We start from the raw sequence: 57,671 nt of genomic DNA on the forward strand, positions 1-57,671 counted from the left end.
GACACCGCGGCTTAACGAAGCGCAGTCGGTCAGCGTCGTGACCCAACAACAGCTGGACGATTATCAGGCCACCAGCCTTTCAGACGCGATGCGCTTTGTCAGCGGTGTCAGCGAAGGCAACACGCTGGCAGGCACGGAAGATGGCTTTGTCCGTCGCGGTTTTGGTTCCAACTCTGACGGTTCCATTTATCGCGACGGCGTGCGCAGCAGTCAGGGGCTGAATTTCGATGCCACGACTGAACGGGTGGAAGTGCTGAAAGGGTCCGCCTCGCTGCTGTACGGCATCCAGAACCCCGGCGGCGTGATCAATCTGGTCAGCAAAAAGCCGCAATACGACTGGCACACCAAAGTCAGCGGGCGCTACGCCAGTGAAGGCGGCGGAGCAGGGACCCTGGACGTGACCGGTCCGCTGGGGAATGGATTTGCATTCCGTATGATCGCCGAAAAACAGGATCAGGATTACTGGCGCAATTTCGGCAGTGACAAACACACGTTAATTTCGCCGTCCCTGCAATGGTATGGCGAAAAAGCCAGCTTCCTGATCAGCTATTCAGATTACCGCTACGACATTCCTTATGATCGCGGCACTGCCTTTATTAACGGCAAACCGATCGATATCGGCTATAAAGACCGCCTGGATGACAAGTCCAACCGCGCATGGGGTCATAATAAAACGCTCAACGCGCATTATGACTGGCAGTTCAGCGACGACTGGAGCACCCGTCTCACGCTGGGCTGGAATCAGCGTCGTTACAACAATGATGAAGTGCGGGTGACGGCAGTGAACACCACCACCGGCGCTGTGACGCGTCGCGCGGATGCCAACCGGGGCTTTAATCATAAAACCAAATATGTATCCTGGGATCTGCTGGGGTCGCAGGACATTCTGGGCATGAATCACGATATCGTGCTCGGCACCGATTATGAGATGAACCAGACCTATCGCGCCCATCAGTATCAGGGGAAGTCGGACAGCAGCTTTAACTACAATAATCCGCAATATGACATTCTCTCGCCGGTGGTGGACAGCAGCACGGAAAATACCGCCAACGGCAATAACCTCAACCGTATTCACAGCCGTTCGGTGTATGCCAAAGACAGCATCTCACTGACCTCCGACTGGATCGCCGTCGTCGGGGGGCGTTATCAGCATTATGAGCAACGTGCTTCAAAAGGGTTTGATCCGGTCGTTCAGACCATGGATTCCGAAGGCAATAAGTTTCTGCCTCAGGCCGGTCTGATCTATAAAGTTACGCCTGATGTCTCGCTGTACAGCAGCGTCAGTAAATCCTTTACGCCGTCCACCGATGTCGATGATGACGGTAACGTCGGCAATCCGGAGCAGGGCACCACCTGGGAAGTGGGCAGCAAATGGCAGATCACGCCGCGTATGTTTGCCAGTGTGGCGCTGTATCGCATTGATGAGCGGGATATGTCGCTCAGCATTAACGGTGAAACCCGAGCCATTGATAAAGCGCGCTCCAGCGGTGCTGAATTCGAACTCAACGGCGAGATCCTGCCCGACTGGGATGTCAGCGCGAATTACAGCTATGACAAAGCAGAAATTGTCGATGACGGTGTGAATTCCGCCAATAACGGTAACCGCCTGCAAAACGCGCCGCGCCATTCCGGTGCGCTTTATCTGAGTCATAACCTGACCGTTAACGGCCTGCCGGGAGATTTCCGTATCGGCGGGGGAGCACGGTATATCGGCACGCGGGCAGGGGATCCGGAGAACAGTTTTACCCTGCCGGATTATGTCGTGGCCGACAGCTTCGTGGCGTGGAATAACCGCCTGTTCGGTGAAAAAACGCAGCTGAAACTGAACCTGAATAACCTGTTTAACAAACACTATTACACCTCAAGCGGCGGCAATCTGCGCGTGCGTGAAGGTGAAACCCGTAATCTGATGGTACAGGCAAGTGTTGAATTCTAATCTGAAACGTATTTCCGGCCTGCGTCATGGATGCAGGCTGAACGCGGTAAGGGGTGTGCTGCTGATGCTGTTTCTGGTGCTGTTGAGCCTGAACGCGCAGGCGCGGACGGTTACCGATATCGACGGCAATCAGGTTGATATTCCTGATAATCCGCAGCGCATCGTGCTGGGCGAAAGCCGCATGCTCTACACACTGGCAATGCTGGAGCCGGGCGATCCTGTCCGGCGGATTGTCGGCTGGCCGCTCGATCTGAAGAAATACGACAGCCAGATTTGGCAGATATTTGCGCAGAAATTCCCTGATATGCTGGCGATCCCGTCGCTGGGGCTGGGCGGAACAAATGATATGAATCCGGAGAAGGTGCTGGCGCTCAAACCGGATCTGGTCATTCTGCCGAGCCTTGCGCGCTACGACGATGCCGATTTACGGCTGAAAGCGATGCTCGACGCCGCGCATATTCCGGTGGTGAAAATTGATCTGCGTGTTCATCTGCTGAAAAACACCACGCGCAGTGTGGCTATCCTCGGTGAAGTGCTTAACCAGACCGCGCGGGCGCAGGCTTTCAATCAGTTTTATGATGCACATATGCAGGTCATTCATGATCGCCTTGCCGCGTACCGGGGGCCAAAGCCGACGGTGCTGCTTCAGTTACATCTGGGGCGCCGCAATGAATGCTGCGTGACGGCGGTGAAGGGAAGTCTGGGCGAACTGCTGAGCTTTGCCGGAGGAGATAACATCGCCAGCAAAACGGTGCAGGGTGTTTTCGGAAGGCTGAATGAGGAAATGGTGATCATGGCGCAGCCCGAGGTATATATCGCCACCGGCGCGGGCGCGGCTGAGGATCAGAATGATTTGAAACTCGGCCCGGCCATCACGCCCGACATGGCGCTGCAAAGCCTGCGTGAGTTAACCGCCAGACAAAACGGACTGCGTGAACTGAAAGCGTTACATCATGGCCGCACCGGCATTTTATGGCAGAATTTCTATCTCAGCCCGTGGCATGTTGCGGCGACAGAGTTTATGGCCAAAACCCTTTACCCCGATTTGTTTGCGGATATCGAACCGGAAGACACCCTGAAACAGATTTTCCATGATTATCTGCCGATACCTTATAGCGGTACGTTTATGGCTACCGGAGGAAGTACGCCATAAACAGGTCTGGCAAAGGTGTGCATCTCCGTGGGGCATTTAAATTTAGCGACTAAAAATTCTGTCAAGGATAGGTAGTTATTGTTTCAGCGGCTTACCGTGTTCATCAACAACGCGTTCACCATCTTCTTTGGTGAACGCACCGCGTTGCACATTAGTCAAAATATCCAGAACTACCTCTGAAGGTCTGCATAATCGGGTGCCCAGAGGGGTAACGACAATTGGCCGGTTAATGAGAACAGGATGTTGCAACATCAAATCAAGCAATTGGTCATCACTGAAAGAATCGTTTGCCAACCCTAATTGCTCATAAGGTTCGACATTTTTGCGTAACAGAGCCCGAACAGTGATCCCCATATCTGCAATCAGCTTTATAAGTTCCTCGCGGGATGGCGGTGTTTCCAGATACAGAATAATCGTGGGCTCAGTCCCGCTGTTGCGGATCATTTCAAGGGTATTACGTGACGTACCGCAGGCCGGGTTGTGGTAAATGGTAATGTTGCTCATATCAGTATCTCATTACAAAGTGAAAGACAGACGAAGCGCCAGTGCTGCCAGCGTGACAAACAGCACGGGTATTGTCATGACAATGCCAACCCGGAAGTAATATCCCCAGGTTATTTTGATATTTTTTTGCGACAGAACGTGCAGCCACAGCAAGGTTGCCAGACTGCCGATAGGAGTAATTTTAGGTCCCAGATCACTGCCGATGACGTTGGCATAAATCATTGCTTTTTTAATAATACCGGTTGCAGTACTGCCATCAATCGACAGCGCCCCGACCAGCACAGTCGGCATATTATTCATGACAGAAGAGAGGAATGCTGTCAGGAAGCCGGTACCCAGCGTTGCTGCCCACAATCCTTGCTCAGCCAGTTGATTCAGCAAGGAAGACAGAGAGTCGGTCAGTCCGGCATTTCGTAATCCGTAGACCACCAGATACATACCCAGCGAGAAGATAACGATTTGCCAGGGCGCACCACGTAACACCTTGCCTGTGTTTATGGCATGACCTTTCTTCGCCACAGCAAACAGCAGCAGGGCACCCGCGGCCGCAACCAGACTGACCGGTACGCCCAGCGGCTCCAGTCCGAAGAACCCCACCAAAAGCAACACCAGAACCAGCCAGCCGGTTTTAAAGGTATTCACATCACGAATGGCGTCTTTCGGTTCTTTCAGCAGGGAAACGTCATAAACGGCGGGAATGTCTTTGCGGAAAAACAAATGCAGCATCACCAGCGTAGCCACAATGGCCGCAATATTAACGGGGAACATCACCGCTGCATATTCAGAAAAACCAAGCTTAAAGAAATCTGCCGAGACGATGTTCACCAGATTCGAGACAATCAGCGGCAGGCTGGCTGTATCGGCGATAAACCCTGCGGCCATGACAAACGCTAATGTTGCCCCCCGGCTGAATCCCAGCGCAAGCAGCATTGCAATAACGATAGGCGTCAGGATCAGTGCGGCACCATCGTTGGCAAAAAGTGCCGCGACCATCGCGCCAAGCAGAACAATCCAGGTAAATAGCAGCCGGCCCCGGCCATTTCCCCAACGGGCAACATGCAATGCGGCCCATTCAAAGAAGCCGGATTCATCGAGCAGAAGACTGATGATGATCACGGCAATAAAGGTGGCGGTTGCATTCCACACAATCTGCCAGACCACCGGAATATCCCCGAGATGAACGACACCCGTCAGCAAAGCCAGAATTGCGCCTGATGAGGCACTCCAGCCAATCCCCAGCCCTCTGGGTTGCCAGATAACCAGGATGAGCGTGAATAAAAAGATAGCACCAGCAAGTAACATCAGAAGCTCCATTCACATTCATTTAATCATATATATTCAGCAGGAGACTGATGCCGCGCTACTGAGCTTATTGCGTATATTGTCGCGCTCACAGTTCCAGGCTGTATCAATAATATCCGCAGCCCAGGCGGGCATATGTGGTGACAGTCGGTAATGCACCCATTTTCCTTCGCGGCGGTCGATGACCAACCCGGCTTCACGTAAGAGCGCCATGTGGCGTGAAATTTTGGGCTGAGACTCTGCTGTTGCACCACAGATGTCACAGACGCACATTTCACCAGACTCCCTGAGGAGCAGCACAATAGTCGAACGCGTTTCGTCGGCGAGCAGTTTAAAAAGCTGAACAGGTTGTAACATGCGTGACCCCGATAAAAAATAACAATACATATGATATTTCATATGTGAAGGCTTTTAAAGCAAAGCTTACAAGAAAGCCATCAGGAACTTAGCCGTTACAATATCTGTCAAGGTTAAGTAGAAGTGTCCGTGGTGGGGCAAAATTAAACGTCCCCATTGTGTTGCATCCATCGGTTGTACTTACAGCCAAAAGCGGACGTTTGAGAGACATGCATCCAACTCCATTTTCGCTTCTTCTCACCTTTGAGTGCTGGAGCCGCGCAATACTACATGTAGAATATTATGATTTTAAATCAATAAGTTGATTTGTTTTTTGTCTGTGGAATGGATAAGAAATGCTGATAACCATATGAAACATTTTAATAATGACCGAATGTGATGCGATTGGTAATGACCTTTATTTAGGGATGAGATATAACGTGCTTCGAAAATAATTAACATTCTCATAACGTTGTAAAGGTTAAGCAAATGAAGCAAGTTGGCATTGTTGGTTGGCGAGGAATGGTAGGTTCTGTTTTGCTACAGCGTATGGCCGAAGAGAGCGACTTTGACGATATTTCTGCGCATTTTTACAGCACTTCCAGTGCAGGGTCCGCCGGTCCTGTGATTGATGGCGTCAGCTATACACTCAAAGATGCTAATTCCATTAGCGCCCTGGCCGAAATGGACATCATCATAACCTGTCAGGGCGGGGATTTTACCAAAGCAATATATCCTGCTTTGATTAACCATGGCTGGGAAGGCTACTGGATTGACGCGGCCTCAGCGCTGCGGATGGATGAAAAAGCCTGCATTATTCTCGATCCCGTCAACCGCACAAATATTGACCGCGCAGTGAAAGAGGGAATTAAACTTTTTGTCGGTGGCAACTGTTCGATAACGCTAAGTCTTATGGGGCTGGCCGGGCTGATAAAGGCTAACCTGATCGAATGGATGAGTGTGATGACCTATCAGTCTGCATCCGGTGCGGGTGCTAAATATGTTCGGGAATTAATCGCTCAAAGCGCTTAAATAAGTAAACATTTATCCACCGATGAACTGGCATCATCAGGTTCAGTGCTTCCTTTAGTCAATAAAGTGAGTGAGCTAATTAACAGTGCTGACATGCCAATTCAGAATTTCGGTGCGCCTTTAATGGGAAGCATCATTCCATGGATTGACAGCGATTTAGGGGATGGGAATAGTCGCGAAGAATGGAAAGGTGAGGCAGAAACGAACAAAATTCTTGGTCTTTATCCCGGTACGATCCCGGTAAATGGTTTATGTATACGGGTCGGCGTGATCCGATGCCATAGTGCTGCAATTACCCTGAAGCTCAAACGTGAAGTCAGTGAAGCAGAATTTGCAGAGCTAGTTACGCATTCCCACCCCTGGGTTAGCTATGTGGCAAATAACAAGGAAGAGAGTGTCAGTAAATTGACCCCCGCATACATTAGCGGTTCTCTCCAGGTAGGTATCGGTCGCTACAAGAAAATGGCGCTCAACAATGAGCCTATCTATTCGGTTCTGACAGTAGGCGATCAGCTATTGTGGGGAGCGGCGGAACCTCTGCGTCGCATGTTGAATATTCTTCTTGGCAGAGTTTGATTCATTTTATAACGGGCCCGAATTAAATTTCGGGCCGATTAGATAAATCTACCGAATTGTGAACCAGCCTGTCGTTTCCTCAATTACGCGCCAGAGTTTCTGGGGAGCGGACATTACAACTTAGCCTCTACAATTGCTGTCAAGGCTCAACAGAAATGTCTAATCACTGGCTCGTTAGAAATGTCTATATATTGAACTCACAGCCAGAAGCAGACTTTAAGTTGCTCATATTTTGTCCTATTTATGTCGACCACTTGAGTGCCTGCAGGAATTAAGGTGACATCCCGCCTGCATGTAGACACAGGTGGATCGGCGAGGTAATGTCTTTAAGGGGATCATTTAGCTTTTATTTGACAGTATCTTGAGGGAATTAGAGTGCGCGTTAAATCGATTAAGCTTACCAATTTCAAGAAATTCAAAGATGAACATCTTGAGTTCAACGATGACGTAAATATCTTTGTAGGTGATAACAACGCTGGTAAAAGTACAATTCTGGAAGCCTTGGAGATGGTTCTCAATTACAACTATCGTGGCCGTCCCTTCAACACCGAGTTAACACCTGACATTTTCAATAAGGATGCAGTCCAGCAATTCTTGGCTTCAGACAAGTCAGCCAAGCATCTGCCTAGCTTGACGATCGAGGCATTCATCGATGGAGTGCCAGAATATCGAGGGGTGAACAACTTCTTGAAAGTCGATGCTCAGGGGATCACGGTACAAGTGCGCTTCGATGCTACGCTTGAGGACGTGTATGTCGACTACCTGAAGACAAACCCTAACATTACGAGCATTCCGATCGAGTTCTACAAGCTGGAGTGGTTAGATTTCGGATGGAACCCCATTAAGGCTGTAGCCAAGAAATTCAGGTCGTTGTACATCGACCCAACACGCATCCACCCGACTTTGGGCAAGAATCAGTACATCTCGACCATCCTAAACACTGCGTTGAACAAAGAGGAACTGGTTAAGCTGACTCTCAATTATCGCGAGAATCAGCAGGTGTTCAACAACTCGGGTGAGGTCAAGATGGTTAACACTGGCCTAGATACAGACCACTTGATCACAGACAAAAAACTCTCCATTGCCGCAAGTACCTTACCTGCCGGATCTATTCAAACCAGTCTTCAACTTGAGGTAGATGACGTACCTTTCCAGTTCATCGGCAAGGGTGAACAGAGTAATGTGCAGATCAAACTCGCAATTCAGAACAAATCGAAGGATATCGATTTGGTGATGATGGAGGAGCCCGAAAACCACCTTTCGCACACCAACCTTAATAAGCTGGTGCACTACATCGAGATGCAACGGGGCACCAAGCAGCTCTTCCTTACAACTCACAGCTCGTATGTGCTCAACAAGCTGAGCATTGATAAAATCTGCCTTGTCCAGTCGGGATATAAGCGCCTTCATCAGCTTGATCCTGCAGTCGTCAAAACCCTTAAGCGATTGCCGGGCTATGATACCTTGCGTGTAGCATTGTCGCGTAATGTGATCTTGGTAGAGGGACCGTCGGACGAGCTGGTACTCAAGAAGATCTACCACCGCAAACACGGCCGACTGCCTGAGCAGGATGGAATCGATATCATTGTGGTGCGCGGAGTCGGGTTCGATACTTTCATCTCTGTGGGCATGGAGATCGGTACCAGTATCAACGTGCTCCGGGATAACGATGGAGCCTATGATGAGAACGTCGCGAAGGCCCGTGACACCTATGCGGCCTATCCCAATATCAAGCTCATCTCCTCTGAGAATGATGAGGAGTTTTCGCTTGAGCCCGCGATGATTTATGCCAATGCAATTGACCTAAAAACGTTGAATGCTTTCGCTGAGGAGGTGTTATCCAAGCAGACCTACAACCTCTACTCGAAGTTTGCCGACTTGAACAAACGGCGCGAATTTCTTATCGAGTGGTTCCGAAGCGTTAAGGGAAACGGTAAGGGCGCTCGCAAAGTCGATTCGGCTATCAAGCTGTTTGATGGGAACCTAGATTTCAAGTATCCGGCCTTCCTCGATGAGGTGTTCAACTTTGGCTAATGAATTCTGGATCGCCGGTGCAGGATCAGGCAAAACCTATAAAATCATCCAGGATGCCATTAAGGTGATAGAGGCGGGTGGCCGTGTATTGGTAGTTACCTACACGACGAACAACCAAGCCGAGCTCCGTTCTCGTTTCGTGGAGCTATATGGCAAAAGCAGTGATGATTTTGTCGTCAAAGGCTTGTTTTCCTTTTATCTGGAAGACTTAGTAAGACCCTACCAAAATGTCGTGTTCCCTGAGCGCATTACCACTATAGCGTTCACAGAGCATAACCCTCATCTGATGCCGGGTACGAAGAATTGGTATCCCAATAGGGGAGAGAAAATTGGTGGCACGTTAAACCCACTCCATTATCTGACCCCTTGCAAGACAAAAGCATACACCGGCCTACTAGCTAAGCTGGCTACTAGGATCGCCAGCATGACAAAGAATGCACCAGCCAAGAGGTTGAAAGATATCTATTATCGGGTCTTTTTCGATGAGGTTCAGGATTTAGTTGGTTGGGATTACGATGTTATCAAAGCGCTAAGTAAGATAATGTCTGACTCGATTTGCTGTGTCGGCGATTTCCGTCAAACGATTTACACGACTACGTTCGGTCATAAGGCACCGCATACTCCTGCGCAAAAGATCCAATATTTTCAGAAGATAAATTTTGAGCAGCGTTCGCTGCCGAGAAACCGTAGATGCATTCAAAAAATCTGTGATCTGTCCGATACGATTCATCCCGGTCTCTATGAAAAGACACTGTCAGAGGTGGAAAATGTTCCTGATGAGGTGGCCCATCACTACGGTGCGTTCGTCATCAAGTCTTCACAGGTGAGCGATTATCTCGCTACGTTCAAACCTCAGGTTTTGCGATGGTCATCGTCCATGGGTAGAGCCTATTTGCCGCCTGGTCTGGGCTGTCACACCTTCGGTTCCAGTAAAGGTCTCGGTTTCGATCGTGTCCTGATTATTTCACCGGAGAAACATCTCAAGTATCTAGGTGGCGACCTCAGGGTTTTCGACAAAGATAAAACGGAGGAGTCAAGAAACAAGCTGTACGTGGCCATAACCCGAGCTCGTTACAGCCTGGCGTTTGTCGTTGAGGAAGAGCATCTTACAAATATTAAGCTGCCGCATTGGGTTAGACCTGTGTAAGTCGATGCTAACGTCTAACCATTTAACTTCCGCTTGTCGCTCACAGCGAACCTTCTGCTCAGTTAGTTCGGCCGCTTCGTGCCAGGAGCGGACGTTAGCCATAGTGCATAATGTGGTGATTAGATCCAGATATGGGAAACTATTACTTTTAAAGTCCGACATTCTTGATTAGATTGCTTAATCTAAGTGACCGTGCATTTTTATTAGTCTACTACTGTTCAACGTACAAGCGCATTCTGTCACATAAAGGCGGGCTATTAAGCCCACAAACAATTGATACTTAGGTACTTGTATGAAACTAAAAAAAATGCTTGAAATGGATTTTATTAAAGAGTTTCAAGAGCACCTAGAAACTGACTTTGAGTATGAACTCTTACATGCCAGTCTTCGCAACTATTGTTCTCATGGCAATCCTCTGCGCTTCAACAACTTTGCATTTGCAATACGTGAGCTAATAAATCATGTGCTGAAACGATTGGCACCAAATGACAGAGTTATGGCGTCTCCATGGTTCACTAAAAACAAAAATAACGCCACCGTCACCCGTAAACAGCAAGCTAAATACATTGCCCAGAAGCATATACCCGATCAACTTCTTGATGACGCAGCTATCGAAAGCCTAGATGATGGTATAGCATGGTTTAATAAAAACTATTCTTCGTTAAACGATTACACCCATGTTAGCGAACATTCATTTGATAGTAATCCTAAGCAGTTTTTTGAGAGTGCTAAACTGCTAATCGAGCTGTGTAACAAAATATTTGATACCTTCGATGAACTTGAGCGTGTTATTACCGAATCAATAATCGAGGAAGTTCAGAATGAAGTTACTGATATCACGATGAATAATATTCCTGACGAACTGGATATATTATCTTCACAGACAGCTGTTAATTGGTGCAATGTTGAATCTGTTGAGTTGCTGAATCTTGAAGAAGATTATATTTATCTTTTGGTACGCGGAACAGTGGAAATTACTAGGCAATATGGGCGTGGAGAGGATTACTTCGCACAGGAAGATTCATATCCCTTCAAGTTCGCTGTCTCTATTCGCACTGATAATTTCAATGTGATAGCACCATTAATTAACACTGTAGTAGTGGATACAGGCTCATGGTATGACGATGGCGAAGGGTCCGCTCAATATGACACGATTCATACAACCAGAAGCTTTTTGGAGAACATCTCACATATAAATATCAAACCAAAAACAAAGAGAAGATTGTTTCCTGAGCTTAGTACAGTAGTAGCGTTAGACATTCATGAAAGTGAAAATATATCAGAATCGGTCGTACCAGAAATATTCCCTCTAAATCAAGGACGCTTCGATTTAACTGAGTTTTAGGGTTGTTCATGGAAAGAGCGGAGGTGTCGAATAAGATGTATAGTTTACAAAAAATGCCTGCTGAAGCATTTAAGATATTTGCAATGTCATTACCACATGGGCCTAATTATGGTAATGCAGAATTCCTTTCCGCTTGGTCAAATGAAAAAGGGCTTGGATATGGTGCAGTCCTTCAATTCAGCAAAAAATCATATGGACTTGTCGTGCTCAGGCGACGAGAAGATTACGTGCTGGTACCTATCGAGCATAAGATGTTTTTTACAGAGCAGGAGGCATTAGCGCATCTTGATAAGCACCTTTCAGTCGGAGATGATTTATTACCCATTCCATCTGGACAATCACGTAGAGCCCGACTGGATCAGGTTGGTGAGCGGGATATTTGTGATGCGTTTATACAATTATCGTCCACGATAAAGTATCGAGGGGCGTTTCATTTAATTGCCGAGCTCTATCTGGCATTACCAAAACCTGATGATAATTTCATAACCGATCTCCAGACCCAAGGTTTCAACTCTAGAATCTGGGAGCTATACCTTTTCGCATGTTTTAAAGAACAAGGGATTAAATTTTTCCAAGATTACCCATCTCCGGATTTTATGCTTATGTGCGGTAATAATAAAGCATATGTTGAGGCAGTCACCGCGAATCCTACTGGTCCGGGCAGCCTGAAGTTGCCTCAAACACAATTCCCCCCTGGAGATCGATTAGCTCGCACAGCAGGTGATATGGCCGCACGGTTCGCTAAGACCCTCAGGTCTAAACTCCAGAGAGAATATGAAGAACTACCGCAAGTTAAAGGGTTGCCATTTGCAATCGCAATAGCAGATTTTAGCGGTGGAGGTTCTATGGTCTGGTCTCGCGAGTCACTCCCAACCTATCTGTATGGGCAAACCGCACATACAGTCAAAACGTCCAAAGGTATGAAGGCTGCTGCATTATCTATTGAACGGCTTATAGGACATGAGCATATTCAGGCAGGACTATTTAACGATCCAGAGATGGCAAATTTATCTGCTATCTTGTTTAGTAATTCTGGAACATTGCCAAAATTCCAACGAATGGCAATCCAAGCTGAATTTACCTCACCAACTGTGAAAGCCCGCAGAATTGGAATTTTATTTGATAGGACTGAAGGGGCCTTGGAATCAATTGACTTCGACCTAGATATTCAATCGCCTGAATATACTAATCTTTGCGGCGGCAAAGAATTTTGGTGTTTTGAACTTGAAGTATTTCATAACCCCAATGCTGCTTATCCGATGTCCCATGATTTCCTACCAGGGGCAACACATTGGTTTGAACACAATGGAGAGATCATCTGTAAGACCCAATGGAAAAACCAAGTGCTTGCATCAGAAACCGAGTTTCGTATTGTTCCATATATCGCTGACAAACTCAAAGGCAAGTAAAAGTTGTGATTGTTTGGTGCAAGGATATTCTCGAAAGAAGAAAATTGACAAGAGTTAAAGCTAATAATGAAGGGGGTAATTTGAATCGCCACGGGTTTAACAGACACCTCAGAGTCATTTATGGACTGACCCCATATGAATGGCCGTATTCGCGGACGTGGTTGCAAGTCTGCTCGTGGTAGTAAACGTGCTGCGCCTGTAGCGTAAGTAACCGGCTCAGTTGCACATCAGGTCTGTCGGGCAGCGTCCGCTCCTCGCTCAAAGCTGCCAGTCAGTTACTTCTTGGTCAGAAATGGCTGTCTGTCCAGGTGCGCGGGGAGTTAAAGGCGGATCACCAGTAGCCTAACCCTGTCATCATTAGCCAGGCAGAGAATCCTACTGCAAATGTCCCGCCAGCGATGTAGAAGAACACATTTACATAAAATCCGATATCGCCACGATAATAGTAGTCTTTCTCCGAGGTGCCTTTCCGTGTTTCTATAATCAAACCGGCCTGATAACCCCTGATTCCGTGAAGCAGCATCCATATAGCCATGATGAAAATCATGCATGCGACGGCTAATACTTTATATTCCAATGCACATGTCCTTATGTTGTTGGACAGAATGGGCTGTCTGTCCAGAGGGTGGAGAAGGTCAACGCTGAGAGGGCCGGAACTATCTGTCCCAGAAATTCCAAGGTGGGTTCCAGTAAAATTTAAAAACCATCACCAGATACAGGCCCAATACCGACGAAATCAGTATGAGCAGTTTACCGATGCCGCTTTGATAGTGCAGCAAGCCGCTAATCAGGCTAGCGGCGGCGATAATTAATACAGCGGCATGGAAGAGAACAGCCTCACCTAGTCCTTTAAAATCAATACTTGATAACATTTTTGCATCCTTTCCCTGTGATTCGCGCTCACCATTATGAGCAAATTGTGCGGCCTGTCCAGGGTGGCGCAGATTTTGCTGTAATGGCTCTGATCTGCATGGAAGTGGTTATGTCTGGTCAAGATTTCCTTAAGAGTGGTTCACTGGACAGAATAGTGGTTCACTGGACAGAATTACGGTTTTGTCCATTACTGCATTTGTCCCGCCCAGGTATGCCAGTCATCAATGCTCGCTTTGTGCCAGAAGCGGAAGTTATTAGTGTAATTCAAGGGGATTAAAGTATTGCGGAAATGAATTCTGTTAGTATGTTTGAACTGTGTAATTAGAACGCATTTGTTTTATGTGCGGGTAAAAACATTTATAATACAATCAAAACGTTAGCGCTAGTATTTGTGATGCTGAAGTTGCATTATTAATAGTGCTAACATTGAAGAAATCATAGGAACTCTAGTGATACACCCTGAAATTACATCTCTATTCAAATACTGCCCTATCGGTAAGAATCAATTGAGTGCTCTTGCACAGCAGAAAATCTGGTACTCAAAACCGGCAGGATTTAATGATCCTTTTGACACCCAATTTAGTGTAAGAGGAAAGAAGCATGTGTTCGAACAGGAAAGGGACTCTCAAAAATTATCTGCGATTTTTGGTGGAGATATGTCTGATATGATGGTTTACAATAAACGCTCCCTCAATGTACTTTTGGCGAGCTTTAAAAGCGGTATAGAAAAGTTAGGTATTCTTTCATTAGCAAGCAGTAACAATAACTTACTGATGTGGTCGCATTATGCTTCTGAGCATAAAGGTATGTGCCTAGAGTTTGAACGCATCTTCAGTACAGCCTTAGCAGATGATAAAAAAACCAAGCCTATGAATTACAATGATAATTACCCTTCGATACAAGCGAATTCAATTTTAAATGAAGTTGATACGTTATCCAATAAAATTAGAATATTACACTCAAAATCTAAACATTGGGAATACGAACAGGAGTGGAGGCATATAGTTGAGCAAGGTAATGCGTTGCATCCATGGCCCGCAGCATTAACTTCTGTCTATTTCGGATGCAAGGCAGACATGTCAGATATTCATTTGGTAAAAAGCATCATTGCTGACTCAAATATTAAATACTACAAAGGCAATTTGTACAGCGATAGATTCGAAATTTATTTTCAACAGATATAACTACTTAAAAACATCTAGCGAGGTGTTTTTGCGAAACGACGGTTGTAATCGTACATGAACTCTTCGACAAATGCGTTCGCAGCGTCCATGGAGCTGATGCCCTGGAGCCTGAGTTCCTTGACCAGCCGGCCCTGAAGCATCAGGTGCGCCCGTTGCACTGGTTCCTGAACAAATGGTCTGAATGTTCAGTTCATGCATCGCACGGCCAAACTGGATATCCCCGTCGTCGCCGGTTGCATTTTTATTGTTGGGGATAAGTGTCTAGTCAGTTGGTCCGAGCCTGAATTCGACTTTATTTGACCGTGGAAAAAGTAAGACTACATGTGGTTATAGAACGGCCCTAATTAAATTTCGGGCCGCTTAGATAAATTTAACGAATAGTGAACCAGCCTGTCGTTTCCTCAATTACGCGCCAGAGTTTCTGGGGTATAGCAAGTTGCTCTACGTCTGATGCAGCAATATTGAGAGCAATTTTTCCTTCAGCTTTACCCTCTGCAAACTTAACCCAGTCTGGGTTCATCACCATACCCTGACCTACGGCAGTCAAAGATACCCCTGCTTTAACAGCATCCTCGGCTTGCTCTGGTGTTCGCAACTGTCCGGCAACAATCAGAGGTATACTTCCAGCAAGGTGATCGCGCACGATTTCGATGACTTTGAGGCCATTCGGTGCATCAACGGGTCTGGCTTCAAGTGCATTACCGAGTGATACATGAAGATAATCAATACCCTCATCGATCAGGCGGTCAACCAGCTGAAGCGACTCATCAATGCGCAACCCATCTTCGTAATGCTCATCCAGTGAAATGCGGTATCCTATCAGGAAGGGATTGGCTGCATGCTCAGCAATCGTTTTACGCACACTCTCGATGACGCTGAGTGGGAAACGCATACGGTTTTCAAGAGAGCCGCCCCATTGGTCGTCTCTTCGGTTGGAATGAGGTGAGAAAAAGTTCTGAAGTAAAAAACCATGAGCACCATGTAACTCAACGCCATTAAACCCTGCTTCTATGGCACGGCGAGTTGCTTCACCGAAAGCCTGAATAACCGTTTCGACTTCAGTGCATGTAAGTTCGCGAGGGGTCACGGAAGGTGCGAAAGGCCCTGCATCACCGGGAACAGCGCTTGCAGCTACGATATCTGAAACCAGTTCAGGACTCGTTTTCACACCTGCATGGAAAATTTGTAAGATTGCCGGTGCTCCACCGCTTTTTGCCGCCGCCGCAAGACGCTTTAAACCGGGAATAAATTTGTCGTCATATGCAGCAAATTCCCCCGAAAATCCGATGCCATTTTCCTGAACATGAGTACAACCGGTAATCACCAACCCAATATCCTGAACACGTCGACGATAATAAGCTTCTTCATCAAGCGATACTGTGCCGTCATCATTACCCGCCCACGTCGTCATGGGTGCCATAACAATACGGTTGCGCAGAGTCACACCTTTACCGAGTGTAAATTTTTCAAGAAGTGGATTTTTTTTCATGGATAGTTATACCTAAATGAGATTCTTTTTGAAGAAAGGAGCCAGCTTACTCGCGGCAACCGTTGCACCCTGACCATCATATAGATCCATGTGCGTCGCACCCGGGATGATATGCAGCGTTTTTTGAACAGAAGCAGCAGTTTTGTGTAATTCCTGGCTGTGCCAGAGCGAACCTGCTTTGCTACCGGCTACAATCAGAAGCGGCTGTGTTAAATAGACATCCGCCCCTTCAAACCCAGTGAAAGACGCCAGCGTACTGATACTTGTCATCAGCATTTGATTCGTGGAAGTCGAATATTTTCCGCGTTCGGTCAGATAGTAGTCCGCAGCTTCCTGAAGATCTTTTGGTGCACTGGTATCACCCAATTTGGGTACATAGTTAACATAAACCGGTGCGCCGCCCGCTGCTTCTGCTGTACGCTGTTTAGCAACAGCATCCAGAGTCGCAATGAGTTCAGATTCAGATGTTGTTCCATCCCAGCCTTTACGGGTCGCCGCTCCGACATCCACGGCACTGACTGTTGCCAGCGCTTTGATTCGACGTTCCGTCATCGACGCTTTAACCGTGATACCACTACCTGCACAAACACCTAATGCGCCAATGCGATTATTATCGACATAAGGGAGAGTCGTCAGGTAATCGACTGCGCTATAGAAATCGACAACGCGTTTCATGGGATCATCGACAAAGCGCGGTAATCCGCCACTGGCCCCCTGATGGGAGGCATCAAACGCCAGAGTGACAAATCCTTCTTTAGCCAGTTTTAGGGCATAAAGGCCAGCTGTCTGTTCCTTAACGCCACCACCTGGGTGGACAACGACAATAGCAGCGTATTGACGGTTTTCACTGAAATCCGGAGGGACGTAGACGTTTCCGGACATCATTATTTCATTGTTCCGGAACAGGACGCTGCTGACTGTGACGCCATCTACGTGTGTCGTGGTGCCAGATGTACGAGGGGTAGGTGAGAGCAGGGCTGAAGCATGACCCGCCATCAGAAATCCTGCGGAGGCCACTGAGCTTGTCAGGATAAAATTTCGGCGGCTTAATCCACCTGTTTTATTACTCATAGCGAGACTCCTTCATTGACATGATGGCGGCCCTGGCCGCTGAATGAATACAGATTGTTTCAGAGGCCATCTTAATCTCTTTAGTATTCAGAAATTAGATGCTTAATTTCGCATGGGCTTAGAAGGATATTTTCTTAATTGGATGATAAGAAACTAAGTTTGATATGGAACGGGATAAACAGCGTTCAAAGGTTATGGGATGCGGAGTGCTTCGAGCACAAGTGCAAATGCCGGAGAATGTTGCAGACGGCTGGGGTAGTAAAGATGGTAGGGAGGACGCGGTGGACACCAGTCAGTCAGCACCTGGACTAACATTCCGTTTTCAAGGTAATTCTCCACAGTATCTAGCGGCAGATAAGCAAGCCCCAGCCCATCAAGGGCGGCCTGACTCATCATATTTATTGTGCTGAAAGTCGCTCGTCCGTCAATTCGCACCTTAATTTCAGTCTCATCCTTGCGAAACTCCCAGGTATAGAATCCTCCATGAGTGGGCAGGCGTAATCTGATACAGCTATGGTCGTTTAAATCACGAGGCGTTCCTGGGAATGTCTTCCCCATGAAATAAGAGGGCGCTCCGACCACTGCAAAACGGAAGTCTCTGGCAAGAGGTAGGGAAATCATATCCATATCAACCTGTTCGCCTAACCGAACTCCGGCATCATAACGCTCAGCGACAATATCTTTGAGTCCGTACTCGCTGATAATTTCAATATTGATATCGGGATATTCAAGCATCACAGGAGCGAGTTTAGGCCAGAGTATTGTATCGGCGGCGTGTTCAACGGTAGTAATGCGCACAGTACCGGCTGGTTTTTCTCGCAATCCGCTCAGCGCAGCTATTTCACTTTCAATTTCGTCAAAATGGGGTCCTATACGGGAAAGTAGCCGCTCGCCAGCTTCCGTCACAGAAACGCTACGAGTGGTGCGTGTAAGAAGACGAAGACCAAGGTCTGCTTCAAGAGTCCTCACCGTGTAGCTCAACGCCGACTGTGAGACACCTAACTGAGCGGCCGCTTTTGTGAAGCTTTTTTCCCGGGCTACTGCGATAAAAGCTTGATAATCGTTAATATTTTTACGGCGCATTTATTAAACCAATTTCTAAGTGAGGCATCATTAGAGGCATTAACAAAATAATGCGAATAAAGGCACTTTGTCCATCATTAATGCCTGACAAATAATGTTGGAGTCCTTAATAGTTGACTATCTCGCCGTAACTGCCCCATCTGGTATAATAAAATAATCAAATGGAGGGTTTCATATGACTATGAAAGTTTTTTCCCCCTCGATTCCCATCTCTCAGCCATGCGATCTCTGGAGCGTTGTCGGCCTGGAAGCGAAGGGGGGCATAACGCTGATAAATAAAATTAATCTGGGACTGGAAGGGGAGGTCGCAAAGCGCATTTCTGCCTGGGCGCATATTACACCGACCGAATTGCGGAAAATGTCGGGAATTCCCAACACCTCGTTTAACCGCAGCATTAAGGGGCGGTTTACATCCGAACAGAGCGAACGGCTCTTCCGCGTCATCCGAGTTTTGAGCCGTGCAGTTGAATTGTTCGAAGGAGACAAGAACGCTGCCCAACAATGGCTAAACGAGAAGAACCGAGTCCTGATCTGGCAAAAGCCAGCTGATGTACTGGCGTCAGAAACTGGGGGGCTGGAGGTGATGCGTCTCATCACACGTATTGAGCATGGCGTCTATTCGTGATTCTCTACAGGCTGACCAAAAGGCGCCCAGCCCACTCTAGCTAGGTCTGGGGTGGGTGCGAAAGAAGCCGGTGGCAGGTCTATCCACTGCCCTGAGGGATGTAATAAGGTGGCGTGACCATGACACGAACAACTTGCATATACTACACGCCGGAAAAAAAGACGATTAATACTTTACCGGCCATTCATCTCGATGTTTGTTGCCATAATTTCTCAGCAAGCATCAATTGCCTTACAGTTTCAACTGAGATGTTGATGCTGTGAGAAGTGACCAGCATTCTTTGTGCCTGTGTCGGGCCCATACTCTGGCACTCAGTTTTCAGAAAATGAATAACGCGGGCTTTAAGCTCTGCCTGAAGTCGGTGATTACTGGGTTTTCCACGCCGCTGGCTGACTAACCCGGCTGGCCCTGCCTGTAGGTATTGCGCAATCAGACGGCGGCAGTGACGTGGAGTTATCTCCATTGACGCAGCCGCATCCGTCAGACTTAATTCACTGGCCAGCACAGCTTCAATGAGTTCCACCCGGTGGCGTTCCCGGAAAGTCATCATCACTTTTTCATCTGTTTCTGGCATATTCGGCCTCGTTTTCAGGATTTTTTACTCGTTGTTGCTCGTTTGTCTCGGTTCATCTTTTACCAAAAATGGCCTCCGAGCTGCCCTGAAGCTTTAACATGGCTTCAAGCATGTCATCTTCGTTCAGTGAACGCTGAGATTTGTTAATGCTTGGTGCATGCCGTCTGCGGGAAGGTTCATCGCCAGCAGGTACCGACTGTGAACGGTTATTGTCACGTTTTCTCTGGACCTGCCTGGCAACGTCCAGCACATGGCCCAGTCTTTTATTATCTACAATCGCGACGGGGTCAACTTCTGACAACCGGTCATAGGTGGAATAGGGGAGCAGCACATCATTCAGGCGCAGTTCCTTATGCCCGTCAGGATAATGCCAGACATCGATATACTTACCGATGGCCCGACGGCTGTACTCACTGTCTTCAATCAGATAAAGCACTTTATCGTACTGTACTGTAAGGTTTTTTGAAACCCGCCGGGGCTCGCGCCAGGTAAATTCCGCATCAAGATCATCAGTTAATGCCAGTGGCCGGTGCGCATTAAAATCATGCCGTGGGGCTTTGGCAAATCGCCGGTTGTAATCGGTCATGTATTCTTCGGCAAATGCATTTGCCGCTTCTATCGTACTGATCCCCTTTAGCCTGAGCTCCTTAACCAGCCGGTCCTGAAGTGTCAGATGGGCGCGTTCAACGCGGCCTTTTGCCTGACTGGTTTCCGCGCACAGAGGGGTGATATTAAGGCAACGCATGGCCCTGGCAAACTGGGTTTCACCGGGCCCCGTGGTGGCGTGCTTATTATTGACTCTGAATACGCTGGCTTTATCGCTGTAGAGGATCATGGGTTTACCGTATTTCTCGATATAGCCACGTGTCGCTTCAAAATAGGTAAATGTGGATTCTGATTTCACAAACAACAAGTGCATCAGGCGGCTGGTCGCATCGTCAACATAGACCAGTGCTGTACAGGGCCGACCCCGGTTTTCAAACCAGTGATGGTCGCAGCCGTCAATCTGGATCAGCTCGCCGGTACAGGGACGTCGGTAAGTAAGCGTACGCCGAGAACCGTATTGACGATGAAGGTTATTCCGCAGGTAGTGTGACGCGCCACGGTAGCAGTTCGTTGACCCGGTTTATCGGCCAGTCCGCGATAATATCAAGAACATGGTGAAGGTAGCGCTCCGGATCCACTCCGTTCAGTTTGCACGTCCCGATCAGACTGTACAGCAACGCACCACGTTCACCACCGTGGTCCGAACCGAAGAACAGGAAGTTTTTTCGACCCAGACTGACCATACGCAGGGCGTTTTCGGCGAGGTTGTTATCCGCTTCTGCCCAGCCGTCTTCTGCATAATACGCCAGTGCTGGCCACTGGTTCAGGGCGTAAGCGAACGCCTTTGCCAGCTCTGAGTGTCGGGACAAGGTTTTCATCTTTTCACGCAGCCAGCTTTCCAGTGATGTCAGCAGTGGTTTCGTTTTTAGCTGCCGTTCGGCAAGGCGCTGTTCTGCTGGCATTCCCCTTATGCCAGCCTCGATGGCGTAAAACTGTCCGATACGCTTCAGAGCTTCATCTGTTGTTGCCGATGGCGTCCGAACGTGAACATCGTGGATTTTGCGACGGGCATGAGCCCAGCAGGCAGCTTCCTTTATATGGCCAGCGCGGTACAGCTCGTTGAACCCGGCATATGCATCTGCCTGCAGCACTCCGCTAAAGCCGGCAAGATGTGTCTGCGGGTGGAGTCCTTTTCTGTCGGGGCTGTAAGCGAACCACACTGCAGGCGGCAGCGCTGACCCTGCGTTACGATCATCACGTACGTATGTCCACAACCGCCCGGTTTTCGTCTTTTTATTGCCCGGCAATAGCACTGGAACCGGCGTATCATCAGCGTGGAGTTTTCCATCGGTCAGTACGTAGTCCTGAAGGGCTTCGTTCAGCGGTGACAACAACCGGCAGCATGCATCCACCCAGCCCGACAGCACAGAGCGACTCAGTATCACACCCTGGCGGGCATAGATCTCTGACTGCCGATACAGTGGCGTGTGCTCTGCATATTTTGATGCCAGTACGCGCGACAGCAGCCCAGGTCCGGCTATGCCCCGCTCTATGGGACGCGAAGGTGCGGGCGCCTGAACGATAACATCGCATTTTGTGCAGGCGTGCTTTTCCCGTACCGTGCGGATAACCCGGAACGCGCTGCGCATCAGCTCCAGTTGTTCGGCTGCGTTTTCACCAAGGTAAGTCAGCGACCCACCACAACCCGGGCAGCAGGGCTCAGTTGGCAACAGACGCTTTTCATCACGAGGAAGTGATTCAGGGAACGGTTTCCGGGTGCGGGTCTGGCGAAGTGACCGCTGAACCGCAGGGTCATCAACCCGGCCTGTGAGAACGTCACTTTCCTTCTGAAGCCTGTTCAGGTCAGTTTCCATCTGTGTGATACGGCGGGATATTTATTCTGAGCGGCTGCCGAAGTTCATGCGGCGAAGTGTATCCAGTTGTGCCTGCAGATAGTCTATTTCGCGTTCACGGGAAGCCAGCTTTTCCTGCAAGACCTGTAACAGCACCTCCTGTTCGGCCAGGCGCTGTTTCAGTAGAAGGATATCGTCAGAAGAGGTGTCGTTCATAACCCTGTATTTTACCAGGGTTATTGTGCAACAACCAGGATAAACAGGCTTACAGCATGGTCAGGGAGGTCAGCAACCGCTTAGGTTGTCGCCAGTCGATGCCTTCCATCAGCATCGCCAACTGCGCTGGCGTCAGGAACACTTTGCCATCACGGGCCGACGGCCAGGCGAAGCGGCCGCGTTCAAGTCGTTTCGTCAGCAGACACAGACCATCGCCGGTGGACCAGAGCAGTTTGACCTGACTGCCACTGCGTCCCCGGAAGATAAAGACGTGCCCCGACATCGGGTCATCTTTCAGCGTCGTCTGCACCTTTGCGGCGAGACCATTGAAGCCGTTGCGCATGTCAGTTATGCCGGCCACGAGCCAGATTTTAGTCCCTGAAGGTAACGGTATCATCGCTTCAGTTCCTGTATCAGCAGAGTCAGGAGCTTTTCGCTGACAGTGCCGTTGAGGCGAAGCGTTCCGTGCCGGAACGTTACCTCACAGCTGATACTGAGGGGCTCAGGATCCTCTGCGTACTGCTCTGGCTGTACGGCGGTGGCATCGAGAGTCACAGGGAGTAGCTGAGGACTCTCTGAGGAAGGTAATAGCAGCTTTCCCTCACGCCATTGTTGGCGCCATTTAAATAACAGATTGGCGTTGATACCGTTTTCAAGCGCCAGTTTTGATATCGACACGCCGGGCTTACAAGAAGCCACAACGAGCTGCTGCTTAAATTCGGGAGGATAATTAGGGCAGCCTTTACGCCTGCCGGAAGTCACATTTTTCTGCATATCTGACACTTTGGTTCCCACCACTATTTGGTGTACACCACTTTGTCGGATGAATCAGATTATGACCAGACGGCTCTCGCTGTACGCTTACGTCGGTAACGGGGCTGATGAATTTTCGGCGGGCGTTGTCTGCGGGGGATCCATAGTCCGGCTTTAATCATGAGGCGTCTGATGGTTTCCTTGCCAAGGATCAGACCATGAACTTCCTCGAGCTTTTCCCGTGCCAGCGTCGGTCCAAAATCGGGGTAGCGTTCCCGGATGATATTCAGCGCCAGCTGAGTCAGTGATGCTGGCAACAGGCGGTTTCCGGTGCGACCGCGACTCTGGTTGTTCATGCCCAGCGGTCCGGACTGACGATAACGTTTGAGCAGACGGCTGCAATGCCTTGGTGTGATACCGAGCATCTCCGCAGCCTGGCCAGGACGCAGGTTGCGATCGATGACGTCCTGAAGGATTTTGAGGCGGTTAATTTCTTTCACGGTGAACATCCCGGCGTCATGTATGGCCATAGAAAACTCCTCATCAGGAAAAAGCGAGTCGTTGACCAGACATACAGGTCTGAAAACTATAGCCTGGACATTCCTAATGAGCCACAAATAGACATTAGCATTGAGCCCCTACAATTGCAGTGCGCATAATCATGATTATGTTAAATTAACGATCGTACTAATAACCACCCTCTTTGCGCTTCCAGCTGATGTTTCAGGTAAATGGGATGCGTTCTGTATTCTAAGAGATGATTAAAGCAGTTAATTAATTCTTGGTGCTGCGCGTAGGTAAACATAATAACTCTGCTGTTTTTCGGGCCGGTCCAAAATTCTACTGTATCAGCGTTCATGCTGTAAATGTCACCGGATGATGAACGCTAATATAGTGCGCATTTGCTTTTTAATAATGATGCTGGCTGCCTTAAACGCCGAAGTGATTGACTTTGCGCCGGATAATCAGAAAATGTTTCTTTTCGCGCGCCCACCAGAGATCACCGGAGTTTATCATCGCCTCTTCCCGACGCTTTTCCCCTGTATGGACACTTAAAAAGACTGGCGCATTGGCTGGCATGGCGTTGCTGCTGGCAAGCTGTTCTTCCACACCGCCAAAATCACTGGTGACACCGTTGCCGCCGGTGGCCAAAAATCCGCTGCCAGCGAAACCGGCTCAACCCCATGAACCCGTACGCGGCGTCTGGCTGGCGACCGTTTCCCGCCTCGACTGGCCACCGGTGTCTTCGGTCAATACCAGCAATGCGGCAAGCCGGATCAGTCAGCAGAAACAGGCCATGACTGACACGCTGGATAAACTGAAAAGTCTCGGTATCAACACCGTATTCTTTCAGGTGAAGCCGGACGGCACTGCCTTCTGGCCTTCGAAAATTCTGCCCTGGTCAGATATGCTGACCGGCAAAATCGGCCAGGATCCGGGTTACGATCCGTTGCAGTTTATGCTCGATGAAGCGCACAAGCGCGGCATCAAAGTACATGCGTGGTTTAACCCCTACCGCGTCTCGGTTAACACCAAACCTTCCACCGTGGCTGAACTGAACCAGACCTTGTCGCTGAACCCGGCCAGTGTGTTTGTCCTGCACCGTGACTGGATCCGCACGGCGGGCGATCGTTACGTGCTTGATCCGGGCATTCCCGAAGCACGCGACTGGATCACCAGCATCGTGGCGGAAGTGGTGTCGCGTTATCCGGTGGATGGCGTGCAGTTCGATGATTACTTCTATTCCGAGACGGCCGGTTCCGCGCTTAACGACAGCCTGACGTTTAAACAATACGGACAAGGGTTTGCGTCGAAAGCGGACTGGCGGCGGCATAACACCCAGTTGCTGATCGAGCAGGTATCGCGCACCATCAAACAGCTGAAACCCGAGGTGGAGTTTGGTGTCAGTCCGGCAGGCGTCTGGCGCAACGTGTCGCACGATCCGGCAGGTTCACAAACGTCCGGCGCGGCGGCGTATGACGAAGCCTACGCGGATACCCGTCTGTGGGTGCAAAAAGGGTTGCTGGATTATATTGCGCCACAGCTTTACTGGCCGTTCGCCCGCAAGGCGGCGCGGTATGACGTGCTGGCTCACTGGTGGGCCGATGTGGTGAAGCCCACTCACACGCGGCTTTATATCGGCGTGGCGCTGTATAAAGTGGGTGAACCGTCAAAAAGTGAACCTGACTGGATAGTCAGCGGCGGTGTGCCGGAGCTGAAAAAGCAGCTCGATATGAATGAATCCGTGCCGCAAATTAATGGCACGATTTTGTTCCGCGAAAACTACCTCAATCAGCCCCAGACGCAGGATGCCGTGCGTTATCTGAAAAGCCGCTGGGGAAGCTGAGGGTATGAAAAGAACAGGGGAAAACCTCCCCTGTTCTCTGTTAAGGAACACCTTTCACATCAGAACGCGTAATTCGCGCTGACCGAAACACTGCGCGGTTCGCCGTAAACGGCGTAATCGCTGAGCCATGAATAGTAGGTGCGGTCAAACAGGTTGTTGATGTTGGCCTGAACCGACAACTGTTTGGTCACCTGATAGCGGGTGAACAGATCGACAATCGCCGTGCTGCCCTGTGATACGCGATGAGTCTCGCCATCCGGGCCGGTCGCGTCCTGGAAGGTGCGGTTTTGCCAGTTCACGCCACCGCCGACCGTCAGATCCGGCAACATCGGCAACTGGTAACGGCTGAAGAGTTTCAGCTGGGTCTGTGGCATGTTGCTGTTCAGGCGGCTGCCGGTGTCGTCTTTCGCCACATAACGCGTTGCGCCGAAGGTCATTTGCAGATTGTCGGTCACCGCGCCGCTCACCTCAAACTCGGCCCCTTTGCTCACCGTGCCATTTGCCGCGACGTAGGCCTGTTCGCTGGAACCGTTGACAAAATTGCTGCCATCGGCCTGCGCGACATTATCCTGCTCGATGCGGAACACCGCCAGCGAGGCGTTAAGACGGCCATCCATCCACGCCGATTTCAGGCCGGTTTCGTAGTTTTTGCCGGTGGTCGGTGACAGATAATGGCCGTTGATATCGCGGTCAGTCTGCGGCTGGAAGATGGAGGTGTAGCTGGCGTAAGCCGACCAGGTGTCGTTGATGTCATACACCAGCCCGCCGTACGGCGTCACGTTGTTCTTCTGCATATTGCCGCTGCTGCCGTTGCTGGTCCATTCGGTGTAACGTGCCCCAAGGATCAGCGAAAGCGGATCTGCCAGCGAGAAACGGGTGGCGAAATAGCCGGCTTTCTGGCGAACTACATCGTCGGCGTTCAGGTACCAGTCGCCCCACTCCGGCTCGCTGACGCTGCCGTCCCAGCTGTTGCCAAAGCTGCCAAGGGTATCGCTGTCAATGGAGCCATCCGCGCTGTACGTCTGGTTATGCTGGCGGCTGTAGCTGAGACCGGCGACCATCTGATGCTGACGGCCAAACAGTTCAAACGGCCCGGTGGCATAGGTATCCACGGAGTCCACTTTGCGCGTGCCACGGTCTTTACTGCCAAAACCGCTCAGCCCTTCGCCGGTAGTGTGATCCGGGAAATCCATCAGATACAGCAGTTTATCGTTAAAGGTCTGCTCGCCATGCGTGCCGTTGACGCGCCATGTCCAGCCGTTATCAAAGTCGTGTTTTACGTTGGCGAAAACCTTGCGTGACTGAATGGCGTAATTCGTCCAGTCGGCGGAGGTATTGGTGCTGCGGTCGTAATGGGTCCGCGAACCGTCGGTGTACCAGGTCGGCAGGCCGCCCCAGGTCGGGTTGCCGGTGTTGGTTTCCTGATAATCGTAACCGAGGGACACCGTGGTGTTGTCAGTCACATCGGCATCGACAACGCCGTAGAAGAATTTTTTACGCTTGTGATAACGATCCAGCCAGCTGTCCTGATCCTGATAGCCCGCCACCACCCGTCCGCGCACCGACCCTTCCTGATTCAGCGGGCCGGAGGCATCCAGCACATAGCGTTGCTTGTTCCAGCTGCCATAGCTGGCGCTGATATTGCCGGTGAATTCCTTGCTGTCGGCGTGCTTACGCACCATGTTCACCGACGCCGCCGGGTTGCCTGCGCCGGTCATCAGACCGGTTGCGCCACGCACCACTTCGATACGGTCATAAATCGCCGTGTCTTCTGCGGCATCGCCAAAGTTCCAGGTGTCGCTGACCGAGGAAGGAATATCGTCGTAGGTGTAATTGTTGATGTAAAAACCACGGGAGAAATAGGACACGCGTTCGCTGTCGATCACTTCCGTGGAGATGCCCGTGGTGTTATCGAGCACATCGCCGACCGATTGCAGATCCTGATCCTGCATACGCTGTCGGGTGATCACGCTGACTGACTGCGGAATGTCGCGCGGCGTCAGGTTCATTTTGGTGCCTGCGGTGGTGGTTTTGACCGCGTAATCCTGCGCGTCACTGCTGGCCGCCGTCGCCGTGCCTTCGATCACCATATCCTGCGATTCGCCGGACGTGGCGGTGTTTGCCGTCGTGCTGGTTTCAGCCGCGTAAGCGGGATTCATCACCACAAGAATGGCCAGCGCCAGTGATGAAACGGTAAAAATATTTCTTACATCCGGCGCGCAAGACTCCGCGACGTTTCCCCTGCCAGTAAAGGACATAACGCATTCCCATAGAATTTTTTGAGGACGCGACACTGTTTCTATTTTTTATTTTTACAAGAACAGATCGCAATGAGAACGTGAATAGTAATTATTAACATTAACCCTGTCGCGAGAAGGTTCAGATTTATTACGTAACAAATTATTAATTTAAGGTTTTCTGAAGAATAGAATGAATTTCCCGGTTTCCCGGAGCAAGTTTCAGACCATTCTGTCCCACTGCCTGCGCTCATCAGTCTGATGTCTTCTACCCTTAAAGTGTTCAACATAAGGAGACGCTATGAGACGAATCATGCTGGCCCTCACCGTGCTTATCGCGGGCACCGCCGCGGCCGAAGACACCACGGCGCAACACACTCCCGCCACCTATATCAATATTCTGTGCAGTTCCGCGCTGAATAAACCTGACGGTTCGGTGGATTATTTCCGTAATCAGATCAAGGATGTGTCGACACAATCGCAGTCGCCGTCAGCGATAAACAGAACGGAATTTGATGAGGAGGAAGCCGATAAGGTGATTGAAACCTGGACGTCGCTCAGCAAGGCTGAACGCGAAAAAGTGACGACGCAGCAGCAATGTCAGGACACGCTGACCAAAGGCTATCAGGCCGGGTAACGATGCGGTGACTGATTAAGGAATGCGGGCTTCCCTGCCCGCATTCCTGAGCAGGATTTTATTGCGCCTTACTGACGCGCCAAAGGGTGTTTCCGGCGTCATCGGCAATCAGCACGCCCCCCTGTTTATCCATCGCCAGCCCGACCGGCAGGCCACGCACCTGTTTCTGATCATCCGTCAGGAAGCCGGTAACGACAGGCTGCGGCAGTCCCACCGGTTTGCCGTTTTCGAATTTCACCCACATCACCTGATACCCGTTCAGCGGTTTGCGGTTCCAGCTGCCGTGTTCACTGACGAAGGCACCGCCGCGGTATTGCGGCATGTCATCGCCGGTATAGAACAGCAACCCGAGCGGCGCGACGTGCGAACTGATGGCGTAATCGGGTTTGATGGCTTTTTGCACCAGATCCGGACGCGGGGGTTTAACGCGTTCATCCACATGCTGACCGTAATAGCTGTAAGGCCAGCCGTAGAAACCCTGTTCCTGCACCGAGGTCATGTAATCCGGCACCAGATCTGAGCCGATTTCATCGCGCTCATTCACCACCGCCCACAATTTCCCGCTCTGCGGCTCCCATTGCAGACCGGTCGGATTGCGCAACCCGCTGGCATAAATCCGGCTGGCACCGGTGGCGGCATCGACTTCCAGCACTGCGGCGCGGTGGTCTTCCGCCCCGATGCCGTTTTCGGTGATGTTACTGTTGGAGCCGACGCCGACATACAGCTTGCTACCGTCCGGGCTGGCCAGCAGGGATTTGGTCCAGTGATGATTGATCGGCCCGCCCGGCAGCGGGGTCACCACTTCGCCCGGCGCGGTGATCTGCGTTTCGCCGGTCTGGTACGGGTATTTAATCAGGCTGTCCGCACTGGCGACCCACAGCGTATTGCCGGTCAGCTGCATGCCGAATGGCGAGTTCACGCTGGCGATAAACGGGTGTTTCTCCCATTTGCCGCCGACATTGCGCAGCAGCGTGATGCTGTTGCCGCCCTCACCGCCTTTGCCGGACGATTTCTGCACCAGCCCCATGATTAACTCTTTCGGCCGGAAAATCGGTTTTTTCGCCGGACCGTTGGATTCCGCCACCAGCACGTCGTTATTCGGCAGCACATAGACCTGACGCGGGTGTTTCAGACCATCGGCGATTTTCTCGATCTTCAACCCTTCCGCCACTTTCGGCATTTCGCCGGTTTTCCATGGCACACCTTCCGGCACTTTCATCGGCGGCATCAGGAAGTTTTGTGCTTTCGGCAGCTCAGGGTTTGCGCCGGTTTGTTTTTTCGGATCGATTTGTGAACTGTCATCGCAACTGCTCAGCAGCGCGGCGAGCGTCAGGGCGAGCAATGCCCGTTGGTGATTTTTCATCGCATGTCTCCTTATGCTGTGCGGTCGCATAACGCGAGCTGAACGTTGGCCAGCAGCAGAAGCACCACCGTCAGCGTCGACAGAATGACGCTCGCAGGCACCACGGCGTAAGCATCGCGGCTGTGGATGAAGGCATTAAAGATGGCCAGCACGATGGCGACAAGATTCAGCCAGAAGTGCAGTCTGACCGGCGGGTTGTGGCGGTAGCGGCTGCCGACCCAGACCTGAAACAGATTGATCAGGCGGGGAATGATGGCAATGATCAGCCCCAGCACAATCAGCCAGCTGGCGGCATCCGTCCACATGTTGATAAAGGTTTTCATATACAGAATGTCGAAGATCCAGGCCGCGACAAAAAAACCAACAGGAATGGGATTTAACAGTTCGTACAGCGCCACTGCAGCTCCCCGGCGCTCTGAAATCGGGTGCGTTTGCATGTCCGTCTCCTTTACTTATCCACGGTTACCGCGCAGGAAAAGCACGGCAACCCTCCGGCGTACCTGTAATAGATTAGTAAATATGATGAATTGTGACGGAGTAATTGCGGTTTTTTTGCACCTCAGGGTTATTGCTTCACCAGCGCCCGTGCCTTATCGAGCAGGAAAGGCCGCAGATAACCGACGGTGTTTGACAGCAAAATCACGTCGTCGGAAAGGCGAAGGTTCAGCACATTTGTCAGGTATTTCTTACGTGTCAGCATACGCTGCCAGACATCCGGGAAGCGGGTTGCCAGTTCCCGGCGCAGCGTGCTGTCCGCCAGTGCCACCGTATCCTCAATACTGCTGCCGCCATAACCGGCGACCGACGGAATAATGTCGATCTGGAAAAGCATGCCGCTTTCCAGCGGGATGGCCGAACCGTCATAAACCGGTGAGCACAGCCATTCTTCATCGGCCACCAGATGACCGGGATTGAGATGCCAGTGGAAATCACGTTGTGGCAGCGTTTCTTCGACCCGCCGGTAAAGCTCACCGCCGGTCATGCCGATCCGCAGCGTTTCCAGCCAGGTCACCACGGTGTGGTAATACGGCATCGCGACCCGCGCCAGCCAGTCCGAGACGGCTGGCGGTAACGCCGCTTCATTCGCCACGACATAGGCCGAACGGCTGGTCAGTCCGCCTTTGTAGCCGACGGTCAGGGAAAATTTATCCCCCTCGCGTATGATTTTATCGGAAGGATAAAGCGTCGCATGGGCAAAACGGTCACCGGTGGCGGCAATCATCACCACCGTGTTTTGCTGCCCGTCCCCTGCCAGCAACTGGCCGATCTGTTTTTCAGTTTTCCCCGGTTCAATGGCATCCAGCGCCGTCAGTACGCGGGTGGAGGCCAGATTCGCGCCGTACTCGTAAAACGCCACTTCATTGGCGTTGTTAATCCGCCGTGTGCCGCTTTCAGGGGAAATAAACAGGCCGGTGGCGTTAATAACCGCGTCATGTCCGGCGGCGGTGCGGACGGCGTCCAGCACAAACGCGGGCACATCGAAGGTGAATTTATCCGTGGCCGGATCGCAGCGGAAGAGTTTCCAGCCCGCGATGCCCGTCTGTTGCGCAGGCGCTATTCCGGCGCTTTTCAGCAATTCGTGCAAAGGCTGATGAGATTGCATCGGCTGGTTTGGCAGGGAAAATACCGGCGCATGCAGACATTTGCCGGGGTTGCGGGCATGCGGCACCAGTTTCAGGTTTTCGTTGCCCATGATGTAGGTCAGTTCGCCCGTGGCACGCACCACCAGTAAGGCTTCTTCAAAACGCGGGATAAATCCGGCGAGGTATTCAAAATTGCCACCGTGTTCCTTATCGGCATAAATCACCAGATGGTCCAGACTCAGGCGTTTCATGGCGGCAAGCACCTGCTGTAAACGTAAACGCAGGGTGTCATCTGACAACACCGGCGATGCAACCTGATGCCAGACGGCCGGAGCCGGGAGGGTTTGCAGCGAATACGGAAGTTCTGGTTTCATGGCCTTTCCTTTTGCATGACAGAGAAAAGCCGATTATGCCCCGTTCGCTCAGTACCTTGAAGGAATATGATTAATCGCTTTTAGAATGCCCTTTTCCATCGTGATATAACCGCCGGTTTTCAGTTGCGCCAGAATTTTCATAATACTGCTGCGTGATAAAAACGTCCGGTTCATGACATAAGACACTGTGCTGATATTCTCTCTTATTTCTTCCGTCTCATACATCAGTTCATAAAGCTGATAACAGATTATCTCGTAGGAAGATAATGCCGAAATTTTTGCGCAATGGTCATAAACCCGCGTTGCGGTAAAAATTAAGAGATGCGCCAGACTTTTCCATAAATTTTCCCGCTCAATGATTTTATTGGCTTCTTCAAGGGGAAGATAACTGACCTCGGAGGATTCATGGATGCGGATAAATAAATAATCCGGTTCAGTGAGTTGCGTGCTCAACCCAAATACATAAGGGGCGGATTCCGAGTTTAACACCATGCCGTCAATTTTACGGTAAAGCAAAACGGTGCCTTTGTGTAATAAGAAGCAATGTCGTTCACCGCCTGACGTGTAGTTAAGTAACTGGCCGTCTTTTGTTTCTAATTTGTTAGAAAACGGATTCAGGTTTTTCATCAGTATATCGATGTCACCGATCGGTTTTTTATCTCTTACGTTACAGTTGTCTGTAAAGAAAGGCTTTTTCCCGTCATGCATTCTGTTGCTCTCCACGAAATAATGTTACCGGCCGGCGCTGGATGACCGGTAATTTCTGCGTGGATTATGCGAATTACAGAAAGGTTATAAAGTCGTTTGTCGGTGTAAAATTACACTCATAATTCCCTTGAATCAGTAAGCCTGTTTATATCAGAATTGTCGTAAGCAATAAACGCCACGAAAATTGATCCCGGCCGTGATTTTATGAAAAGAGAGATTATTAATATCCTGATTCATATTTTACGCTGCGATTGACGGCCTCCTGTTGCCCATCAGAACGTCATTTACTCATGGACATTCCGGTCGCGTGAAATCGTTATTCATCAATAACGAATATTCATTACGCCCGGCGTCGGAATAGTTTTACTCAAGGAATTGTTATGAAAAAGAATCTTATTGCTGCTGCTGTTGCTATGACCGCTGTGTTTTCTGCTTCTTCCGTTTTAGCAGCAGGTGGACAGGTTAATTTTACGGGTGAAATCATTGATGCGGGTTGTGACATCGTGAACACGCCTTCCAATCCGCTGAACGTCAATATGGGCAGTGTGGCGAAAACCGAATTTACCGGTGCAGGCTCTACCGCTGCGGCGACGAAATTCGTGCTGCAACTGAAAAACTGTCCGGCGACAGTCAGCACCGCGTCCGTCAAATTTGATGGCACCAACGTTCAGGGTAATACCGGTGTACTGGCACTGACGCCACAATCTGGCGTCGCCACCGGCGTAGGCATTCAGATTTCTGATGCGTCTGATAACGTGCTGCCGCTGTTCACAGATTCTCAGGCTTATGCACTGACCACCGCGCAAGATAACAACCTGGAGTTCGTCGCACGCTACATCGCCACGTCTTCTACCGTTAATGCCGGTCCGGCCAACGCGGCGGCCAACTTCTCGGTCACCTACAACTAATTTCCGCTTTCCCGACGGGTAAAGCCTGTTAATCCGGCTGGCAATGTCTTTGCCAGCCTTCTTTCTGTTTTCGGAGTTAACCAATGAACATCATCCCTGCCACCTTGCTGGCGGCATTACTGCTGTCCGCTGTCTCCGCACAGGCCGGTGTGGTCGTGGGCGGTACACGCCTGATTTATGACGGCAATAAAAAGGAGTCTTCACTGAGCGTCAGCAATCCGGACACGCAGCCTTATCTGGTCCAGAGCTGGACGGAGACGGTCAGCGGCGGCGCTGAGAAAGCCCCCTTTGTGATCACGCCGCCGCTGTTCCGTTTAGGTAACGGCCAGACCAATGTGCTGCGCGTGGTGCGGGCCGGTGGAAATCTGCCCGCAGATAAAGAATCGCTGTTCTGGCTGAACATCAAAGCCATTCCTTCAGCGGAAAAAGATCACAGCCAGAACACCCTGCAGATTGCGGTCAAAACGCGCATCAAGCTGATTTACCGTCCGCAAGGGCTGAACGGCGTGCCGGAAGATCTGACCGACCAGCTGTGCTGGCAGCGCAGCGGCAATCTGTTGCAGGTGAGCAACCCGACACCTTTCTACATGAATTTTATGGAAATCCGCCTTGGCGGACAGGCGCTGAAAGAGGTGACGTATGTCGCGCCGGGAACCACCGCCAGTTTTGCCCTGCCAGCAGGCGCGGGCGGTAACACCGTGAGCTGGAAAATTATCAGTGATTACGGCGCTATCGGCGTGGCACACAGCAAAGCGTTGTAAGTCAAACGGCGTGGGATACCCCACTGGGCAAATGTTGAAAACAGGGATGTGGAAATCATGAAGAGCCAAAATAAACGGAGTCTGTGCCAGCCATGCCGGCGTTTCAGCCGTCTGGCCTGTTTCATCGCCGGGCAACTGACGCTGCTCGGCAGCTCATCATTACCTGCTTATGCCAGTGATTATTTCAATCCGGCGTTGCTGGAAAGAGACAATCCCGGTCAGGGAACCACGGATCTGACGGTGTTCGAACAAGACACCGGCCAGTTGCCGGGGGTGTACCGCGTGGATATTTATCTTAATAACCAGCAGCAGGACACCCGCGACGTGACGTTTTCCATGCGTAAAGATGCTCAGGGTCAGGAAAGCCTGCAGCCCTGCCTGAGTGTCGCGCAACTCAGTGAGATGGGCGTCAAAACCGATCTGTATCCGGCGCTGGGCGAACACAGCGCGCAATGTGCCGATCTGCGTGCCATCCCGCAGGCCAGTGCCGAATTTCGTTTCAGCGCACAGCAACTTCTTCTCAGCGTGCCGCAGATTGCCATCGCGCAAAAAGCCCGGGGATATGTGGCGGAAAGTCAGTGGGACAACGGTATTCCGGTGTTTTTACTCAACTACAACCTGAGCGGTGCTGCCAGCAGCGGGCGGGGAAATCACGCCACTGACGGGCAGTCGCAATACGCCAACCTGCGTCCCGGCATCAACGCTGGTCCGTGGCGTTTGCGTAATTACACCACCTGGAACCGCGACAGCAGCGGTCAGGATAAGTGGGACACGGTTTACACCTACGCATCGCGCAGCATTATTGCGCTCAAAAGCCTGATGGTGCTGGGCGACAGCACCTCGCCCGCCGATGTGTTTGACAGCGTGCCGTTTCGCGGCGCGCAACTGGCTTCCGACGATGACATGGTGCCGGACAGCCTGAAAGGCTATGCGCCGGTGGTTCGCGGTATCGCGCGCACCAACGCTCAGGTGATTATCCGCCAGAACGGCTATGTCATCGATCAGCGCTATGTGGCACCGGGCGCGTTTGAAATCACCGACATGTTCCCGACGGGCGGCTCCGGCGATTTGATCGTCACCATCAAAGAAGCCGATGGCAGCGAGCAGATTTTTGCCGTGCCTTTTGCCTCGCTCCCCGTTCTGCAACGTGAAGGACGGCTGAAATACAGCCTGACCGGCGGCCAGTACCGCGCTTATGACAACAGCGTCGAACGTTCGTCCTTTATGCAGGGCACGGTGATTTATGGTTTACCGCAGGGGTTCACGGCGTACGGCGGCGGGCAATATGCCGGTCACTATCAGTCCCTCGCGCTCGGGCTGGGGAAAAATCTGGGGGATCTGGGCGCCCTTTCCGCAGACGCCACCGTCGCGCGTTCGGCCCTGCAAAACACCTCACAGGAAACCGGACAGTCATGGCGGGTGCGCTACAGCAAAAACATCGTGCAGACCGGCACCAACTTTGCGATCGCCGGTTACCGCTATTCGACTGACGGCTATTACAGCCTGCAGGAAACGCTCGACACCTGGCGTGAGACACCGCTGACGGTACAGACAGAACGCCGCCGCAACCGCAGCGAGATGACCCTGAGTCAGAACCTGTGGGAAGACGGGGGATCCGTGTCCCTGAGCTGGGTCAGTCAGGATTACTGGAACAGCAGCCGCACACTGCGCTCTGTCGGCATCGGCTATAACAATGGCTGGCACGGTATCAGCTACGGGCTGAGCTACAGCTACAACATCAATTCCACGTCAGGCGACAGCGGCAACAGCGGATATCACGCCAGCAACGGGCGGATCTACAACAAAGATCAGGTCTTCGGATTCAACCTCAGCGTGCCGCTCGGCGGTGTCACGGGCAATACCTACGCCACTTATAACGTCAATACCAGCCAGCAGGGCAACACCTCACACAGCGCGGGCCTGAGCGGGACGGCACTGGCGGATAACAATCTCAGCTGGTCCGTACAGGAAGGCTACGGCACCGGCGGGACCGGCAACAGCGGCAATATGAACGCCGATTATCGCGGCACCTACGGCGAAGTCAGTGCCGGTTACGGCTATGACCAGAACAGCAAACGGCTGAATTACGGTTTGCAGGGCGGCATTGTGGCTCATCAGCAGGGGGTTACCTTCGGTCAGCCGATGGGCGAAACCGTCGCACTGGTCGAAGCGCCGGGCGCGAAAGGCGTGGGTATCAGTAATCAGACCGGGGTGAAAACCGACTGGCGCGGTTACGCCATCCTGCCTTACACCACGCCTTACCGGCAAAATCAGGTGCAGCTGAACACCGAAACGCTGCCGGAAGACGTCGAACTGACGCTCACCAGTCAGAACGTGGTGCCGACCCGTGGCGCGGTGGTCAGGGCCAGTTTCGACACTCACGTCGGTCAGCGTGTGCTGATGACGTTACTGCGCGCAGGCGGCGCGCCGGTACCTTTCGGTGCGACGGTGGACGATCCGGCACAGGCCAGCGTGCAGGGCTTTATCGTCGGCGACGGCGGTCAGGTGTACCTGACCGGACTGGCAGACAGCGGCCTGCTGAATGTGCAGTGGGGCAAAAATGCGGGTGAACATTGTCAGGTCAGATTTAGCCTGACAAAACCAACGACCGACAGCGCGGGCGTTCAGATGCTGAACGTGCCTTGTCAGTGAGGGAATGATGAAGATAACGAAATGGATGAAAAGGATCCTGTTGCTGGCGGGTCTGGTGTCGGGGCTGTGTTTTCTCTCGCCTGCGGCGCAGGCGGCTAACTCGGGTTGCACCAGTTCCCCCGATATTCCGGGGAAGGCGACGTTAAGCGCCGTGGCCGTGGATGCCACATTGCCGGTCGGCTCCGTGATCCCCGGCACCGAAAGGGCATTCAGTTTTGCAGGTAACTGCGCCGCCATCAGCGGCGTGCCGCAAGGGGCGGTGATCATCACCTGTTACTATGGTTCAGGGACTGAAGTTGCCGGGATGCCGGGTGTGTATAACACCGGCGTCAGCGGGATCGGCATCGCGCTGGTGAACGGTGCCAGGCAACGGGTGGCTGGCGGAGGTGCCGGATGTGACACGCGAAATACCCCGCTGGGGTATATCTCCAATACGCCTGCGAAAACCTTTTCCATCAACATGACGCTGGAATTAGTTAAAACCTCGGCCACGGTGGGTTCCGGCTCGCTCCTGCGCGCACAGACTATCTTTGGGATTGGTATGTACAACACCGGCTACGGTCTGGGGAGTAATGCGGACAGTTCGGTGTCTTACTCAGGGAACATCATTTATAAAAGCGTCGCCTGCACGACCGGCATCACGGTGCCCGTGCGGCTCGGGCGGATCCCCGCTTCTGACTTTCGGGGCGTCGGTTCAACCTCAGCACAAACCCTGTTCACCGTGCCGGTCACCTGCGATACCCCGGTTAACGTCAGCATGTCGATGTCATCGCCGGTGTATGCGTCTAAGCCCGCCGGGGTTATCGGTTTAACCCCGTCGGCCGGTAATGCGGGGGGCGTGGGGATCCAGATGTTGTACAACAATTTGCCGGTGGTATTTGACAGCTATTTCCCGGTCGGTGCGATCGCCAGCGCAGGCGCGACGCTGAATGTGCCGTTCACGGCCCGCTATTATCAGTCAGCGGCCACCGTCACGCCGGGTATCGCCAATGCTACCGCGACGTTCACGCTGGCCTATCAGTAAAGAAAACTCACATTTTTACCTGCCGGGAAGCCGGGTTTCTTTGCGTATAGTGGCAGGGAATTATGCTAAATTTAAAGCAATTCCCTGCCATTATCTTCTGCACAGGTACATGAATATGTCTGCTGAGAATGCCCCGGGCAATGCCCTCGATCAGGCCACCGCCGAGCTTTTCGAGAAACTCAGCCCCTGTGTTCAATTCAAACCTGTTCCTCCCGGCTCACGTTTTTATCTTCATGAAAACGGGGAGGTCTATTGTTATTTCATCCGCAAAGGCTGGTTCAAGATATTCCATAACCCTGAGCCGGTACTGATCGGCACCCTCTCCGTTCCGGGCATTATCGGTCTGGGTGGCGCGGTGCCGCCGGGATCCCGTATGTTTATTCAGGCACAGGACGAATCAGAAATTGCGATTGCCACCGTAAAAGAAATGCGCGAAGTGATTGAGCGGCTGGATTTGTGGGAACTGATGACGCGGCATCTGATGAGGATGAGTCAGAAACTGTATGTCAAAAGCAGTCTGCTGATGGCCCCGACCTCTTATGAAATTCTCCGGCACCAGCTTCTGGAACTGATCAGTGAACCGCCGGAAATTCGCGAAAACATTCCTGCTGCTCAATATATTCAGCTCAAGACGCAACTTTCCCGCAGCACGATCATGAAAGTGCTGTCGCAACTGAAACAGGGGGGATATGTGACGCTGGATAACGGCATTCTGAAAGAAGTGATCCGCCTGCCGCTGAAGTACTGAACGGGCAATACGGTGAGGAAGAAAGCGCGCGGTGAAGCGCGCTGTGCTGACCGTTACGCGGCTTTGACGGCGCGCACTTTTTTGGCCGGTGCCGCTTCTTCAGCCACAACGTCTTCAGAAGCCACGTTTTCTGCTTCCTCAGCCGCCGGGGTTTCTGCAACAGGAGGTTGTACTGTGTCGGTTTCCGGCAGTTTGCTGGTGCGCAGGATGTGCTGAACCGCGTCTTTCTGCTCGGCAAGGTGAAGCGCAATGTTTTCGGCCAGCGCTTCATCCATTTCAAGATTGCTTTGTAACAGCCATTCCGTGAAAGCATCTGCCATGTCGAGCATTTTGTCGTAAGCGTCCGCTTCTTTCTTATTGGCAAATGTCATTTTCTCTTCACCTTTTCTGACGACAACAAATTTTGTTTCAACAGCCATGATTCGCTCCTTATACTGTAATTATATACAGCATACCAATAATCAGTGCAGGATACATCATCCTGACTGTTTTTTATAGTCCGGTGCAGGCGTGAATTTCTCACAGATAACCGCTAAGGTAGAAAACAGCCTGTTTTATAACATTATTGTGAGGATCCCGTGACAAACCTGAAAGATGTATGCAACTGGACCAAAGACCGCTATCTGATCACCACGGACATTGAGAAACTGGATATTCCGGCGGTTCACGCCTATCTGACCCGCTCCACCTGGGCGCCGGGCATTGACGAGCAAACGGTGCGTGCAGGTGCCGAAAACAGTCTGAACTTCGGCTTGTTCGACGGCGGAAAACAGATCGGTTACGCCCGCTTTATCACCGATTATGCCACCTTCGCGTACCTGTGCGATGTGTATGTGCTGGAAGATTATCAGGGGAAAAATCTGGGGGCGTGGCTGATAGAGTGCGTACAGTCGCATCCGGTGACGGCAAAACTGCGGCGCATGGCGCTGTTCACTTCGACCGCGCCGTGGCTTTACGAGAAGTTTGGCTACACGCCGGTGAATGAACCCAACTATACGTGGGCCATCACCCGACCGGGTATTCATTTGAAGAAAGAAGTGTAAAGCATACGCCGGATAAAGAATAAGGCTCCTTTCGGAGCCTTATTCTTTATCCGGCAGCGATGTGCCGCAGGAATGATCAAGGGTACACCGCCAGCGCCCGTCCGGTTCATGACGGAAAACATAAGGGCATTAAAAAGAGTCCCTTAATTAATCGTAATTCTCGCCATACAGCCCGATCAGCCGCCGGACGACGCCGTTGGTCCAGCCGAAGCCGTCCTGAAGCGGATATTCCCCGCCGCCCCCTTCCCGCGGTGCGCCGCCGGAAATATGGTATTTCTCGATCAGTTTGTGGTGCTGCTGATAGAACTGATTCACGGTTTTCAGCCAGCTGCGTGCGATGAGATCGCCCAGCGCATCGTTGCCGTATTGTTTAAAGCCCTGGATCGCCATCCATTGCAGCGGTGCCCAGCCGTTAGGTTTATCCCACTGCTCGCCGGTTTCATACTCGGTCGCCATGATCCCGCCCGGTGTGAGTAAGCGGCTGCGAATGGCTTCTGCCAGCCGTTCCGCCTGATAATGGCTGGCGAGTCCGACGTAAAGCGGTACGACGCTGGCCGCAGAAAACAGCGCCATTTTCTGACGATGCCAGTCGTAATCGCGGAAGCACCCTTCGCTGTCGTCCCACAGATACCGGTTGATGGCTTCACGGCGGGTTTCCGCTTTGCGGCGAAACTGCGCCTCGACGCCCCTGTCGCCTTTCAGCCCGGAAATATTGGCGATGGCGCTTTCCAGTTTGTAGAGGAAAGCATTCAGATCGACCGGGATAAATTGCGTGGTGCGGATACTGGCGAGGCGATGGCCGTCGCGCAGCCAGCGTGAGGAGTAATCCCAGCCGGATTCCGCACCGGCACGCAAATCACGGTAAACCTCGTTGGCCGGACGGCTGGACAGTTTCGCGGTTTCGACATCTTCCCGCCAGGATTCATCGCGGGGCGTATCCCTGTCATCCCAGTAACGGTTGAGCAGCGTGCCATCCGGCAGACAAACCGCGTGACGGTAAGCCTGATTGGGGGAAAGCGATTCTGCGCCGTCCATCCAGAATTCATATTCCATTTTCAGGTGATCGAGATAGCGCCTCGCCCCGCGTACGCCATCTTCCTCGAACAGCTCCACCATCAGCGCAAACACCGGTGGCTGCGAGCGGCTGAGATAATAGGTGCGGTTACCGTTAGGGATGTGGCCGTACATCTCGATAATCCAGGCGAAATTATCCGCCATGGTGCGCAGCAGATCGTTGCGGCCACTTTCAGCCAGCCCGAGCATTGAGAAATAGGAATCCCAGTAATAGGTCTCGCTGAAACGCCCGCCCGGCACGACATACGCCTGTGGCAGGGGCATCAGGGATGACCAGGGCACATGATCTTCCGGCTGGCGCGTCAGCACCGGCCAGAGTTTGTCGATGTGTTCTTTCAGCGAATCGCCGGGATCAGACACATATTCGTCGCCGTGATGTTCCGGCAACCAGAAATGGGCGTCGACAAAACGTTTCAGGTTAAAGCCGGGATGGTTTTTTATCCGGCGGTAACGCAACAGGATATCCAGCGGATCCATCTTCGGCGGGCAGTCGGGAAAGGTTTTACTGTCCTCAAACAGCCCGGAAGACTGGACACTGGTAAACAGTTCCATATAACGGTCAGCAGGCGTGAGAGCATCGGAAGGCGGCAGCCCTTCGATCATCTCCGGTTCCGGTTCCGCATCCATCATGCGGTCCAGGATCAGTTCAATCGGCTCGTGTTCGCACAAACGAAACTCTTCGCCGTTAAACTTATCGTTTTCCAACCCGGCGTTTTCGTTCGTCTGGTAGTTTGCATTTTGCATATGCTGCAAGCCTCATGCTTAGAAAATGTTACGCGCCGGTGCTGTGTTTCCCGCCTGACTGCGGCGTTTCACCGTGCGGCGAAATGGCGTAAAGATCCCGCAAATACGTTTCTCCCCAGTGCGCGATATCATTTTTTCGCAGCACCGACATCATGTCGTTATACCGTTCAAGTCGTTCTTCCAGTGGCATGGTCAGGGCTTTATCCAGCGCCGCCGCCACATCATCACGGTCGTAAGGGTTAACAATCAGCGCAGAGGTCAGTTCATTGGCCGCACCGGCAAATTGCGACAGCACCAGTACGCCCGGATCTTTCGGATCCTGCGCGGCGACATATTCTTTTGCCACCAGATTCATGCCATCACGCAGGGGCGTTACCAGTCCGACATCGGTCAGCCGGAACAGTTTCATCAACAGGCTGCGCTGGAAATGCTGATTCAGGTAAAACAGCGGCGTCTGGTTAAAGCTGCCGTATTTGCCGTTAATCCGCCCGACTTCTGTTTCCAGCTGATGACGCAGTTCCTGATAGGCCTGCACGTCGCCGCGTGATGTGGGTGCAATTTGAGAATAGCGCACCTTGCCACGGTGCTGCGGGAATTTCTCCAGCAACGCCTCAAAGGCCAGAAAACGCTCCGGCAGCCCTTTGGTGTAATCCAGACGTTCACAGGAAATGATGTTCTGGGCTTCGCGCAGTTCGCGTTCCATGGCCGCCATTTTCGGCGGCAGCGGCCCTTCGGCCATTTCTTTGATGCTGTCCGGCGCAATACTGATTGGATAAACGCCGGTGGCAAAGGTGCTGCCGAAAGCCTGATGCTGATTTTCGCCGCAGTCTTCAATGTCGGTCAGTGCTTTCAGGTTATCCAGAAACGCCAGGCGGTCGCCCTCGGTCTGGAAGCCCAGCAAATCGTATTCGCACATCATTTTGAGCAGTTCGTCGTGCGTGGGAACGGCGTTGAAAATTTCCGGCGTCGGGAACGGAATATGCAGGAAGAAACCGATGCGGTTTTTCACGCCCAGTTTGCGCAGCGCGGCAGCAAACGGCAGTAAATGGTAATCGTGGATCCACAGGGTATCGTCGGGTTTGATCAGCGGTTGCAATCTTTTCGCCAGCATATCATTGACCCGGCAATAGCCTTCCCAGGCTTCACGCTGGAAATCCACCAGATCGATACGGTAATGAAGCGCTGGCCAAAGTACGGCGTTGGAGAACTGACAATAATAGAGATCGTAATCGTTCTGATTGAGCGGCACGGACGCATAGGTGATGCCGTCATCTTCCATCAGGCTGAGATCATCCTCATCTTCGCCGGAAAACTCGCTAATTTCCCCGTTCCAGCCAAACCAGACACCTGACGTGTTTTTCAACGCATCCAAAATCCCTACAGCCAGCCCGCCCGCCGATTTCGACCCGTCAGGAATGGCAATCCGGTTAGACACAACAACCAGGCGACTCATAATGTTGACTCCTTGTGCAATGTGATAATGTGACGTTGTAACGCTTCGATCCACTGGTAAACATCGCTGACGCGGTCAACGCGATAACGGGCCAGGGTTTCTCCTTCACCGACCTTCACGGAAATACCGTTCATGGCGTTGACCACTTCAAAGCCTTTTTCGTCGGTCAGGTCATCGCCGATAAACACCGGCAGACGACCGGCAAAAGGCGGCTGTTGCATAAAGCTGTAAATCGCTGCGCCTTTGTCCTTGCCGCGGGGTTTGATCTCAATAACGCATTTACCGGGCTGAAGCACCAGTTCCGGATAGTTCGCCACCACGGATTCCGCCAGCGCCAGCACTTTTTGCTGATGCAACATCGCCTGACGGTAATGCAGCGCAAAGGCCATGCCTTTGGTTTCCAGCAAGGTGCCCGGCAGTTCAGCCATGCCCTGTTCCAGCTGGTGCTGCACCCGGGCTTCGACATCGGCCGGTAAGGTGACGCGATGCAGTTTACCCGCACCGTCGCGCATCTCCGCACCGTGTACGCCCGCCGCAGGCAGAACCAGCGGTGCCGCCAGTTGATCAAGCTGCTCCACGGGACGGCCTGAAATCAGCGCCAGTGCGCCGGATGAGGCGGCAAAAAGGGTTTTCAGGTGATCGCGAACCTCTGCGGGAATAGTGACCGCATCCGGTTCATCACGGATTTCTGCCAGAGTGCCGTCGACATCGAAGAAGAAGGCGTAGTTGTCGCCAGTAATGGCGGTAATGGGGGGAGTGGTTGAAAGCGTTTCCTTCATCGTTGTAGCCAAAGTAATTCTCCTGTTTGTGGGGGACTTCACAATAAAATACTGCAGACCCTCTTTACACCATCGAATAAATACTAGCTTAAATAAAGGACTTAGAAGGAATATCAGATTATTCCAAAAACCAAAACACGCCGGTCAGCGTGAACTGAACGGCGTGAAACGTCATGATGTTACTCATTACCACACGGCGTGCGGATCAGAAATTATACTGGATCCCCAGACGGAAACGGGTCTGTCTTTCATCCGTGGTTTTGCGCACGGAAACATTACCGACCTGAACATAAGGCGTCCATTGTTTATTAATATTATAAGCCACTTTCAGATCCTGTTCGTAATCCCATTTATCATTGTCATACAGGATCTGATCGCTGTGTTTATAAATATAGTTATATTCGAAACGCCAGTCGGCAAGACGATAACCCAGCCAGATTTCACCGCGATTGGTTTTACGGTCTTCGGTATTTTCTTTGGTATAACGGGTATATTCATAGCGGTAACGTGCATTGAAATATATCCCGCTGTCAAAAGTATATCCGGCGGTTAAAAACGGCTTGTAAATACTGCTGTCAGAACTGGATTCCAGCGTAAAGCCCGGCTGCACAAACACCTTTGGCGTTATTTTATACTGATAGCTGACGGTGCTTTCAGTGCCATTATCTACCAGATTATTAAAGGGTTTATTCGGGTTGTCACCGCCGGATTTCCATTTAGCTTCCAGCGAGAAACCAAAGCCGTTGGCAAAACGGTGCGACACCATCGCCCTGTCTTTATGTTGTTTACTGTCATCCAGCCATTCATGGCGAAGGTCAATCGTCACGGCCTGGCTGCCGGCGCTGGCCAGCAGTAAGCCGCAGATCATCAGTCTGCTCTTTTTCATTATGTATAATCCCAGAGATATTGATTAATATTTTTATTTAATAGAGAAACGTCCTGTTTCAGGTTGCGCTGAATAAATTATTTCGCGCTATGGGTACTGTTACTGCCGGTATAAAAATGATTACTCTTATCTACATTGCCGGTAACGGCGTCATCATATTTGCCGGGCACGGTGCGCACGGAAATATTGTTCTTAAATATGCCCTGTTTATCTGCCGTGGTGTAAGGCGAAGGCCGGAACAGGAAATTGAACCGTTTATTGTCCACCGCCCGGTTGCCTTCCACGATCAGCGCACCCGGATTAAAGTTATCGGTAAAGCCGTCCATGCCATTTTCCTCTGCCACGCTGTTAAGCACTTTATGCGCGACCGGCAATCCTTCACCGCCCAGTTTGAAACCGTTGCTGCCGTTGTGTACTGAACGGCTGTTTTCAATGGTGACGCTGCCGTTCGGGCCGTCCTCAATCTTGTTGAACAGGTCAAAACCGTCGTCGATATTGTCGTGGGAATAACAGTTCACCAGCCGGTTACCCTCACCCACGCGCATTTTCACCGCGAAACCGTCCGCGTTTTTGCGTCCCGGATCCTGATTGCCCCAGGATTCTGAGTTACTGATCAGGTTTCGGCTGGCCCATAACGCGCGCCCGATGCCGTCCGGCGACGCCACCCAGATGCCGGTATCGTCGGCATGATGTGCCTTCACCTGATCAAGATGGTTATCGCTTCCGGCGATATGGAAACTCTTTTGCGTGACGGTAATGCCCTGCACATCCCAGTAACTGGCCTGCAGTTTCAGGCCGTTAAACACCACATTGTTGCCCTGCGGACGCAGCGTTTTGCGCTGTGGCGCGGTACCGCTGGCGGTCGCCGGGATCACGGACGCCGGATAGTCGCCGTCTGCCAGCCACAGGGTGCCGCCCGGTGCCAGCAGATTGACTGCACTGGCGAAATCCAGCGGATGTTCCTGCGAACCGTCATTATCCGCCGCGCCGCCGGGTGACACATACAGCACATCAGGATTGCTCACCAGCGCCATGCTGACCGGGAATGTCTGCATCAGCGGTGTGCCGTTTTCCGGCGTAAACGTGATGTTCAGCGTGGTGGCAGGCTGTTCGGCATGGAACGGCACGGCGATCACGTCACCGCCCTTCACGGCTTTCTCACGCAATAACGCCTTGCCGCCCTGTTCGATAATTACCTTACCGTCGCCATTGGTGCGCAACTGGAAAACGCTGTCACGTCGGGTGATCACCGGGGATGACATGATCTCAATACGGGGTTTAAGTGACGGTGTCACGTAAGGCGCGGACGGCAACGTATGCGCTTCGCTGAGCGTCAGCTTTGCGTGATGCACGGTGATGCGGGCATTGCGTGAGGCGAAGAAGCCGACGTAATAGCCGGTCTTGTCGAGCTGCGTCACGCGATCAGCGCCAGCTGCCGACTTGCTGACCCACTGATCGCTGCCCTGCGGCGCATAGGCGACGTCAAAACCGCTGTCGGTGCGGGTCATTTTCAGCAGGAAACGGGTCGGCGTGGTCAGCGGATGATAGCTTTCACGCACGATGCTGATCCCGGTATTTCCCCAGGGTTGCTGCACGCCCTGACGGGCAATCAGCGCCACGACCGGCGGTGTGTCCCCGATGGCCATCACGCTGTTCATCACCATGTTCGAGGCGGCGGGTAATTCCTCAATCCCCGGTTTGGTCACCGGTTCACGCGGGTTGCCCAGAATATCGCGCACCAGCAAGCCGGCACCTTCCTGCCCTGCCGGTTTCGCGCCGTTTTCCGGCCCGAACTGATTGAGCGTGATATCCGCTTCAAGCTGGAAATTCACATCAGCCGGTAAGCGGGTATAAAAATAGGTCAGGCCGTCGTGGCTGTTGCCCACTTTGCCGCCACGGCTTTCCAGCGTAAACGGCGTGGTCAGCAGAGTGCCTGCCGCCGCAACGGGTTTACCCCCCGCCAGCAGCGTTTCGTTCATGCCGGTTTTCTCCGGCAGGACGTTGGTGGCGAAGTTGACGTCGGTCGACTGACCGAACGTGATGCTGTGCCACACCAGTTTGCCGGTATCAGGCAATGCAGCGGCAACGCTTTGTGCGCTGATCCCGAGGGACAACGCGACAAAAAACAGTTTTGGTTCCCACATGTTCGTTCTCATCCTAAAAACGTAGCTGGTCGCTGGCCGGTTTCCCGGCCAGTCGGTGATATGAAAAATAACGGAGAAGATCAGGTATTACGGTTGCTGCGTGGTACTGACCATGGGTTTAGGTTCGTCAACTTCCACGGCAGGGGTATCGAAGATTTTGCGGCACACCACGCTGTTACCCCAGCATTGTTCATACGGGTAACCAATCAGTTCTTCCATGACCGCGCGGACCTCGGGTTGCACCTGGCTGATCTGGCCGCCTGCTTTAATGCGCGCCACTTCGCCGAGGACTACTAAGTGCGTTTTACGGTTCAGTTTCATCTGGTTACTGAAGACAATCGCCATCAGCGCCAGCGCGATAACCCCGATGCAGAACACCAGCGCAATGGCGGTAACGGCACTTTCGGGCTGAGTGTGCGATTTGGACTGGAAGCCGTAGAAACTCAGGATAGCGCCCATCACGAAGACGATCACCGAACGCATCAGCTTACCGGAGAAGGTCATGGCCCCGGCGTAAATCCCCTCGCGGCGGCGGCCGGTGAAGGCTTCATCGATATCCGCCAGGAAGGTGTACACCGTCCACGGAATGTAATACACCCCGCCGGTACCGATACCGAACACGACGGTGATGGTCAGCATGGCGACGGTGGCGTATTGCTGCGGCAGATGCAGGAAATGCAGCAGGCTGTAGCAAAGCACAGAGAAAATCACGATGCCGAGCGCCAGGATGTAAGGCTTGCTGAAACCGTGCTTCACACAGATGCCGATAAAGATGGCGGTTGAGAACAGTTGCAGGATGGAGTTCAGACTGCTCAGCCCGGCAACCATGCTCGGGTCATATTGCAGCACGAAAATGATGAAATAGGTGAAGACCGACGCAAACAGCCATTCCGCCCCGAAGCCGCACAGATACATGCCCAGGTGCTTGCGGAACACCTTCAGATGGAAGGTCGATTTCATGTCGCGCACCAGCGTCAGCATGGTTTTGCCGAGACTCATTTTCTTCTCATCGGCTGGCGTGGTTTCTTCTACCGGACGCTCCCACGACGAGAGGTACAACATGCCGATGGCGATAAACAGGATCACGCCGTAAGTCAGTGCGGTGAAGAAGAACGGCTGCGCCGAGTCTTTGCCGTAAATAAGGATGAACTGGCCAGGAATGAACGCCGCCAGGAAGTTCGCCACTTTACCGAAAATGGCTTTATAGCCGGTCAGCTTGGAACGCGCGGAGAAGTCGGTGGTCATTTCTGTCGCCAGCGTCTCGTACGGCACCATGACGGAGGTGTAGATCAGCTCGAACAGCACGTAGGTGGACAGGTAATACCAGAAACCGAAGCCCTCTACCCATAACAGCGGGTAGAACATCATCAGCGGTACGCCGAGCAGGATGAAGAAGCGGCGACGCCCGAAGCGTTTACCGAGGCGTGTTTTGCCGAAATTATCCGAGAGATAGCCCATCAGCGGGTTACTGATGGCATCAATGATACTGGCCACTGAGAAGATCGCCGACGCCTGTAACAGCGTCAGGCCGCAAAAGGTGGTGTAGAAATACAGCAGCCAGATCCCGGCGATCGCCAGTGCCCCGCTGCCCAACAGGTTCCCACCGCCGTAAGCCAGCTGATGTTTAAATAAAATAGGTTTTTCTGCGTTCATGAGTTTCCGCCCAGAGAGATTTTTATAAAATGAACCGATGTTTCGTTTTTATAGAGATAGCGTTTTATATAGGCGGGATGAATGAATTGATGTGAATAGCATCACATTTAAAACAGCGCGGGGGTTTTGAGCAGCGATTTTGCGATACGTGTAACATTCCTCGCCATCATTTATCCACATTTGGCGAAAACGTTCGGATTGCATTAGTTTTAAATCGAATGATTACCTGTCTATTGCTTTACTAAACCGACACTTAACCTGCACGAGAATTTTACATCCTCTTCGGAATTTTCAGTGAAGGTCATGCATAAAGAAGGAATAAACGAAGGGAAAGGCCAGTCCCTGGCCCTGTTGCCTGCTACAGCGGGAAAATACGGGGAGTCTGCGATCAGGCTTCCAGTAACGATGCGGTGCTCTCATGCAGTTCATCGAGCAAGGCATAACGCTTGCGGTATTCAGAGCGTTTTTTACTGGCGATCTCATCCATTGGTTTGCGCGGCAGTTCCGCCGGTACCTGATACAACGCCGGGGAACAGCGGGTGGCGCTGATGGAATCCCAGAATTCGTTATAGCTGGCGACGAAGACGTTTTTCTTACGATGACGGTAACGCAGGCTGCGGAATACGTGCCCGGTGTCGCTGACGGCCAGAATGTGTTGCACGCCGGTGTGTGCCGCAAGACGTTGCAGGCTTTCCAGCAGCAGCCGTTTCGGGAACAACCCGTAACAGGATTTGGTCGCCTGCTTAATCACCTCATGCGGCGTCGACCGGTGTGCGCCCTGGAACCCGCCGACGATCAGGGTCAGCCCTTGCGGACGCTGCACCACGCTGAAGGTCAGCGCGGCGAGCAAGGTCTCCTCCATATAGAGGAACATATTGGCTTCACCTTCCCGCTCCGATTTACCGATCGATCCCAGTACCACATGGAAAGCTTCGCCGTCTTTGCCGGTAAAGCGGGTGATGGTGTTACCCGTTGCGCTCAGAAAGGTGTTGCGTAACGCCACACTGTCGAGACTTTTCACAAAGTCATAGTGATCGACCAGCGCCGCCGCACGTCCGGCAGAGGGCAATCCGAGATACAGATAGGGTTTGTGAATTTTTCCCGGCAGCTTGGTCTGCACGGTGAAAGCTTCGTGCCACAACGGCTCGGCGGCCATTTTATCCAGCACTTTTAAAGTATCCAGCGGATGCAGCAAGGCGCGCACGGCGTACTTCACGCGGTACATGCGGTCGCGCCACAGGTTATCCGGCACGCACGCCCCGCTCAGCAGATCCCTGAAAAGGGTGAATCCGCTGCTTTTTTTGCTTGTCTGTTCAACGGGGAAATTGCCGCTGAGGGATTCGGTGTCGTTGAGTGGTGAGTGTTCCATGATGTCTTCCCGGTGCCAGAAATCATCACGTTATCACCGGATTTTTAAACATCTTTACAACGTGGTTTTAATGAGAAGCGAGGCTGTCAGATTAAGTGCAGGCTGTTTAGCTGCCGTTTATCCGCACGACAAAAAACCGTGGCAGAGCCAGATAACTATTCATAAAAGTGATGAGTTTCTCGTTTTCAGACATCGTCCACACACCGCAGGCGATAATTTGGTTTACTCAGATGTGTTGGGAAATGTTACGAAAATGAATTCGTAATGATCATTCAGCAGTTGTAAGGAAACCTTGATGAAAATTATTTCTACTTTTTGCCTCGCCAGCCTTTTCTCTGTCAATGCATTCGCCCTGACCGGCAATGACGCGACCACCAAACCAGACCTTTATTACTTAAAAAACGATCAGGCGATTAACAGCCTGGCACTGCTTCCGCCACCGCCAGCGGTAGGCAGTATCGCGTTTCTGAACGATCAGGCCATGTATGAACAGGGCCGTCTGTTGCGCTCAACGGAACGCGGCAAACTGGCGGCAGAAGATGCCAACCTGAGCGCCGGCGGCGTAGCCAATGCCTTCTCCGGCGCATTCGGCTCGCCGATCACCGCCAAAGACACGCCGGAACTGCATAAATTACTGACCAATATGATCGAAGATGCCGGTGATCTGGCGACCCGCTCTGCCAAAGAAAAGTACATGCGCATCCGTCCGTTTGCCTTCTACGGCGTCCCGACCTGTAACACCACCGAGCAGGATAAATTGTCGAAAAACGGCTCGTACCCGTCCGGCCATACCTCTATCGGCTGGGCCACCGCGCTGGTGCTGACCGAAATTAACCCGCAACGTCAGGATCAGATCCTGCAACGCGGTTTCGATTTAGGCCAGAGCCGGGTCATTTGCGGCTACCACTGGCAAAGTGACGTCGATGCCGCGCGCATTGTCGGCTCCGCCGTTGTCGCCACCCTGCACACCAATACGGCTTTCCAGCAGCAACTGCAAAAAGCCAAAGAAGAGTTTGCGAAACAGCATCCTTAACAGGGTCTGAATAACAAAAGGCTCCTGTGTTAACAGGGGCCTTTTTTGCTTCTGTTATTTATTCTCCACAAATTCAAACGCCAGCCGCAGTTGTTCGGCGTCAGGATTTCCCGGCAGCAGATGGATGGATTCGCCCGGTTGCAGGGTACGTTCAATCAGGCGGGAAAGCTGTTGCTCATCATGAATATCCACCTGTAACGCCGCCAGACTCACCGGCAGATCCAGCACCTTGTACAGTGCGGTTAACTGCGTCACCACTTCCGGCTGATTGAGCAGTGCGCTTTGCACCAGAATGCCGTAAGCCACTTTCGTGCCGTGCAGGAAAGCATCGGTTTGCGGCAGCGCGGTCAGACCGTTATGCACGGAATGCGCGGCGGCAATGCGTGTGAAACGGTCGCCCAGACCACCGACTAATCCGCCCCCTGCAATGATCGCATCCAGTACATTCAGGAAAGACTGCGTCAGCTGGTTATCGTCCTGCGCCTGCAAGGCAGCTTCGCTTTCATTGAGTAACACGTCGCGGATCGTCAGCGCGGTATTCAGACCGAGCTGCACGGTTAATGGCAGTTTTTCCGGCTGCGGACTGAGTACGACTGCTTCGTACCATTTCGCCAGCGTGTCGCCGATCCCGGCCAGCAGATACGCTTTCGGCGCGCGCAGGATAATGCGCGGTTCGACCAGCACCAGATGATTGGCGTCATTAAAGATTTCGTAACGCAGCGCCTGCCCTTCGTCGTTATACCAGACGGAAAGCGGCGTCCAGGCCGCACAGGTCGCGGCGATGGTCGGGATAGCGACAACCGGCAATCCCATACGTCGCGCCACGACTTTGGCGGTATCCAGCACCGCCCCGCCGCCGATACCGATCACTACCTGACGGTCATGGCCGCCGATATCCGCAATGCGCTGCACTTCGGTTTCGCTGCAATGGGCTTTGAACAACACGCGCTTTGCCTGCGATGCGGTAAAGGCTTCCGGAAGAAAATCCTGTGCGGCCACCAGGGCGCGCTCGCCGTAAATCCACAGGGCTTTATCCAGCTGTTCCGGCGTATAAAATTCTGCAAGGCGGTCGATCGCACCGGGGAAAGAAAAATAGTTGGCGGGGCCGGTTACCACGCGGATATCAGTATCACTCATGGGGAAATCCTTAATTTAGAAGCTGTTAACATCCTACTCCCGGACATCCGGATGGCTAATACTCTTTGGCATTAACTTATGCCTTTTCGTTCGTTGCCAAGTGTTACCCGGTCATGAAAACTCGGACAATCAATTCATTAACCCACTATAAAAGCCTGCACAAAGGGCTCGCGTGAATTGTCCTCCCGTTAAATGATGATTAACCACACAGGGTAATAAACATGAAACTGTTTTCTGCTTCATTGCTGGCATTAAGCCTGCTCTCCGTTTTTCCTGCTTTCGCGGCAGACACCGCGCCGGTGCCGAAAGCGATAGCCGACCATAAAGGGCCGGTCCGCATCGCCGTGATCCGCAATCTCGGCTCCGATGACAACACCACGCAGTTTGTCTCCGGCGCGATTCAGGAAGGCCGCAAACTGGGTTTTCAGGTCAGCACTTTCCTCAGTAACGGCGACGACGCCAAATTTCAGGATTTCGTCAATCAGGCCATCAGCCAGAAATATGATGGCATTATTTTGTCACAGGGGCGTGATCCTTATTCCACCGACCTGCTGAAACGCATTACGGCCAGTGGCATCGCGGTATCGGTGTTCGATACGGCGGTGAACGGTGACATTCCCGGTGTGACCGTCACCCAACAGGACGACGCCTCGCTGACCGATCTTTCCGTCGGGCAACTGGTAAAAGATTTCAACGGCAAAGCCAATATCGTCAAACTGTGGGTGGCCGGTTTCCCGCCAATGGAACGTCGTCAGGATGCCTACAAAAAAGTGTTAGCCGCCAGTCCGGGCATTCATGAACTGGAATCGGTCGGCGCGGTGTCTTCGGATGTTCAGGGCGATACCGCCAATAAAATCGGCGCACTGCTGGCGAAATACCCTAAGGGCAAAATCGACGCCATCTGGGGAACCTGGGATGCGTTCAGTCAGGGCGCGTACAAAGCCTTGCAGGAAAATGGCCGCACCGAAATCAAACTCTACAGCATCGATATTTCCAATCAGGATATCGGCCTGATGCGCGCCGCCAACAGCCCGTGGAAACTGAGCGTGGCGGTAGATCCTAAACTGATCGGCGCAATCAACCTGCGTCTGGTGGTCAACAAAATTGCCGGTGAGAAAACCCCGGCGACCTATGAGTTTAAAGCGGCGGCCATTCCGCAGGCGCTGCTGATCAGTCATCCGGATGCGGTGAACGTCGCGTCGCTGGCGAAAGTGATCCCGGGCTGGGGCAAATCCGATGATTTCATTGCGCCGTGGTTCGCCACCCTTGAAGCGCAGCATAAAAAATAAGGCCGGATTATGACAACGCAATCTCTCCCGACCCCGGAGTACAGCCGTAATATGCGGCTGATCGGTCAAAGCGATCAGGGTGGAAAACCGGACGGCGTGCAGGTGATGGTTCACCGTGGTTACGCCTATATCGGCCATATGGTGTCACAGGGTTTCTCCATTGTGGATGTACGCGACCCGAAAAATCCGCGCCCTGCCGGTTTTGTGGCGGCACCGCCGGGCACCTGGAATGTGCATTTACAGGCGCATGACGATTTACTGCTGGTGATCAACGCCCGTGATTTGTTTGCGGATGTGCGGTTCGCCGATGAAAAAGTCTATTACACCCGCTCCGTCAGCGAGACGGTGCAGGGTACGCAGCAGCGTGGCTGGAGCGCGGGTGTGCGCATCTTCGATATTTCGGTGCCCGATCAGCCAAAAGAAATCGGTTTTCTCGGGCTGGAAGGCATCGGCGTGCATCGTATCTGGTATGTCGGCGGGCGCTGGGCGTATGTGTCCGCGCTGATTGACGGCTACAGCGATTACATCTTTCTGACCCTCGATCTGGCTGATCCGCGCAATCCTCAGGTCGCAGGACGCTGGTGGTTGCCGGGTATGCACACCGCTGGCGGTGAAACGCCGGACTGGCCGGAGGGCAAACGTTACGCGCTGCACCACGCGATCATCAGCGGCGATACGGCGTATGCCAGCTGGCGCGACGGCGGCCTGACATTGCTGGATATCAAAGACCGCACTGCTCCGCAGCTGATTTCGCACCGCAACTGGAGCCCGCCATTTGGCGGCGGCACGCACACCGCGCTGCCGTTGCCCGACCGTGATCTGCTGGTGGTGCTGGATGAAGCGGTGCTGGATAATCAGGAAGATGGCGAGAAACTTATCTGGCTGTTCGACGTGCGCGAGCCGTCGAATCCGGTCAGTATTTCGACCTTCCCGCAACCGGAAGAACGGGACTACGTCAGCAAAGGGGCGCACTTCGGACCGCATAATCTGCATGAAAACCGGCCGGGGAGTTTTATCAGCTCAACGCTGATTTTCGCCACCTATCAGAATGCCGGTGTGCGGGCATACGACATCAGCAATCCGTATCAGCCGAAAGAAACCGGTGCGCTGGTGCCCGCCGCGCCCGCCACCATGATGGATAAACGTCCCGGCAGGCCGCAGGTGATCCAGTCCTGTGATGTCTTTGTCGATGCACAAGGCATTATCTACAGCACCGACTATAACGGCGGATTATCCATTATCGAATACCTCGGCTAATCCCCTGCCCGCGCCTGAGATTATTTGGTTTCAGGTGCGGGAGTTTTCGGTGTGCTAACAAAACCAAAATCTGCCAAAAAATGTCCACCCCCAGTAGACAGCAATCACCGTGAACATGACGCATCTGCTGTAGTTTTTTTTCTTTATTGCAGTGGGAAAGAAAAATACTAACGGAGCAATAAAGAGTGCGGTGACAAAAGCAGAGAATCCTCGCGTGACATCTCCATCAAGACCGTCAAACCCCTGCACATTTGCACACCAGTCTGAAGTCTCAGTGAGACTTTGTGTTGTATCAATAACAGAAAAGATGAAAATCAGTAACGCACAAAAACAATAATATAAAAAAACAAAAGGGCCGAGTAATGCAGAAAGGGTTACGGGCTTTAAATTATCCATCAGTGAATTCCCATCAGTTTTTTGATTCTGTCCTTCCGTTTTATAATGGCAAGTCCGTAAGAAATGTAATTGCGGCGCTGATCGCTTACAGGTAAAGAAATAGCGTTAATGAAATCTCGTTTTTGCCTTTCAATACCTCTGTTATATCGTGAGCCCGCTAATATCAATTGTTCGTCAGTCAGTATGTCGGTGTTGGTGTCTGGATAGTCATATTCAACGAGTTCACGTAAGTGAAGAGCAACAACTTTTAAGTTAAAATCGTCATTTTGTAAACATCTTCCAATTTGCAATTGTTGTCTTGTTGAAAGTGATCTCGGTTCTATCCCCAGAGTTTCGGCCACGGCACGTATTTGTATTGCCACAACTCCAATGGAGACTCTGTTAGAGTAATCATTATTGCTTCGGAATGAATCGATAAGTTGTCTGTATAATAAGACTTGTGGTTTTAAATTGTCGGGTTTGCCCCCGGCTTCCTGCCATGCAACATCAGCAAGAAGCAGCGCAGGTATCTTTGCTATGTGCGCATATTTTGTAATTGTTTCTTTGTGAAACCGGATGAATGAGTCTTTATAGAGGTAAAGGTAAGCGTCACCCCAATAATTAAACGGGTCATCCTCGTGCCACCTTGCAATAGTATAATCAAGAAAATCCCAGCGGCGAAAATTCCTGCCCTCCGGTTTGCAGATGAGTTCGTTGTTTTCCATAATGCCAACCTTGTTTAATCATATCGGTGAGAGTTTTTAGAAAACGCGCTCATCCCAAATGCTATAACCTGAAGTGCCTGCTTTAATATGCTCCCAGGTAATGCTCTGGTAATTAACTGAGATCATTTCTTCTGGTTGGTCACCTGCATGATCAATGGCGTGGGGATAAATGAGGCTGATGCCATGGAGATATGCTTTCCTTACCGTTACCGAATAGTAAATTTCATTAACCCCTGAAGCCGATGTCCGGAAAAAATCAAACTTCATTTCTAGCTCTTCATTGGCAGAAATGGCGATGCCAAATAAGGGGGATGACTTATCGATAAGTTTAATAAATGAGATCGGACCGTGATTGACATTCTTCGCTCTGGTCAATGCGTGTTCGAAGGACAGAACCATGATTTGATCTTTATGAGCAGCTTGATACCGGTTACCGATAGAATTCAGCGTTGAGCAACCGGCAGAAATCAAACCTTGTTGCTTTCCTTTAATTGTCACGTAAATCATGTTCGCCATGTGTGTCTCCTTTTTTATGGTTGTGGGTCATTTTACACATGGGCGATGGCCTGTTATTTGTCTGCTTCACATTTATTCAAAAACCAGACCGTTCATTTATACACTTTAGGAACATATATTCATTTGGTGGATGTAATTCAATGCATTTATTTGTCTGGTGTTTTTTTAAATGACGTAAATAAACGCCGCAGGCTACGTGACCTTGCGGCGACTTATCAATACCTCGGCTAATCCCCTGCCCGCACCTGAGATTATTTGGTTTCAGGTGCGGGTGTTTTCGGTTTTCCGGCCAGCGATTTTCCCGGACTGAGTACCAGCCAAACCGCCAGACAGATCAGAATGCCACCGGCAAAGAACCCTTCAGACAGCGTTTCATTCAGCAGCAGATACCCCCAGAGGATGCCGAACGGCGGGATCAGGAATGTCACGGTCATGCTGCGCAGCGGGCCGATATCGGCAATCAGCCGGAAATACAAAATGTACGCCCACGCGGTGCAAACGAAACCGACTGCCAGCACACAGAGCCAGACCAGCGGTTGCGCCCAGGTCACCGGCGCTTCGGTAGCCGAGGTATAGAGGAAAAACGGCAGCAGGAACAATGTGGCACCCAGCTGACTGCCGGTAGCCACCAGTTTAGGATCCAGCCCGCCGCGTTCGGTGATCCAGCGACGGGTGAGGAAACCGGCGACAGCATAACAACCGGTCGCCACCAGACAGGCTATCACCCCCGCCAGCAGTTGCGGGACTGATTCTGCGCTGCCGGTGGTGGTCAGCAAGGTAATGCCGAACAGGCCGGTCAGCACGCCGAGTGCTTTTTTAAGCGTCACGGTTTCATGGAAGAACAGGCCGCCGAGCACAACCCCCATCAGCGGCGTGGTGGCGTTGAGGATGGCGGAATAACCCGCCGGAAGCCAGCGCGCGGCCAGACAATACATCAGGAACGGCAAACCGGAGTTGATCACCCCGAGCAGCAACGAATGGCCAAATTTTTGCTGATAATCGCGCGGCGTTCTCAGCACCGCGAGGATCACCACCAGCCCGATAAATCCGAACAACACCCGGAGAAACGCGGTATTAATGGCCCCGAACGCCGGAGACGCCACCCGCATAAACAGAAAGCTGCCACCCCAGATCGCGGCTAACAGCAACAGACGGCAATAATCACCACTTTTCATTCACATCCCCTATTGAACATTATCTGATGTCTTGTTTTATTGATGTATGCAGACCGCTAAAATTGTGTTGTTCAGTGTAGTTAATTTACTTCCTGACAAATCCTCTTTTTCTTGCTTTGTTATTCTCACCAGGGCGTTTCAATGACTGATTTTTCGCAAACTGATTTTGATGTTCGTCTGGAATGGGGCGCGCAGGCGGTGGAGCATCTGGCGGCGGACGCCGACTGCATCGTGATTATCGATGTGATGTCGTTTTCCACCTGCGTCAGTATCGCAACAGACTCTGGCGCTACGGTGTATCCGTATCCGTGGAAAGACGCCAGTGCGCAGCAGTATGCCGTTGCGCGGGATGCGCAATGCGCGCAGTTTGACCGGCGTTTTCAGGGGCCGGGTTTCACGCTTTCGCCCTGCTCTTTGCAGGAAATCTCCGCCGGAACCCGGCTGGTCCTGCCTTCTCCCAACGGTTCAGCATTGACCTTTGCCGCCAGAACCCATGACGCCGCGATTTTCACTGCCTGCTTTCGTAATCTCACTGCCACTGCCACTGCCCGCGCCTGTGAAAAGTATCAGCGCATTCTGCTGATCCCCGCCGGTGAAAAATGGCCGGATAACAGTCTGCGTCCGGCGATTGAAGAT

50 protein-coding genes and 5 pseudogenes (2 of these 55 running past the window's edge) are annotated in these 57,671 nt (G+C 51.9%); 21 read left to right on the forward strand and 34 right to left on the reverse strand.

The annotated features are described in order from the left end of the window. Both J9880_RS21905 and J9880_RS21910 read left to right on the forward strand, forming a co-directional pair. Positions 1-1,936: the 3' portion of a TonB-dependent siderophore receptor gene (locus tag J9880_RS21905; protein WP_232770757.1), read on the forward strand. Its footprint begins 200 nt before the window's first position; 1,936 of the gene's 2,136 nt are visible here — the last part of the coding sequence; its start codon lies beyond the left edge, outside the window; its stop codon occupies positions 1,934-1,936. Between the two features lie 64 nt (positions 1,937-2,000). After that, positions 2,001-3,089 carry an ABC transporter substrate-binding protein gene (locus J9880_RS21910; protein ID WP_232770907.1) on the forward strand — a complete coding sequence of 363 codons (1,089 nt, stop codon included), beginning with the start codon at positions 2,001-2,003 and terminating at the stop codon, positions 3,087-3,089. Positions 3,090-3,164: 75 nt separating this feature from the next. On the opposite strand, the gene arsC is transcribed toward J9880_RS21910, so the two are convergent. From arsC to J9880_RS21925, 3 genes are read right to left on the reverse strand one after another with little or no spacing between them, the layout of a single operon-like run. Beyond that, positions 3,165-3,593: a glutaredoxin-dependent arsenate reductase gene (gene arsC, locus J9880_RS21915; protein WP_095925716.1), complete on the reverse strand. Its 429-nt coding sequence runs from the start codon at positions 3,591-3,593 to the stop codon at positions 3,165-3,167. A 12-nt stretch (positions 3,594-3,605) separates the two neighbouring features. Beyond that, positions 3,606-4,895 carry an arsenic transporter gene (locus J9880_RS21920; protein WP_232770758.1) on the reverse strand — a complete coding sequence of 430 codons (1,290 nt, stop codon included), beginning with the start codon at positions 4,893-4,895 and terminating at the stop codon, positions 3,606-3,608. Between the two features lie 36 nt (positions 4,896-4,931). After that, positions 4,932-5,252 (reverse strand): transcriptional regulator, encoded by a 321-nt coding sequence (locus tag J9880_RS21925; protein WP_195817782.1) that lies wholly within the window; start codon positions 5,250-5,252, stop codon positions 4,932-4,934. A 468-nt stretch (positions 5,253-5,720) separates the two neighbouring features. On the opposite strand from J9880_RS21925, the pseudogene asd reads away from it, so the two are divergent. From asd to J9880_RS21950, 5 genes and pseudogenes are all read left to right on the forward strand, one after another. Continuing rightward, a pseudogene (gene asd, locus J9880_RS21930) lies at positions 5,721-6,839 on the forward strand (aspartate-semialdehyde dehydrogenase). A gap of 375 nt (positions 6,840-7,214) precedes the next feature. Beyond that, positions 7,215-8,873 carry an ATP-dependent nuclease gene (locus tag J9880_RS21935; protein ID WP_232770759.1) on the forward strand — a complete coding sequence of 553 codons (1,659 nt, stop codon included), beginning with the start codon at positions 7,215-7,217 and terminating at the stop codon, positions 8,871-8,873. Further along, positions 8,866-10,020: a UvrD-helicase domain-containing protein gene (locus J9880_RS21940; RefSeq protein WP_232770760.1), complete on the forward strand. Its 1,155-nt coding sequence runs from the start codon at positions 8,866-8,868 to the stop codon at positions 10,018-10,020. Before J9880_RS21935 ends, J9880_RS21940 begins: the two co-directional genes overlap by 8 nt. Positions 10,021-10,312: 292 nt before the next feature. Continuing rightward, positions 10,313-11,365, forward strand: coding sequence for a pPIWI-associating nuclease domain-containing protein (locus tag J9880_RS21945; RefSeq protein ID WP_232770762.1), 1,053 nt, complete (start codon positions 10,313-10,315; stop codon positions 11,363-11,365). A 35-nt stretch (positions 11,366-11,400) separates the two neighbouring features. Continuing rightward, positions 11,401-12,774 carry a hypothetical protein gene (locus J9880_RS21950; protein WP_232770763.1) on the forward strand — a complete coding sequence of 458 codons (1,374 nt, stop codon included), beginning with the start codon at positions 11,401-11,403 and terminating at the stop codon, positions 12,772-12,774. 331 nt (positions 12,775-13,105) lie between these two features. Here J9880_RS21950 and J9880_RS21955 read toward each other — a convergent pair whose 3' ends face one another. Together J9880_RS21955 and J9880_RS21960 are read right to left on the reverse strand one after the other, a co-directional pair. Next, positions 13,106-13,351, reverse strand: a complete 246-nt coding sequence (locus J9880_RS21955; protein ID WP_232770765.1) for a hypothetical protein — start codon at positions 13,349-13,351, stop codon at positions 13,106-13,108. Positions 13,352-13,430: 79 nt separating this feature from the next. Next, positions 13,431-13,646 (reverse strand): hypothetical protein, encoded by a 216-nt coding sequence (locus tag J9880_RS21960; RefSeq protein ID WP_001515316.1) that lies wholly within the window; start codon positions 13,644-13,646, stop codon positions 13,431-13,433. Positions 13,647-14,096: 450 nt separating this feature from the next. On the opposite strand from J9880_RS21960, the gene J9880_RS21965 reads away from it, so the two are divergent. Further along, a complete protein-coding gene (locus J9880_RS21965) occupies positions 14,097-14,831 on the forward strand; it encodes a DUF2971 domain-containing protein (protein ID WP_001515315.1) in 735 nt (244 codons plus the stop codon). Positions 14,832-14,848: 17 nt separating this feature from the next. Here the strand turns inward: J9880_RS21965 and J9880_RS21970 are convergent. The 4 genes and pseudogenes from J9880_RS21970 to J9880_RS21985 all read right to left on the reverse strand — a co-directional run. Further along, a pseudogene (locus J9880_RS21970) lies at positions 14,849-15,080 on the reverse strand (ISNCY family transposase); the annotation flags it as partial. Between the two features lie 121 nt (positions 15,081-15,201). Beyond that, entirely contained in the window at positions 15,202-16,320 is a 1,119-nt protein-coding gene (locus J9880_RS21975; protein WP_232770766.1) for an NADH-dependent flavin oxidoreductase, read from the reverse strand. Positions 16,321-16,332: 12 nt separating this feature from the next. Then, entirely contained in the window at positions 16,333-17,391 is a 1,059-nt protein-coding gene (locus J9880_RS21980; RefSeq protein ID WP_232770768.1) for an alpha/beta hydrolase, read from the reverse strand. Positions 17,392-17,583: 192 nt separating this feature from the next. Next, positions 17,584-18,474 carry a LysR family transcriptional regulator gene (locus J9880_RS21985; RefSeq protein WP_001515312.1) on the reverse strand — a complete coding sequence of 297 codons (891 nt, stop codon included), beginning with the start codon at positions 18,472-18,474 and terminating at the stop codon, positions 17,584-17,586. A gap of 175 nt (positions 18,475-18,649) precedes the next feature. On the opposite strand from J9880_RS21985, the gene parS reads away from it, so the two are divergent. Next, entirely contained in the window at positions 18,650-19,099 is a 450-nt protein-coding gene (gene parS / locus J9880_RS21990) for a type II RES/Xre toxin-antitoxin system antitoxin (RefSeq protein WP_232770769.1), read from the forward strand. A 184-nt stretch (positions 19,100-19,283) separates the two neighbouring features. Here parS and J9880_RS21995 read toward each other — a convergent pair whose 3' ends face one another. The 7 genes and pseudogenes from J9880_RS21995 to J9880_RS22025 all read right to left on the reverse strand — a co-directional run bounded on the left by J9880_RS21995 (position 19,284) and on the right by J9880_RS22025 (position 24,121). Continuing rightward, on the reverse strand, positions 19,284-19,673 hold the full coding sequence (locus tag J9880_RS21995; protein ID WP_001515310.1) for a helix-turn-helix domain-containing protein: 390 nt from the start codon (positions 19,671-19,673) through the stop codon (positions 19,284-19,286). A gap of 52 nt (positions 19,674-19,725) precedes the next feature. After that, a pseudogene (locus tag J9880_RS22000) lies at positions 19,726-20,712 on the reverse strand (ISNCY family transposase); the annotation flags it as partial. Between the two features lie 37 nt (positions 20,713-20,749). Then, a pseudogene (gene tnpC / locus J9880_RS22005) lies at positions 20,750-22,288 on the reverse strand (IS66 family transposase). 49 nt (positions 22,289-22,337) lie between these two features. After that, the gene (gene tnpB, locus J9880_RS22010) at positions 22,338-22,685 is read right to left on the reverse strand and encodes an IS66 family insertion sequence element accessory protein TnpB (protein ID WP_000612629.1); all 348 of its coding nucleotides are present in this window, start codon (positions 22,683-22,685) and stop codon (positions 22,338-22,340) included. Next, a complete protein-coding gene (gene tnpA, locus J9880_RS22015; RefSeq protein ID WP_232770908.1) occupies positions 22,682-23,062 on the reverse strand; it encodes an IS66-like element accessory protein TnpA in 381 nt (126 codons plus the stop codon). Before tnpA ends, tnpB begins: the two co-directional genes overlap by 4 nt. 89 nt (positions 23,063-23,151) lie before the next feature. Then, positions 23,152-23,571 (reverse strand): annotated as a pseudogene (locus J9880_RS22020) (helix-turn-helix domain-containing protein); the annotation flags it as partial. A 400-nt stretch (positions 23,572-23,971) separates the two neighbouring features. Further along, a complete protein-coding gene (locus J9880_RS22025) occupies positions 23,972-24,121 on the reverse strand; it encodes a hypothetical protein (RefSeq protein WP_162928610.1) in 150 nt (49 codons plus the stop codon). Between J9880_RS22025 and J9880_RS22030 the strand changes: the two genes are divergently transcribed. Next, entirely contained in the window at positions 24,120-25,388 is a 1,269-nt protein-coding gene (locus J9880_RS22030; protein WP_232770770.1) for a glycoside hydrolase family 10 protein, read from the forward strand. The two genes, J9880_RS22025 and J9880_RS22030, sit on opposite strands and share 2 nt — an antisense overlap. A 59-nt stretch (positions 25,389-25,447) precedes the next feature. On the opposite strand, the gene fhuE is transcribed toward J9880_RS22030, so the two are convergent. Beyond that, positions 25,448-27,646 (reverse strand): ferric-rhodotorulic acid/ferric-coprogen receptor FhuE, encoded by a 2,199-nt coding sequence (gene fhuE, locus J9880_RS22035; protein ID WP_232770771.1) that lies wholly within the window; start codon positions 27,644-27,646, stop codon positions 25,448-25,450. Between the two features lie 280 nt (positions 27,647-27,926). Here fhuE and J9880_RS22040 point away from each other — a divergent pair, with 280 nt between their 5' ends. Beyond that, positions 27,927-28,262: a hypothetical protein gene (locus J9880_RS22040; RefSeq protein WP_133822287.1), complete on the forward strand. Its 336-nt coding sequence runs from the start codon at positions 27,927-27,929 to the stop codon at positions 28,260-28,262. Positions 28,263-28,320: 58 nt separating this feature from the next. On the opposite strand, the gene J9880_RS22045 is transcribed toward J9880_RS22040, so the two are convergent. The 4 genes from J9880_RS22045 to J9880_RS22060 form a co-directional block, all read right to left on the reverse strand. Further along, on the reverse strand, positions 28,321-29,625 hold the full coding sequence (locus tag J9880_RS22045) for a PQQ-dependent sugar dehydrogenase (RefSeq protein WP_232770772.1): 1,305 nt from the start codon (positions 29,623-29,625) through the stop codon (positions 28,321-28,323). Between the two features lie 11 nt (positions 29,626-29,636). Beyond that, on the reverse strand, positions 29,637-30,062 hold the full coding sequence (locus J9880_RS22050) for a DUF2231 domain-containing protein (RefSeq protein ID WP_232770773.1): 426 nt from the start codon (positions 30,060-30,062) through the stop codon (positions 29,637-29,639). A 128-nt stretch (positions 30,063-30,190) separates the two neighbouring features. Next, positions 30,191-31,582 (reverse strand): M24 family metallopeptidase, encoded by a 1,392-nt coding sequence (locus tag J9880_RS22055; RefSeq protein WP_232770774.1) that lies wholly within the window; start codon positions 31,580-31,582, stop codon positions 30,191-30,193. Between the two features lie 48 nt (positions 31,583-31,630). Beyond that, positions 31,631-32,290, reverse strand: coding sequence for a winged helix-turn-helix transcriptional regulator (locus J9880_RS22060; RefSeq protein ID WP_133822291.1), 660 nt, complete (start codon positions 32,288-32,290; stop codon positions 31,631-31,633). Between the two features lie 380 nt (positions 32,291-32,670). Here J9880_RS22060 and J9880_RS22065 point away from each other — a divergent pair, with 380 nt between their 5' ends. From J9880_RS22065 to J9880_RS22085, 5 genes are all read left to right on the forward strand, one after another. Beyond that, complete coding sequence (locus J9880_RS22065; RefSeq protein ID WP_095925727.1) at positions 32,671-33,198, forward strand: fimbrial protein; 528 nt, start codon at positions 32,671-32,673, stop codon at positions 33,196-33,198. An 83-nt stretch (positions 33,199-33,281) separates the two neighbouring features. After that, complete coding sequence (locus J9880_RS22070; protein WP_232770775.1) at positions 33,282-33,959, forward strand: fimbrial biogenesis chaperone; 678 nt, start codon at positions 33,282-33,284, stop codon at positions 33,957-33,959. Positions 33,960-34,016: 57 nt separating this feature from the next. Then, on the forward strand, positions 34,017-36,611 hold the full coding sequence (locus J9880_RS22075) for a fimbria/pilus outer membrane usher protein (protein ID WP_232770776.1): 2,595 nt from the start codon (positions 34,017-34,019) through the stop codon (positions 36,609-36,611). Between the two features lie 4 nt (positions 36,612-36,615). Next, positions 36,616-37,635, forward strand: a complete 1,020-nt coding sequence (locus tag J9880_RS22080) for a fimbrial protein (protein WP_332875568.1) — start codon at positions 36,616-36,618, stop codon at positions 37,633-37,635. Between the two features lie 115 nt (positions 37,636-37,750). Next, positions 37,751-38,383 carry a winged helix-turn-helix transcriptional regulator gene (locus tag J9880_RS22085; protein WP_232770777.1) on the forward strand — a complete coding sequence of 211 codons (633 nt, stop codon included), beginning with the start codon at positions 37,751-37,753 and terminating at the stop codon, positions 38,381-38,383. A gap of 53 nt (positions 38,384-38,436) precedes the next feature. Here J9880_RS22085 and J9880_RS22090 read toward each other — a convergent pair whose 3' ends face one another. After that, the gene (locus J9880_RS22090; RefSeq protein ID WP_095925732.1) at positions 38,437-38,802 is read right to left on the reverse strand and encodes a YebG family protein; all 366 of its coding nucleotides are present in this window, start codon (positions 38,800-38,802) and stop codon (positions 38,437-38,439) included. Between the two features lie 159 nt (positions 38,803-38,961). Between J9880_RS22090 and J9880_RS22095 the strand changes: the two genes are divergently transcribed. Next, the gene (locus J9880_RS22095; RefSeq protein WP_232770778.1) at positions 38,962-39,426 is read left to right on the forward strand and encodes a GNAT family N-acetyltransferase; all 465 of its coding nucleotides are present in this window, start codon (positions 38,962-38,964) and stop codon (positions 39,424-39,426) included. 147 nt (positions 39,427-39,573) lie between these two features. Here J9880_RS22095 and treF read toward each other — a convergent pair whose 3' ends face one another. From treF to J9880_RS22130, 7 genes are all read right to left on the reverse strand, one after another. Continuing rightward, complete coding sequence (gene treF, locus J9880_RS22100; protein ID WP_232770779.1) at positions 39,574-41,244, reverse strand: alpha,alpha-trehalase TreF; 1,671 nt, start codon at positions 41,242-41,244, stop codon at positions 39,574-39,576. Between the two features lie 28 nt (positions 41,245-41,272). After that, positions 41,273-42,697 (reverse strand): alpha,alpha-trehalose-phosphate synthase, encoded by a 1,425-nt coding sequence (otsA, locus tag J9880_RS22105; RefSeq protein ID WP_095925734.1) that lies wholly within the window; start codon positions 42,695-42,697, stop codon positions 41,273-41,275. Beyond that, positions 42,694-43,476, reverse strand: coding sequence for a trehalose-phosphatase (otsB, locus tag J9880_RS22110; RefSeq protein WP_232770910.1), 783 nt, complete (start codon positions 43,474-43,476; stop codon positions 42,694-42,696). The genes otsA and otsB overlap by 4 nt, the downstream gene beginning before the upstream one ends. A gap of 205 nt (positions 43,477-43,681) precedes the next feature. Further along, the gene (locus J9880_RS22115; protein WP_095925736.1) at positions 43,682-44,362 is read right to left on the reverse strand and encodes an oligogalacturonate-specific porin KdgM family protein; all 681 of its coding nucleotides are present in this window, start codon (positions 44,360-44,362) and stop codon (positions 43,682-43,684) included. Positions 44,363-44,439: 77 nt separating this feature from the next. Then, complete coding sequence (locus J9880_RS22120) at positions 44,440-46,506, reverse strand: right-handed parallel beta-helix repeat-containing protein (protein ID WP_232770781.1); 2,067 nt, start codon at positions 46,504-46,506, stop codon at positions 44,440-44,442. 87 nt (positions 46,507-46,593) lie between these two features. Next, positions 46,594-48,159 carry an MFS transporter gene (locus tag J9880_RS22125; RefSeq protein WP_095925738.1) on the reverse strand — a complete coding sequence of 522 codons (1,566 nt, stop codon included), beginning with the start codon at positions 48,157-48,159 and terminating at the stop codon, positions 46,594-46,596. A gap of 388 nt (positions 48,160-48,547) precedes the next feature. Beyond that, entirely contained in the window at positions 48,548-49,528 is a 981-nt protein-coding gene (locus J9880_RS22130; RefSeq protein ID WP_095925739.1) for a VirK/YbjX family protein, read from the reverse strand. 295 nt (positions 49,529-49,823) lie between these two features. On the opposite strand from J9880_RS22130, the gene phoC reads away from it, so the two are divergent. Continuing rightward, entirely contained in the window at positions 49,824-50,561 is a 738-nt protein-coding gene (phoC, locus tag J9880_RS22135; protein WP_095925740.1) for an acid phosphatase PhoC, read from the forward strand. A 54-nt stretch (positions 50,562-50,615) separates the two neighbouring features. Here the strand turns inward: phoC and J9880_RS22140 are convergent, their stop codons facing one another. Next, positions 50,616-51,698: an oxidoreductase gene (locus tag J9880_RS22140; RefSeq protein WP_232770783.1), complete on the reverse strand. Its 1,083-nt coding sequence runs from the start codon at positions 51,696-51,698 to the stop codon at positions 50,616-50,618. 221 nt (positions 51,699-51,919) lie between these two features. Here J9880_RS22140 and J9880_RS22145 point away from each other — a divergent pair, with 221 nt between their 5' ends. Both J9880_RS22145 and J9880_RS22150 read left to right on the forward strand, forming a co-directional pair. Next, positions 51,920-52,987 carry a sugar ABC transporter substrate-binding protein gene (locus J9880_RS22145; protein ID WP_232770785.1) on the forward strand — a complete coding sequence of 356 codons (1,068 nt, stop codon included), beginning with the start codon at positions 51,920-51,922 and terminating at the stop codon, positions 52,985-52,987. A 9-nt stretch (positions 52,988-52,996) separates the two neighbouring features. Beyond that, positions 52,997-54,244: an LVIVD repeat-containing protein gene (locus J9880_RS22150; protein ID WP_232770786.1), complete on the forward strand. Its 1,248-nt coding sequence runs from the start codon at positions 52,997-52,999 to the stop codon at positions 54,242-54,244. Between the two features lie 54 nt (positions 54,245-54,298). Here J9880_RS22150 and J9880_RS22155 read toward each other — a convergent pair whose 3' ends face one another. From J9880_RS22155 to J9880_RS22170, 4 genes are all read right to left on the reverse strand, one after another. Next, positions 54,299-54,640 (reverse strand): DUF2645 family protein, encoded by a 342-nt coding sequence (locus J9880_RS22155; protein WP_232770787.1) that lies wholly within the window; start codon positions 54,638-54,640, stop codon positions 54,299-54,301. Continuing rightward, positions 54,640-55,344, reverse strand: coding sequence for a hypothetical protein (locus tag J9880_RS22160; RefSeq protein WP_232770789.1), 705 nt, complete (start codon positions 55,342-55,344; stop codon positions 54,640-54,642). Before J9880_RS22160 ends, J9880_RS22155 begins: the two co-directional genes overlap by 1 nt. A 36-nt stretch (positions 55,345-55,380) precedes the next feature. Continuing rightward, positions 55,381-55,860: an Hcp family type VI secretion system effector gene (locus J9880_RS22165; protein ID WP_232770790.1), complete on the reverse strand. Its 480-nt coding sequence runs from the start codon at positions 55,858-55,860 to the stop codon at positions 55,381-55,383. Between the two features lie 251 nt (positions 55,861-56,111). Further along, complete coding sequence (locus J9880_RS22170) at positions 56,112-57,035, reverse strand: DMT family transporter (protein ID WP_232770791.1); 924 nt, start codon at positions 57,033-57,035, stop codon at positions 56,112-56,114. Between the two features lie 141 nt (positions 57,036-57,176). On the opposite strand from J9880_RS22170, the gene J9880_RS22175 reads away from it, so the two are divergent. Further along, a protein-coding gene (locus J9880_RS22175) for a 2-phosphosulfolactate phosphatase (protein WP_232770793.1) crosses the window boundary here: on the forward strand, positions 57,177-57,671 show its 5' portion. Its footprint extends 240 nt past the window's final position; only the first 495 of its 735 coding nucleotides appear in the window; its start codon is at positions 57,177-57,179; the stop codon falls past the right edge of the window.

It is taken from the genome of Rahnella victoriana (assembly GCF_021276285.1).
Classification (GTDB): Bacteria; Pseudomonadota; Gammaproteobacteria; order Enterobacterales; family Enterobacteriaceae; genus Rahnella; species Rahnella victoriana.

Excerpts from the sequence above, each read along its gene's own strand:
- J9880_RS21910 (WP_232770907.1), top strand. The coding sequence starts at position 2,001 with ATGCTGTTTCTGGTGCTGTTGAGCCTGAACGCGCAGGCGCGGACGGTT.
- arsC (WP_095925716.1), bottom strand. The coding sequence starts at position 3,593 with ATGAGCAACATTACCATTTACCACAACCCGGCCTGCGGTACGTCACGT.
- J9880_RS21920 (WP_232770758.1), bottom strand. The coding sequence starts at position 4,895 with ATGTTACTTGCTGGTGCTATCTTTTTATTCACGCTCATCCTGGTTATC.
- J9880_RS21925 (WP_195817782.1), bottom strand. The coding sequence starts at position 5,252 with ATGTTACAACCTGTTCAGCTTTTTAAACTGCTCGCCGACGAAACGCGT.
- J9880_RS21945 (WP_232770762.1), top strand. The coding sequence starts at position 10,313 with ATGAAACTAAAAAAAATGCTTGAAATGGATTTTATTAAAGAGTTTCAA.
- J9880_RS21950 (WP_232770763.1), top strand. The coding sequence starts at position 11,401 with ATGTATAGTTTACAAAAAATGCCTGCTGAAGCATTTAAGATATTTGCA.
- J9880_RS21960 (WP_001515316.1), bottom strand. The coding sequence starts at position 13,646 with ATGTTATCAAGTATTGATTTTAAAGGACTAGGTGAGGCTGTTCTCTTC.
- J9880_RS21975 (WP_232770766.1), bottom strand. The coding sequence starts at position 16,320 with ATGAAAAAAAATCCACTTCTTGAAAAATTTACACTCGGTAAAGGTGTG.
- J9880_RS21980 (WP_232770768.1), bottom strand. The coding sequence starts at position 17,391 with ATGAGTAATAAAACAGGTGGATTAAGCCGCCGAAATTTTATCCTGACA.
- J9880_RS21985 (WP_001515312.1), bottom strand. The coding sequence starts at position 18,474 with ATGCGCCGTAAAAATATTAACGATTATCAAGCTTTTATCGCAGTAGCC.
- parS (WP_232770769.1), top strand. The coding sequence starts at position 18,650 with ATGACTATGAAAGTTTTTTCCCCCTCGATTCCCATCTCTCAGCCATGC.
- J9880_RS21995 (WP_001515310.1), bottom strand. The coding sequence starts at position 19,673 with ATGCCAGAAACAGATGAAAAAGTGATGATGACTTTCCGGGAACGCCAC.
- tnpB (WP_000612629.1), bottom strand. The coding sequence starts at position 22,685 with ATGATACCGTTACCTTCAGGGACTAAAATCTGGCTCGTGGCCGGCATA.
- tnpA (WP_232770908.1), bottom strand. The coding sequence starts at position 23,062 with ATGCAGAAAAATGTGACTTCCGGCAGGCGTAAAGGCTGCCCTAATTAT.
- J9880_RS22030 (WP_232770770.1), top strand. The coding sequence starts at position 24,120 with ATGGCGTTGCTGCTGGCAAGCTGTTCTTCCACACCGCCAAAATCACTG.
- J9880_RS22025 (WP_162928610.1), bottom strand. The coding sequence starts at position 24,121 with ATGCCAGCCAATGCGCCAGTCTTTTTAAGTGTCCATACAGGGGAAAAG.
- fhuE (WP_232770771.1), bottom strand. The coding sequence starts at position 27,646 with ATGTCCTTTACTGGCAGGGGAAACGTCGCGGAGTCTTGCGCGCCGGAT.
- J9880_RS22040 (WP_133822287.1), top strand. The coding sequence starts at position 27,927 with ATGAGACGAATCATGCTGGCCCTCACCGTGCTTATCGCGGGCACCGCC.
- J9880_RS22045 (WP_232770772.1), bottom strand. The coding sequence starts at position 29,625 with ATGAAAAATCACCAACGGGCATTGCTCGCCCTGACGCTCGCCGCGCTG.
- J9880_RS22050 (WP_232770773.1), bottom strand. The coding sequence starts at position 30,062 with ATGCAAACGCACCCGATTTCAGAGCGCCGGGGAGCTGCAGTGGCGCTG.
- J9880_RS22055 (WP_232770774.1), bottom strand. The coding sequence starts at position 31,582 with ATGAAACCAGAACTTCCGTATTCGCTGCAAACCCTCCCGGCTCCGGCC.
- J9880_RS22060 (WP_133822291.1), bottom strand. The coding sequence starts at position 32,290 with ATGCATGACGGGAAAAAGCCTTTCTTTACAGACAACTGTAACGTAAGA.
- J9880_RS22065 (WP_095925727.1), top strand. The coding sequence starts at position 32,671 with ATGAAAAAGAATCTTATTGCTGCTGCTGTTGCTATGACCGCTGTGTTT.
- J9880_RS22070 (WP_232770775.1), top strand. The coding sequence starts at position 33,282 with ATGAACATCATCCCTGCCACCTTGCTGGCGGCATTACTGCTGTCCGCT.
- J9880_RS22075 (WP_232770776.1), top strand. The coding sequence starts at position 34,017 with ATGAAGAGCCAAAATAAACGGAGTCTGTGCCAGCCATGCCGGCGTTTC.
- J9880_RS22080 (WP_332875568.1), top strand. The coding sequence starts at position 36,616 with ATGATGAAGATAACGAAATGGATGAAAAGGATCCTGTTGCTGGCGGGT.
- J9880_RS22085 (WP_232770777.1), top strand. The coding sequence starts at position 37,751 with ATGTCTGCTGAGAATGCCCCGGGCAATGCCCTCGATCAGGCCACCGCC.
- J9880_RS22090 (WP_095925732.1), bottom strand. The coding sequence starts at position 38,802 with ATGGCTGTTGAAACAAAATTTGTTGTCGTCAGAAAAGGTGAAGAGAAA.
- treF (WP_232770779.1), bottom strand. The coding sequence starts at position 41,244 with ATGCAAAATGCAAACTACCAGACGAACGAAAACGCCGGGTTGGAAAAC.
- otsA (WP_095925734.1), bottom strand. The coding sequence starts at position 42,697 with ATGAGTCGCCTGGTTGTTGTGTCTAACCGGATTGCCATTCCTGACGGG.
- otsB (WP_232770910.1), bottom strand. The coding sequence starts at position 43,476 with ATGAAGGAAACGCTTTCAACCACTCCCCCCATTACCGCCATTACTGGC.
- J9880_RS22115 (WP_095925736.1), bottom strand. The coding sequence starts at position 44,362 with ATGAAAAAGAGCAGACTGATGATCTGCGGCTTACTGCTGGCCAGCGCC.
- J9880_RS22120 (WP_232770781.1), bottom strand. The coding sequence starts at position 46,506 with ATGTGGGAACCAAAACTGTTTTTTGTCGCGTTGTCCCTCGGGATCAGC.
- J9880_RS22125 (WP_095925738.1), bottom strand. The coding sequence starts at position 48,159 with ATGAACGCAGAAAAACCTATTTTATTTAAACATCAGCTGGCTTACGGC.
- J9880_RS22130 (WP_095925739.1), bottom strand. The coding sequence starts at position 49,528 with ATGGAACACTCACCACTCAACGACACCGAATCCCTCAGCGGCAATTTC.
- phoC (WP_095925740.1), top strand. The coding sequence starts at position 49,824 with ATGAAAATTATTTCTACTTTTTGCCTCGCCAGCCTTTTCTCTGTCAAT.
- J9880_RS22140 (WP_232770783.1), bottom strand. The coding sequence starts at position 51,698 with ATGAGTGATACTGATATCCGCGTGGTAACCGGCCCCGCCAACTATTTT.
- J9880_RS22145 (WP_232770785.1), top strand. The coding sequence starts at position 51,920 with ATGAAACTGTTTTCTGCTTCATTGCTGGCATTAAGCCTGCTCTCCGTT.
- J9880_RS22150 (WP_232770786.1), top strand. The coding sequence starts at position 52,997 with ATGACAACGCAATCTCTCCCGACCCCGGAGTACAGCCGTAATATGCGG.
- J9880_RS22155 (WP_232770787.1), bottom strand. The coding sequence starts at position 54,640 with ATGGATAATTTAAAGCCCGTAACCCTTTCTGCATTACTCGGCCCTTTT.
- J9880_RS22160 (WP_232770789.1), bottom strand. The coding sequence starts at position 55,344 with ATGGAAAACAACGAACTCATCTGCAAACCGGAGGGCAGGAATTTTCGC.
- J9880_RS22165 (WP_232770790.1), bottom strand. The coding sequence starts at position 55,860 with ATGGCGAACATGATTTACGTGACAATTAAAGGAAAGCAACAAGGTTTG.
- J9880_RS22170 (WP_232770791.1), bottom strand. The coding sequence starts at position 57,035 with ATGAAAAGTGGTGATTATTGCCGTCTGTTGCTGTTAGCCGCGATCTGG.